Origin of the sequence: Pseudomonas sp. Root569 (genome assembly GCF_001427465.1) — a bacterium.
Lineage (GTDB): Bacteria > Pseudomonadota > Gammaproteobacteria > Pseudomonadales > Pseudomonadaceae > Aquipseudomonas > Aquipseudomonas synxantha.
On sequence record NZ_LMGQ01000001.1, the window covers coordinates 514811 to 571004 of the forward strand.

General features: G+C 59.6%; 60 protein-coding genes, 2 tRNA genes and 1 pseudogene (2 of these 63 cut by a window edge). 37 read left to right on the plus strand and 26 right to left on the minus strand.

What is annotated here, in order from left to right; all coding sequences use genetic code 11:
• The 8 genes in view from phrB to ASD70_RS02415 are tightly spaced (at most 54 nt apart) and all read left to right on the plus strand, a layout consistent with a single transcriptional unit that may run on beyond the window.
• Nucleotides 1–916: the 3' portion of a deoxyribodipyrimidine photo-lyase gene (phrB, locus tag ASD70_RS02380; protein ID WP_056845550.1), read on the plus strand. It extends 524 nt beyond the left edge of the window; the window shows 916 of its 1440 coding nt (coding positions 525–1440); its start codon lies beyond the left edge, outside the window; the stop codon is at nt 914–916.
• A complete protein-coding gene (locus tag ASD70_RS02385) occupies nt 909–1331 on the plus strand; it encodes a nuclear transport factor 2 family protein (RefSeq protein WP_056845551.1) in 423 nt (140 codons plus the stop codon). The genes phrB and ASD70_RS02385 overlap by 8 nt, the downstream gene beginning before the upstream one ends.
• Nucleotides 1328–2107: an SDR family NAD(P)-dependent oxidoreductase gene (locus ASD70_RS02390; protein WP_046070830.1), complete on the plus strand. Its 780-nt coding sequence runs from the start codon at nt 1328–1330 to the stop codon at nt 2105–2107. Before ASD70_RS02385 ends, ASD70_RS02390 begins: the two co-directional genes overlap by 4 nt.
• A complete protein-coding gene (locus ASD70_RS02395) occupies nt 2104–3351 on the plus strand; it encodes an NAD(P)/FAD-dependent oxidoreductase (RefSeq protein ID WP_056845552.1) in 1248 nt (415 codons plus the stop codon). The genes ASD70_RS02390 and ASD70_RS02395 overlap by 4 nt, the downstream gene beginning before the upstream one ends.
• Nucleotides 3348–4157 carry a DUF1365 domain-containing protein gene (locus tag ASD70_RS02400; RefSeq protein ID WP_056845553.1) on the plus strand — a complete coding sequence of 270 codons (810 nt, stop codon included), beginning with the start codon at nt 3348–3350 and terminating at the stop codon, nt 4155–4157. The genes ASD70_RS02395 and ASD70_RS02400 overlap by 4 nt, the downstream gene beginning before the upstream one ends.
• Entirely contained in the window at nt 4144–5415 is a 1272-nt protein-coding gene (locus ASD70_RS02405) for an SAM-dependent methyltransferase (RefSeq protein ID WP_056845554.1), read from the plus strand. Before ASD70_RS02400 ends, ASD70_RS02405 begins: the two co-directional genes overlap by 14 nt.
• Nucleotides 5408–5899 (plus strand): DUF2878 domain-containing protein, encoded by a 492-nt coding sequence (locus ASD70_RS02410; protein ID WP_056845555.1) that lies wholly within the window; start codon nt 5408–5410, stop codon nt 5897–5899. Before ASD70_RS02405 ends, ASD70_RS02410 begins: the two co-directional genes overlap by 8 nt.
• A 54-nt stretch (nt 5900–5953) precedes the next feature.
• On the plus strand, nt 5954–6259 hold the full coding sequence (locus tag ASD70_RS02415; protein WP_046070825.1) for a YkgJ family cysteine cluster protein: 306 nt from the start codon (nt 5954–5956) through the stop codon (nt 6257–6259).
• 106 nt (nt 6260–6365) lie between these two features.
• Here the strand turns inward: ASD70_RS02415 and ASD70_RS02420 are convergent, their stop codons facing one another.
• From ASD70_RS02420 to hemA, 6 genes are all read right to left on the minus strand, one after another.
• A complete protein-coding gene (locus ASD70_RS02420; protein ID WP_043049248.1) occupies nt 6366–6884 on the minus strand; it encodes an acyloxyacyl hydrolase in 519 nt (172 codons plus the stop codon).
• Between the two features lie 110 nt (nt 6885–6994).
• Entirely contained in the window at nt 6995–7789 is a 795-nt protein-coding gene (murI, locus tag ASD70_RS02425; RefSeq protein ID WP_056845556.1) for a glutamate racemase, read from the minus strand.
• The gene (locus ASD70_RS02430) at nt 7782–8537 is read right to left on the minus strand and encodes a molybdopterin-synthase adenylyltransferase MoeB (protein ID WP_046070823.1); all 756 of its coding nucleotides are present in this window, start codon (nt 8535–8537) and stop codon (nt 7782–7784) included. The genes murI and ASD70_RS02430 overlap by 8 nt, the downstream gene beginning before the upstream one ends.
• Nucleotides 8531–9361: a peptide chain release factor N(5)-glutamine methyltransferase gene (gene prmC, locus ASD70_RS02435; RefSeq protein ID WP_046070822.1), complete on the minus strand. Its 831-nt coding sequence runs from the start codon at nt 9359–9361 to the stop codon at nt 8531–8533. Before prmC ends, ASD70_RS02430 begins: the two co-directional genes overlap by 7 nt.
• A complete protein-coding gene (gene prfA / locus ASD70_RS02440; protein WP_056845557.1) occupies nt 9362–10444 on the minus strand; it encodes a peptide chain release factor 1 in 1083 nt (360 codons plus the stop codon). It lies immediately after the preceding gene.
• Entirely contained in the window at nt 10441–11730 is a 1290-nt protein-coding gene (gene hemA / locus ASD70_RS02445; RefSeq protein WP_046070821.1) for a glutamyl-tRNA reductase, read from the minus strand. Before hemA ends, prfA begins: the two co-directional genes overlap by 4 nt.
• Nucleotides 11731–12033: 303 nt before the next feature.
• Here hemA and ASD70_RS02450 point away from each other — a divergent pair, with 303 nt between their 5' ends.
• The 19 genes from ASD70_RS02450 to ASD70_RS02540 all read left to right on the plus strand — a co-directional run bounded on the left by ASD70_RS02450 (nt 12034) and on the right by ASD70_RS02540 (nt 26377).
• The gene (locus ASD70_RS02450) at nt 12034–13758 is read left to right on the plus strand and encodes a tetratricopeptide repeat protein (protein ID WP_056845558.1); all 1725 of its coding nucleotides are present in this window, start codon (nt 12034–12036) and stop codon (nt 13756–13758) included.
• A 4-nt stretch (nt 13759–13762) separates the two neighbouring features.
• The gene (lolB, locus tag ASD70_RS02455) at nt 13763–14380 is read left to right on the plus strand and encodes a lipoprotein insertase outer membrane protein LolB (protein WP_056845559.1); all 618 of its coding nucleotides are present in this window, start codon (nt 13763–13765) and stop codon (nt 14378–14380) included.
• A 1-nt stretch (nt 14381) separates the two neighbouring features.
• Nucleotides 14382–15230, plus strand: a complete 849-nt coding sequence (gene ispE, locus ASD70_RS02460; protein WP_082561399.1) for a 4-(cytidine 5'-diphospho)-2-C-methyl-D-erythritol kinase — start codon at nt 14382–14384, stop codon at nt 15228–15230.
• A 37-nt stretch (nt 15231–15267) separates the two neighbouring features.
• Nucleotides 15268–15342 (plus strand) — tRNA-Gln (locus tag ASD70_RS02465).
• Between the two features lie 46 nt (nt 15343–15388).
• Complete coding sequence (locus tag ASD70_RS02470) at nt 15389–16330, plus strand: ribose-phosphate pyrophosphokinase (RefSeq protein WP_003208392.1); 942 nt, start codon at nt 15389–15391, stop codon at nt 16328–16330.
• Nucleotides 16331–16468: 138 nt separating this feature from the next.
• Nucleotides 16469–17074 (plus strand): 50S ribosomal protein L25/general stress protein Ctc, encoded by a 606-nt coding sequence (locus ASD70_RS02475; RefSeq protein WP_032886113.1) that lies wholly within the window; start codon nt 16469–16471, stop codon nt 17072–17074.
• A 166-nt stretch (nt 17075–17240) separates the two neighbouring features.
• Nucleotides 17241–17825: an aminoacyl-tRNA hydrolase gene (gene pth, locus ASD70_RS02480; protein ID WP_003208389.1), complete on the plus strand. Its 585-nt coding sequence runs from the start codon at nt 17241–17243 to the stop codon at nt 17823–17825.
• Between the two features lie 22 nt (nt 17826–17847).
• Nucleotides 17848–18948 carry a redox-regulated ATPase YchF gene (ychF, locus tag ASD70_RS02485; protein ID WP_046070818.1) on the plus strand — a complete coding sequence of 367 codons (1101 nt, stop codon included), beginning with the start codon at nt 17848–17850 and terminating at the stop codon, nt 18946–18948.
• Between the two features lie 371 nt (nt 18949–19319).
• Entirely contained in the window at nt 19320–20237 is a 918-nt protein-coding gene (locus ASD70_RS02490; protein WP_046070769.1) for a sigma-54-dependent Fis family transcriptional regulator, read from the plus strand.
• A gap of 185 nt (nt 20238–20422) precedes the next feature.
• Nucleotides 20423–20602: a hypothetical protein gene (locus ASD70_RS02495; protein ID WP_046070770.1), complete on the plus strand. Its 180-nt coding sequence runs from the start codon at nt 20423–20425 to the stop codon at nt 20600–20602.
• A gap of 52 nt (nt 20603–20654) precedes the next feature.
• Nucleotides 20655–21014, plus strand: coding sequence for a hypothetical protein (locus ASD70_RS29220; protein WP_046070771.1), 360 nt, complete (start codon nt 20655–20657; stop codon nt 21012–21014).
• 6 nt (nt 21015–21020) lie between these two features.
• Nucleotides 21021–21806 carry a type III secretion system inner membrane ring lipoprotein SctJ gene (sctJ, locus tag ASD70_RS02505; protein WP_046070772.1) on the plus strand — a complete coding sequence of 262 codons (786 nt, stop codon included), beginning with the start codon at nt 21021–21023 and terminating at the stop codon, nt 21804–21806.
• Nucleotides 21807–21975: 169 nt separating this feature from the next.
• Nucleotides 21976–22341, plus strand: coding sequence for a type III secretion protein (locus ASD70_RS28045; protein ID WP_233518743.1), 366 nt, complete (start codon nt 21976–21978; stop codon nt 22339–22341).
• Nucleotides 22342–22365: 24 nt separating this feature from the next.
• Complete coding sequence (gene sctL / locus ASD70_RS02515; RefSeq protein WP_046070774.1) at nt 22366–22938, plus strand: type III secretion system stator protein SctL; 573 nt, start codon at nt 22366–22368, stop codon at nt 22936–22938.
• 114 nt (nt 22939–23052) lie between these two features.
• Nucleotides 23053–23271 carry a hypothetical protein gene (locus ASD70_RS02520; protein WP_046070775.1) on the plus strand — a complete coding sequence of 73 codons (219 nt, stop codon included), beginning with the start codon at nt 23053–23055 and terminating at the stop codon, nt 23269–23271.
• A 1-nt stretch (nt 23272) separates the two neighbouring features.
• Nucleotides 23273–23662, plus strand: a complete 390-nt coding sequence (locus tag ASD70_RS02525) for a type III secretion system chaperone (protein ID WP_108240737.1) — start codon at nt 23273–23275, stop codon at nt 23660–23662.
• A gap of 14 nt (nt 23663–23676) precedes the next feature.
• Complete coding sequence (gene sctC, locus ASD70_RS02530) at nt 23677–25815, plus strand: type III secretion system outer membrane ring subunit SctC (RefSeq protein WP_046070777.1); 2139 nt, start codon at nt 23677–23679, stop codon at nt 25813–25815.
• Nucleotides 25812–26015, plus strand: a complete 204-nt coding sequence (hrpT, locus tag ASD70_RS29225) for an HrpT family type III secretion system protein (RefSeq protein WP_046070778.1) — start codon at nt 25812–25814, stop codon at nt 26013–26015. The genes sctC and hrpT overlap by 4 nt, the downstream gene beginning before the upstream one ends.
• Nucleotides 26012–26377, plus strand: coding sequence for a transcriptional regulator (locus ASD70_RS02540; protein ID WP_080944714.1), 366 nt, complete (start codon nt 26012–26014; stop codon nt 26375–26377). The genes hrpT and ASD70_RS02540 overlap by 4 nt, the downstream gene beginning before the upstream one ends.
• On the opposite strand, the gene sctU is transcribed toward ASD70_RS02540, so the two are convergent.
• The 11 genes from sctU to sctW are packed head-to-tail and all read right to left on the minus strand — an operon-like array spanning nt 26378 to nt 36506.
• Nucleotides 26378–27475, minus strand: coding sequence for a type III secretion system export apparatus subunit SctU (gene sctU, locus ASD70_RS02545; RefSeq protein ID WP_046070780.1), 1098 nt, complete (start codon nt 27473–27475; stop codon nt 26378–26380). It lies immediately after the preceding gene.
• Nucleotides 27472–28260, minus strand: a complete 789-nt coding sequence (gene sctT / locus ASD70_RS02550; RefSeq protein WP_056845561.1) for a type III secretion system export apparatus subunit SctT — start codon at nt 28258–28260, stop codon at nt 27472–27474. The genes sctU and sctT overlap by 4 nt, the downstream gene beginning before the upstream one ends.
• Nucleotides 28261–28270: 10 nt before the next feature.
• Nucleotides 28271–28534 carry a type III secretion system export apparatus subunit SctS gene (sctS, locus tag ASD70_RS02555; RefSeq protein ID WP_046070782.1) on the minus strand — a complete coding sequence of 88 codons (264 nt, stop codon included), beginning with the start codon at nt 28532–28534 and terminating at the stop codon, nt 28271–28273.
• Between the two features lie 7 nt (nt 28535–28541).
• Entirely contained in the window at nt 28542–29198 is a 657-nt protein-coding gene (sctR, locus tag ASD70_RS02560; protein WP_046070783.1) for a type III secretion system export apparatus subunit SctR, read from the minus strand.
• Nucleotides 29195–30208 (minus strand): FliM/FliN family flagellar motor switch protein, encoded by a 1014-nt coding sequence (locus ASD70_RS02565; RefSeq protein ID WP_046070784.1) that lies wholly within the window; start codon nt 30206–30208, stop codon nt 29195–29197. Before ASD70_RS02565 ends, sctR begins: the two co-directional genes overlap by 4 nt.
• Nucleotides 30205–30657 (minus strand): type III secretion system HrpP C-terminal domain-containing protein, encoded by a 453-nt coding sequence (locus tag ASD70_RS02570; protein WP_046070785.1) that lies wholly within the window; start codon nt 30655–30657, stop codon nt 30205–30207. Before ASD70_RS02570 ends, ASD70_RS02565 begins: the two co-directional genes overlap by 4 nt.
• The gene (gene sctO / locus ASD70_RS02575; RefSeq protein WP_046070786.1) at nt 30654–31082 is read right to left on the minus strand and encodes a type III secretion system stalk subunit SctO; all 429 of its coding nucleotides are present in this window, start codon (nt 31080–31082) and stop codon (nt 30654–30656) included. The genes ASD70_RS02570 and sctO overlap by 4 nt, the downstream gene beginning before the upstream one ends.
• Nucleotides 31069–32427, minus strand: a complete 1359-nt coding sequence (locus ASD70_RS02580) for a FliI/YscN family ATPase (protein ID WP_056845562.1) — start codon at nt 32425–32427, stop codon at nt 31069–31071. Before ASD70_RS02580 ends, sctO begins: the two co-directional genes overlap by 14 nt.
• The gene (locus ASD70_RS02585; protein ID WP_056845563.1) at nt 32424–33326 is read right to left on the minus strand and encodes an FHA domain-containing protein; all 903 of its coding nucleotides are present in this window, start codon (nt 33324–33326) and stop codon (nt 32424–32426) included. Before ASD70_RS02585 ends, ASD70_RS02580 begins: the two co-directional genes overlap by 4 nt.
• 34 nt (nt 33327–33360) lie before the next feature.
• The gene (gene sctV / locus ASD70_RS02590) at nt 33361–35454 is read right to left on the minus strand and encodes a type III secretion system export apparatus subunit SctV (RefSeq protein WP_056845564.1); all 2094 of its coding nucleotides are present in this window, start codon (nt 35452–35454) and stop codon (nt 33361–33363) included.
• Nucleotides 35451–36506 (minus strand): type III secretion system gatekeeper subunit SctW, encoded by a 1056-nt coding sequence (sctW, locus tag ASD70_RS02595; protein ID WP_046070790.1) that lies wholly within the window; start codon nt 36504–36506, stop codon nt 35451–35453. The genes sctV and sctW overlap by 4 nt, the downstream gene beginning before the upstream one ends.
• Nucleotides 36507–36770: 264 nt before the next feature.
• Here sctW and ASD70_RS02600 point away from each other — a divergent pair, with 264 nt between their 5' ends.
• From ASD70_RS02600 to ASD70_RS02625, 6 genes are all read left to right on the plus strand, one after another.
• Entirely contained in the window at nt 36771–37322 is a 552-nt protein-coding gene (locus ASD70_RS02600; protein WP_046070791.1) for an RNA polymerase sigma factor, read from the plus strand.
• A 321-nt stretch (nt 37323–37643) separates the two neighbouring features.
• Nucleotides 37644–37720 (plus strand) — tRNA-Met (locus ASD70_RS02605).
• Nucleotides 37721–37851: 131 nt separating this feature from the next.
• Nucleotides 37852–38631, plus strand: coding sequence for a PhzF family phenazine biosynthesis protein (locus ASD70_RS02610; RefSeq protein WP_056845565.1), 780 nt, complete (start codon nt 37852–37854; stop codon nt 38629–38631).
• A gap of 36 nt (nt 38632–38667) precedes the next feature.
• Nucleotides 38668–40497 (plus strand): gamma-glutamyltransferase, encoded by a 1830-nt coding sequence (ggt, locus tag ASD70_RS02615; RefSeq protein WP_056845566.1) that lies wholly within the window; start codon nt 38668–38670, stop codon nt 40495–40497.
• Nucleotides 40498–40524: 27 nt separating this feature from the next.
• Nucleotides 40525–41244 carry a polyphenol oxidase family protein gene (locus ASD70_RS02620; protein WP_056845567.1) on the plus strand — a complete coding sequence of 240 codons (720 nt, stop codon included), beginning with the start codon at nt 40525–40527 and terminating at the stop codon, nt 41242–41244.
• Nucleotides 41245–41714: 470 nt separating this feature from the next.
• Nucleotides 41715–42029, plus strand: coding sequence for a helix-turn-helix domain-containing protein (locus ASD70_RS02625; RefSeq protein ID WP_046070795.1), 315 nt, complete (start codon nt 41715–41717; stop codon nt 42027–42029).
• Nucleotides 42030–42054: 25 nt separating this feature from the next.
• On the opposite strand, the gene ddlA is transcribed toward ASD70_RS02625, so the two are convergent.
• Entirely contained in the window at nt 42055–43149 is a 1095-nt protein-coding gene (ddlA, locus tag ASD70_RS02630; RefSeq protein WP_056845568.1) for a D-alanine--D-alanine ligase, read from the minus strand.
• Nucleotides 43150–43193: 44 nt separating this feature from the next.
• Entirely contained in the window at nt 43194–43826 is a 633-nt protein-coding gene (locus ASD70_RS02635) for a LysE family translocator (RefSeq protein ID WP_056845569.1), read from the minus strand.
• A gap of 137 nt (nt 43827–43963) precedes the next feature.
• Between ASD70_RS02635 and ASD70_RS02640 the strand changes: the two genes are divergently transcribed.
• On the plus strand, nt 43964–44773 hold the full coding sequence (locus tag ASD70_RS02640; protein ID WP_046070798.1) for an AraC family transcriptional regulator: 810 nt from the start codon (nt 43964–43966) through the stop codon (nt 44771–44773).
• Between the two features lie 344 nt (nt 44774–45117).
• Nucleotides 45118–45354 carry a hypothetical protein gene (locus tag ASD70_RS02645; protein WP_046070799.1) on the plus strand — a complete coding sequence of 79 codons (237 nt, stop codon included), beginning with the start codon at nt 45118–45120 and terminating at the stop codon, nt 45352–45354.
• A gap of 165 nt (nt 45355–45519) precedes the next feature.
• Here ASD70_RS02645 and ASD70_RS29885 read toward each other — a convergent pair whose 3' ends face one another.
• The 3 genes and pseudogenes from ASD70_RS29885 to ASD70_RS02655 form a co-directional block, all read right to left on the minus strand.
• On the minus strand, nt 45520–45951 hold the full coding sequence (locus ASD70_RS29885; RefSeq protein WP_370881249.1) for a methyl-accepting chemotaxis protein: 432 nt from the start codon (nt 45949–45951) through the stop codon (nt 45520–45522).
• A 108-nt stretch (nt 45952–46059) separates the two neighbouring features.
• Nucleotides 46060–46836: pseudogene (locus tag ASD70_RS29890) on the minus strand (PAS domain-containing protein); the annotation flags it as partial.
• A gap of 105 nt (nt 46837–46941) precedes the next feature.
• Nucleotides 46942–47274, minus strand: coding sequence for a DUF2790 domain-containing protein (locus ASD70_RS02655; RefSeq protein ID WP_056845571.1), 333 nt, complete (start codon nt 47272–47274; stop codon nt 46942–46944).
• A gap of 524 nt (nt 47275–47798) precedes the next feature.
• On the opposite strand from ASD70_RS02655, the gene ASD70_RS02660 reads away from it, so the two are divergent.
• Entirely contained in the window at nt 47799–48473 is a 675-nt protein-coding gene (locus tag ASD70_RS02660; protein WP_043050853.1) for a heavy metal response regulator transcription factor, read from the plus strand.
• The gene (locus ASD70_RS02665; protein WP_046070802.1) at nt 48470–49930 is read left to right on the plus strand and encodes a heavy metal sensor histidine kinase; all 1461 of its coding nucleotides are present in this window, start codon (nt 48470–48472) and stop codon (nt 49928–49930) included. The genes ASD70_RS02660 and ASD70_RS02665 overlap by 4 nt, the downstream gene beginning before the upstream one ends.
• Nucleotides 49931–49989: 59 nt before the next feature.
• On the opposite strand, the gene ASD70_RS02670 is transcribed toward ASD70_RS02665, so the two are convergent.
• From ASD70_RS02670 to ASD70_RS02685, 4 genes are all read right to left on the minus strand, one after another.
• The gene (locus tag ASD70_RS02670) at nt 49990–53133 is read right to left on the minus strand and encodes a CusA/CzcA family heavy metal efflux RND transporter (protein WP_056845572.1); all 3144 of its coding nucleotides are present in this window, start codon (nt 53131–53133) and stop codon (nt 49990–49992) included.
• A 17-nt stretch (nt 53134–53150) separates the two neighbouring features.
• A complete protein-coding gene (locus tag ASD70_RS02675; RefSeq protein ID WP_056845573.1) occupies nt 53151–54254 on the minus strand; it encodes an efflux RND transporter periplasmic adaptor subunit in 1104 nt (367 codons plus the stop codon).
• A gap of 20 nt (nt 54255–54274) precedes the next feature.
• Nucleotides 54275–55495 (minus strand): TolC family protein, encoded by a 1221-nt coding sequence (locus ASD70_RS02680; protein WP_056845574.1) that lies wholly within the window; start codon nt 55493–55495, stop codon nt 54275–54277.
• Nucleotides 55496–55605: 110 nt separating this feature from the next.
• Nucleotides 55606–56194, minus strand: partial view of a cation diffusion facilitator family transporter gene (locus ASD70_RS02685; protein WP_046070806.1) — the 3' portion only. It continues 317 nt past the right edge of the window; the window shows 589 of its 906 coding nt (coding positions 318–906); its start codon lies off the right edge, out of view — the gene reads right to left on this strand; its stop codon occupies nt 55606–55608.

Here is a 56194-nt window from a genome sequence, read left to right on the forward strand (position 1 = left end):
CAGGCTTGAGTTGCAAAGCGATCCTGTGCCGACAACGGTGGCAGGTTTCGAGCCGCCCAGCGACAGCTTGCGCGCCCTCTGGCCCGCCGGTGAAGACGAAGCGCGTCGCCGTCTCGACGCCTTCGCCGACCAGCAGATCAGCTATTACAAGGACGAGCGCGACTTCCCAGCCAAACCCGGCACCAGCCAGTTGTCCGCCTACCTCGCCGCCGGGGTGGTGTCGCCGCGCCAGTGCCTGCACGCCGCGCTACAAACCAACCAGGGCGAGTTCGAGAGCGGCGACATCGGCGCCATCACTTGGATCAATGAGTTGCTGTGGCGCGAGTTCTACAAACATATCCTGGTCGGCTACCCCCGGGTATCCCGGCACCGCGCCTTTCGCCCGGAAACCGAAGCGCTAGTCTGGCGCGACGCACCTGAGGATTTGGCCGCCTGGCAACAGGCGCGCACCGGCCTGCCGATCATCGACGCGGCCATGCGCCAACTGCTGGAAACCGGTTGGATGCACAATCGTCTGCGCATGGTCGTGGCGATGTTCCTGACCAAGAACCTGCTGATCGACTGGCGCGAAGGTGAGCGCTTCTTCATGCGGCACCTGATCGACGGCGACCTGGCGGCCAACAACGGCGGCTGGCAGTGGAGTTCATCGACCGGCACCGACTCGGCACCGTACTTCCGGATTTTCAGCCCGCTGAGCCAATCGGAAAAATTCGACGGCGACGGCCTCTTCATCAAGCGCTGGCTGCCGGAGCTCGCCGCTCTGAACAAAAAAGAGGTGCATAACCCCGCAGCGGCCGGCTTGTTTGGCGCGGCAGACTACCCGCCGGCCATCGTCGACCTGAAGCAGTCCCGGGAGCGTGCCTTGGCGGCCTTTCGCAGCCTGCCTTCACGCCAGGAGATGGCCGATCATGAGTGACTTCCTGCGCCGCTTCGCCCACAGCTTCGCCACGCTGGACAAGCAAAACCTGCATCTGCTCGACAGCCTGTACAGCGAGGACATCGCGTTTACCGACCCACTGCATGAAGTCCATGGTCTGCCTGCGCTGCGGCGCTACTTCACCGAGTTGTACAGCAACGTCAGCCAACTGCAGTTCGACTTCCACGGCTTCGATGCCGTGGCCGAAGGCGAAGGTTACCTGCGCTGGACCATGAAGTTTCGCCACCCGCGCCTCTCGGGCGGCAAGGTGATTCAAGTGCAGGGCTGTTCCCATTTGATGTGGCACGACAAGGTCTATCGTCATCGTGACTATTTCGATGCCGGTGCCCTGCTCTATGAACACGTACCGGTACTCGGACGTATCGTCAGTTGGTTGAAAAGGAGAATGGGATGAGCCTTGCACCCCGACGTTATTGGCTGACCGGCGCCAGCAGCGGCATCGGTGCCGCGCTGGCCGTGGAGTTGCTCAACAGCGGCGCCCACGTGGCACTCAGCTCCCGCACCAAAGGCCCGCTGGAAGCGCTCGCCCATCGCTATCCGGGGCAAGTGCTGGTGGTGGCCGGCGACCTGACCAACAGCCAGACCGTGCGCGAGATCGGTGAACGTATCGGCGAGGCCTGGGGTGCCCTGGACACGGTGATCCTTAATGCCGGCACCTGTGAATATGTCGACGCCCGGCAATTTGACTCCTCGATCATCGAGCACGTAGTGCGCACCAATCTGCTGGCCAGCAGTTATTGCATCGAGGCCGCGCTGCCGCTGTTGCGTGCCGGGCTTACCCCGCACCTGGTGGGCGTAGCCAGCGCCGTGACTTACCTGCCAATGCCCCGCGCCGAAGCCTATGGCGCGTCCAAGGCCGGGCTGCGCTACCTGTTCGAATCCCTGCGCATCAGCCTGTCGCCGGAAAACATCGACGTCACGGTGATCAGCCCTGGCTTTGTGGACACGCCGCTGACCGAGCGCAATGATTTCCCGATGCCCCTGAGTTGGTCCGCCAACAAGGCAGCGCGGCATATCTTTGCAAAACTGGAAAAGCGCCCGCTGGAGATCGCTTTCCCGGCGATGTTCATCGCCACCCTGTGGCCGTTGTCCAAGCTGCCCAACCGGGCGCAATTGATCATCGGCAAGCGCATGCTGCGCAGCCCACCGCCGCACAAGGACGATCTGTGAAGATCGCCATCATCGGCAGCGGTATCGCCGGGCTGACCAGCGCCTATCTGCTCAGCCGCCGCCACGACATTACGTTGTTCGAAGCGGGTGATTGCATCGGCGGGCATACCCATACGGCCAACGTGACGGTTGAGGGAAAAAGCTATGCGGTAGATACAGGCTTCATCGTGTTCAATGACTGGACCTACCCTAATTTCATCCGCCTGCTGGGTCAGATTGGCGTCCAATTCAAACCCACCGAGATGAGTTTTTCGGTGTGCGACCAAAGCACCGGTTTCGAGTACAACGGCAACAACCTTAACAGCCTGTTTGCCCAGCGCCGCAATCTTCTGTCGCCGGGCTTCTGGGGCATGTTGCGCGATATCCTGCGCTTCAACCGCCAGGCCCCCCTGGACCTGCAAGCGCAGCGCATCAGCGCCGAGATGACCCTCGGCGACTACCTTGCAGCCGGCGGTTATGGCCCCAGGTTTATCCGGCACTACATCGTGCCGATGGGCGCGGCGATCTGGTCGATGTCCCTGGCCGACATGCTCAACTTTCCGCTGCAGTTCTTTGTGCGCTTCTTCAAGAACCACGGCTTGCTCTCGGTGAGCAACCGCCCGCAATGGTGCGTGATCGAAGGCGGCTCCAGCTGCTATATCGAACCGCTGACCCGCAGCTTTATCGAACAGATACGACTCAATTGCCCTGTGCATAAGGTGCAACGCACGGACGATGGCGTGGTTATCCACAGTCCCGCCGGCAGCGAAACCTTCGACCGTGTGGTGTTCGCCTGCCACAGCGATCAGGCCCTGGCCTTGCTCGCCGATCCCAGCCAGGCTGAACAGGAGATCCTCGGCGCCCTGCCCTACGCCAACAACGACGTGGTGCTGCACACCGATACGCGCCTGCTACCCGAGCGCAAATTGGCCTGGGCCAGCTGGAATTACCGGCTGACCGGCAACCAGCAGCCCCAGGCCGCTGTGACCTACGACATGAACATTCTGCAAGGTATCGACAGCGCCACCACCTTTTGCGTCAGCCTCAACCAGACGCAGATGATCAACCCGTTGAAGATCCTTGCGCGCTACACCTATGCCCATCCGCAGTACAGCCTGGCCGCCGTGGCCGCTCAAGCCCGCTGGGAAGAACTGCACGGTGCGCGCAACACCTTCTACTGCGGTGCCTACTGGGCCAACGGCTTTCACGAAGACGGTGTGGTCAGCGCCCTGCGCGTAGCCCAAGCCTTTGGGGAAACCCTGTGAACAGCGCCCTGTACAGCGGCTGGATCGCCCATCGCCGGTTTGCGCCCAAGGCCCACGCCTTTCGCTACCGCATCGGCCTGCTGTACCTGGACCTCAGTGAAGAGAATGAAGTGCTTGGGCTGTCGCCCCTGGCCGGCCGAAGTCGCTTGGCGCCCTTCGGTTTCCGCCAGCAGGACTACCTGCGTGAATTCACCCGCCACGGCATGAGCTTGAGCGATGCCGTGCGCCACGAAGTCGGCAAGGCACTGGGGCGTACACCCCAGGGCGTTATCTGCCTACTGACCCAGGCCCGCAGTTGGGGCCTGGCTTTTAATCCTGTGAGTTTCTTCTACTGCTTCGAGGCTGACGGACGATTGGCCGCGATCCTGTGTGAAGTGACCAACACCCCCTGGCGCGAGCGCTATCACTACGTGCTGCCGGCCCAGGCGCTCGCCGCCGATGAGCACCAGCATTTCGCCGTGGCCAAGGCTTTTCATGTGTCGCCCTTTTTGCCTCGCGACCTTGAATACCGCATGAGTTTCAGCCCGCCCGCCGCCAGGCTCGGCGTGCACATGGCCGACTGGCAGGGCACGCAAAAACTCTTCGACGCCACCCTGAGCCTGGAACGCCAACCTCTGAGCCGCGCGAGCCTGCATGGTTATTTATGGCGTTTTCCCTGGATGACTGCCAAGACTTGCCTGGCGATCTACTGGCAAGCCTTGCGCCTGTTGCTCAAGCGCACACCGATTTTTTCCCACCGAGCCGCCGACGGCGTCTCTCGCACCGCAGTCGGGTACACCAAGGATCGCCACCATGAAATCCCCTAGCTTATCGGTCAAAGCCAACCGCCTGAACGTCAACGGTGTGACCGCCGCCCTGTTACGCAAGGGCGTGCTGCGCCAGCTCAGCCAATTGCGTCATGGTCAGTTGGTGATCATCGAAGACGGCGAGCGGCAAGTCTTCGGCGCCCGGGAAGCGCACCTGCTGGGGGAGATCCAGATTCTCGACTCGGCGGCCTGGGGCCTGGTGGCGGCCAATGGTTCAATCGGTGCCGGCGAAGCGTTTATCCACGGTTACTGGACCAGCCCGGACCTTACCGCCGTGGTCCGGGTGATGGTCAGCAACCTGGACGTTCTCGACGCCATGGAGGGTGGCCTGGCACGCCTGGCGCGGCCGTTCACCCAAGGCTTGCATTGGCTCAACCGCAACACGCGCAAGGGTGCGCAGAAAAACATTGCCGCCCATTATGACCTGGGCAACGACCTGTTCGAAGAGTTCCTCGACCCCACCATGATGTACTCGGCGGCGCAGTTTCTGACGCCCGATGACACCCTGGAACAGGCGCAACTGAACAAGTTGGCGCGTATCTGCCAGAAGCTGGCGCTCAAGCCCAGCGATCATCTGCTGGAAATCGGCACCGGCTGGGGCAGCATGGCTCTGTATGCGGCGCAGCACTACGGTTGCAAGGTCACCACCACGACCTTGTCCAAGGAGCAGTTCGCCTACACCGCGCAACGCATCCAGGCACTGGGCCTGCAAGATCAAGTGACCTTGCTGCTAAGCGACTACCGTGACCTCACCGGCACGTACGACAAGCTGGTATCGATCGAAATGATCGAAGCAGTGGGCCATCGCTTCCTGCCCACCTATTTCAAGCAATGTGCCCATTTGCTCAAGCCCGACGGCCTGATGCTGCTACAAGCCATCACCATCCGCGAACAACGCTTCGAGCAGGCCAAGCGCAGCGTCGACTTTATCCAGCGCTATATCTTCCCTGGCGGCGCCTTGCCCTGTGTACAAAACATGCTGCAGATCGTCAGCCGCGACACAGACATGAACCTGTTGCACATGGAAGACTTCGGCCTGCACTACGCACGCACCCTGCGCCTGTGGCATGAGAACTTTCGTCGCGCCCATGGCCGCCTCACCGAATTGGGCTACGACGAGTACTTCCTGCGTTTGTGGGAGTTTTACCTGTGCTACTGCGAGGGCGGCTTCATGGAACGCACCATTGGTACGGCGCAATTGCTGCTGGCCAAACCGGCGGCGATCAACCCACCGTTGCTCGGGCGCTTCAGTGCTTAAACCCTTGGCCAACGCTGTACTGTTCCAGTGCGGCTGGTTTGCCTGCGTGCTCGGCGGCGATAGCCTGTGGCTGCTGGTGGGCGTGGCGGTACTGGGAATCCATTGGCTGTGGATAAGTTCGCCGGCTGATGACGGCGTGCTTATCGTGACAGTGACACTCGCAGGCACGCTGCTGGACACGCTATTACGCACCCTGGGAGTTTTCCACTTCAGCGAGCCCGGGCCGATGATTCCATTCTGGTTGATGTTGTTATGGGCATTGCTGGCCACAACCTTGCGCCATTGCCTGGCCTGGAGCGCACGGCCCTGGTGGCTTGCCAGCCTGCTGGGCGCGGTGGGCGGGCCTCTGTCTTATTACGCAGGCAGCCAGTTGGCGGGGGTGAGTTTTGGCTACGCAACCCCAGCCACATTGACCGGCCTGGCGTTGTTATGGGCCATGCTGTTTCCCTTGCTGCATAGGGTCGCACGTGGATTGGAGAATTGACGCCCGTCCGAGCTTTAATACGCACCTGACCGACTTGCCTTACACTGCGCGCCTATGACCAACATCCCCCATATTCAAATCACCGAACCTGCCGTCACCTGCTCGACGTGTGCGGCCTGCTGCTGCCAGTTGGAGGTCATGCTGATCACCGACACCGGCGTGCCGCAGCGCTTTATCGATACCGACGATTGGGGCGGTGAAGTGATGCTGCGCCTGGACGACGGCTGGTGCGCCGCGCTGGACCGGGACACGATGATGTGCACGATTTACGCGCTTCGGCCATTGATCTGCCGGGAGTTTGAGATGGGTGCGCCGGAATGCCTGGAAGAGCGCGAAGGCATCGCCACGGTCTATCGCTGACCTGTAGGAGCGAGCTTGCTCGCGAAAAATCTGAACGCACCACGTCAACCCAGATTCACTGCGTTATCGTTGACGTTCTTCGCGAGCAAGCTCGTTCCTACATTGCTTACAGCGGCATGGTGTAGTGCAACGAGTAGCTCTCTACCCCATCGTTATTGCTGCTGATACCGGCGTTGGAATAGTGCGTGGCGCGAATGCCCACCTCATGCCCGCCGTTGAAGCGCAGGCCGAAACCCAGGCGGTCTTCGAACTGAAAAGATTGGCCGATGTTGTTGTCTTCCAGACGGGTGCGGGAGAACAGTGCCACCCCGATACCGGCTTCGATGTAGGGTTTGACCGACTCGCCGGCAAATTCATACACAAACACCGGCGAGAACGACAGGCTGCTTGCCCCTGCACGGTCATCACCTTCCCAATAGGTATAAGCGCCGCTCCAGTAGCCGGTCAGACGGCCAACGTTGCTTTGCATCCAGCTCTTATCCCAATCCGAGGTCAGGCCCAGTCGATAGGTCAACGTCGAATCACTGGTGCTCCCCAACCCGAACTCCAGGCCAGCGGCCTGGGCTGAAACAGAGTGTCCCAACACAGCGGCCGCAATCGCAGCCAAACAGAACAAGCGCTTCATAAGAAACATCCTTTCCGAACGAAGTTATATGGTTTTAAACAGGCTAACTGGCTATAGAAGCTGAGGCATAGACGGAAGTTCAGCTTTTTTCAGCGCATTTCACGAAATTTTCACGAAGCAAAGCTTCGCACAATTCCGGGCTGTTTCCATAGTGTCGGTAGGATATTTCTTAAGTGAAACAGATCACCGCTGGTCCAGAACTGTGTAGGTTCAGGATCGCCAGCGGCCAGCAGGTCGCGCTCACCTAATAAGCGCTTGAGCTGGCGCGCCACGGCGGCGCCGGTATCAATGAGGATAATGTTGGGGGGCAGCATCTGCGCCAGCAGTGGCTTGAGAAAGGGATAGTGGGTGCAACCTAGGATGATGGTGTCGCAACCGGCGCCGACCAGTGGTTCGACATAGCCCTGCAACAACCTGTGCAGGACAGGGCTGTCCAGGTCGCCGGTTTCGATCAACTCCACCAGGCCCGGGCACGGCTGGGTAACCACTCGCACATCGGTGGCGAAGCGGTCGAGCAAGGCGGCAAACTTGGCGCTTTGCAGGGTGCCGGTGGTAGCGAGCACACCGACGACGCCACTGCGCGTGGCGGCAGCGGCGGGCTTGACCGCAGGCTCCATGCCGACCAACGGCCAATCGGGGTAGTCCCGGCGCAAATCGGCAACGGCGGCGACGGTGGCCGTGTTACAGGCAATCACAAACGCCTTCGCGCCGCGCTCGCGGAAAAACTCAGCGACGGAACGGGAACGCTCGAGAATGAATGCCGGGGTTTTCTCGCCATAAGGTATATGCCCACAGTCGGCCACGTACAACAGTGACTCATGGGGCAATAATTGCTGGATTTCCTCCAGCACCGTCAGGCCACCAATGCCGGAGTCGAACACACCGATGGGCGCACCCTTAACCATGCTGGGGCCCGCAGACGCTGCAACCAGGGTCACGCTTGACGCGCAGCTCGCGAAAGCGCGTGGTCAGGGCATCGATCAGCAACAACCGGCCCACCAGTGGCTCGCCAAAACCCGCCAGCAGTTTCAAGGCTTCCAGCGCTTGCAAGCTGCCGACCAGGCCCACTAACGGCCCGACTACCCCGGCTTCGCTGCAGGTCAGTTCGGTGTCGCTGCCATGCCCATATAAACAGTGGTAGCACGGGCTGTCGGCGCGCCGTGGATCGAACACCGACAATTGCCCCTCCAGGCGAATCGCCGCGCCACTGATCAACGGCTTGCCGGCGGCGATACAGGCAGCGTTGACCGCCTCGCGGGTAGAGAAGTTGTCGCTGCAATCGAGCACCACGTCCACTGCGGCGACGGCGGCGGCCAGCGAGTCGGCATCCAGCGCGGAGCGATGGGCGACCAAGGTGATTTCCGGGTTGATCGCACTCAGGCGACGCAGGGCCGAATCGACTTTGGTCTGCCCCACGCTGTCGGTGTCGTGGATGATCTGGCGTTGCAGGTTGGTCAGGTCGACGGTATCAAAGTCGGCCAGGTGCAATTCGCCCACGCCGGCGGCGGCGAGATACAGCGCAACCGGTGCGCCCAGGCCACCCAGGCCGACGATCAGCGCGCGACTCTGTTTCAGGCGCAATTGGCCGTCGACGTCGACATGCTGCAACAGAATCTGCCGGCTATAACGCAGCAGCTCCTGGTCGGTCAGCATGGGCGATGCCCCAGGGTGATACGTTCATGACCACCGAGGTCGATACGGCTATGTACGCTTTCAAAACCCTGGTTCAGCAGCAGGTCGCGCACCGCCGGGGCCTGGTCGTAGCCGTGTTCGAGCAACAACCAGCCACCGGCACGCAAGTGAGCTGGGGACTGCTGGATGATCAGGCGCAAATCGTCCAGCCCATCAGGGCCCGCCACCAGGGCGGTGGCGGGTTCGAAACGCACATCGCCGGCCACCAGGTGCGGATCATTGTCAGCAATGTACGGCGGGTTGCTGATGATCAGGTCAAAGCTGTGGCCTTGCAGGGCGCTGAACCAATGGCTGTTCAGCACCGTGGCGTTGTTGAGGTGCAGGCGCTGGCGGTTGCGCTCGGCCAGGGCCACTGCTTCCAGCACGCGGTCGACAGCCGTGACCTGCCAGGCCGGGCGTTCGCTGGCCAACGCCAAGGCGATGGCGCCACTGCCGGTGCCCAGGTCGAGGACGTTGGCGGGCGTGGCGGGCAGCAACTCCAGGGCGGCCTCCACCAGCAGTTCGGTTTCCGGACGCGGGATCAACGTGTGCGGCGCGACCTCCAGGTCGAGCTTCCAGAAGCCCTGCTGGCCGAGGATATACGCCACCGGCTCACCGCTGCGGCGGCGCTGCAGGTAGCCGGCAAAGGTCAGCGCATCTTCGCTGCTGACGATCTTTTCCGGCCAGGTGTGCAGGTAGCTGCGCGACTTGCCCAAGGCAGCGGCCAGCAGCAACTCCACGTCGAGGCGCGCAGTCGGCGAATCGGGCAGGTCGGCGGCACGCAGCAGGCTGGCAATGATGGTCATTTATTCACCTATCGCCGCCAGTTGATCGGCCTGGTATTCGGCGAGCAACGGCTTGATCACCGCATCCACGCCACCGGCGAGAATCTCGTCCAGGGAGTATAGGGTCAGGTTGACCCGATGGTCGGTGACCCGGCCCTGGGCAAAGTTGTAGGTACGGATACGCTCGGAACGGTCGCCCGAGCCCACCAGCAGCTTGCGCTCGCTGGCAATCGCGTTGGCGGCGGCGCTGGTCTGCTGGTCGTTCAGCTTGGCCGACAGCCAGGACATGGCCCGCGCACGGTTCTTGTGCTGGGAGCGTTCTTCCTGGCACTCCACCACGATGCCCGACGGCAAGTGAGTGATACGGATTGCCGAATCGGTTTTGTTGACGTGCTGGCCACCCGCACCGGATGAGCGGTAGGTATCCACGCGCAAGTCCGCCGGGTTGATCTCGATGGCCTCCTGCTCGTCCGGCTCGGGCAGCACCGCCACGGTGCACGCCGAGGTGTGGATACGGCCCTGGGACTCTGTCGCCGGTACACGTTGTACGCGGTGGGCGCCGGATTCGAATTTCAGCTTGCCATAGACGTTGTCACCTTCGACCCGTGCAATGACTTCTTTGTAGCCGCCGTGTTCACCTTCGTTCTCGGACAGGATCTCGACCCGCCAGCCGCGTCGTTCGGCATAGCGCGAGTACATGCGAAACAGATCGCCGGAGAAAATCGCGGCCTCGTCGCCACCGGTGCCGGCGCGGATTTCGAGGTACACGTTGCGCCCGTCGTTCGGGTCCTTGGGCAACAGCATGCGTTGCAGGTCGCCTTCCAGCTCGGCGAGCTTTTCCTTGGCTTCGCGGACTTCTTCCACGGCCATTTCACGCATGTCAGGGTCGCTGTCCTTAAGCAGCGCCTGGGCGCCTTCAAGGTCCGCCTGCACTTTGGTGAGGCTTTTGTAGGTAGCTACAATGGGTTCAACTTCTGCGTATTCCTTGGAATAAGCACGGAACTTGGCCTGATCAGAAATGACCTCGCCATCGCCGAGCAAGGCGGTCAGTTCTTCGAAACGGTCCTGGAGCACGTCCAGTTTATTGAGCAGTGACGCTTTCATTGCGGTTTTTTATCCGAAGAGCTGTCTGACGCGCCCTCACCGAGGGCAAAGAGTTCCTGGGCCATGGCCAGCGCATCAAGGCGGCCTTCGGCAGTAAGCTTTTTCAACTGGACGCTGGGAGCGTGGAGCAGCTTGTTGGTCAGGCCACGGGCCAATTGCATCAACACCTCTTCGGCGCCGCTGCCGTTGGCCAGCATCCGCTGGGCCTTGAGCAACTCTTCATCACGCAGGCGTTCGCCCTGCTGACGATACGCCTTGAGCACATCCACCGCCGCCAATTCACGCAGGCGCACCATGAAATCTTCGGCGCCGACGCTGACCATTTCCTCGGCGGCCTGGGCGGCGCCCTGGCGGCTCTTGAGGTTCTCGGCAACCACCTCATGCAGATCGTCGACGCTATAGAGGTAAACGTCGTCCAACTCGCCGACTTCGGGTTCGATATCCCGGGGAACGGCGATGTCCACCATGAAGATCGGCTTGTGCTTGCGCAGCTTCAACGCGCTTTCGACCGCGCCCTTGCCAAGGATCGGCAACTGGCTGGCGGTGGAGCTGATGACGATATCACTGCGTACCAATTCAGCCGGGATATCCGACAGCAGCACGGCGTGGGCACCGAACTGCTCGGCAAGGATACTCGCTCGTTCAAGGGTACGGTTGGCGACCACAATACGCTTCACGCCCAGATCATGCAGGTGACGGGCCACCAGGGTGATAGTTTCCCCGGCGCCAATCAGCAAGGCCTGGCTACGCTGCAAATCGCTGAAAATCTGCTTGGCCAGGCTCACGGCGGCAAAGGCCACGGAAACCGGGTTTTCGCCGATAGCCGTGTCGGTGCGCACCTGCTTGGCGGAATTGAACGTAGCCTGGAACAGCCGGCCCAGCAACGGGCCGACAGTGCCGGCCTCACGCGCCACGGCATAGGCGGATTTCATCTGGCCAAGAATCTGCGGCTCGCCCAGCACCAGCGAATCGAGGCCGGCCGCCACGCGCATCATGTGACGAACTGCCGCATCCTCTTCATGCACATAGGCACTGGCGCGCAGGTCATCGAGGCTCAAATGGTGATAATCGGCCAGCCAGCGCAGTACGACATCCGCGCAAAGATGTTCCTGCTCTATATAGAGCTCGCTGCGATTGCAGGTCGAAAGGATCGCAGCTTCGCGGCTGTCGGTGAGCCGGCAGAGCTGCTGCAGGGCCTCAACCAACTGCTCTGGCGTAAACGCCACGCGCTCGCGCACGTCTACGGAGGCAGTCTTGTGGTTAATACCGAGTGCGAGGAAGGCCATTCAATATCGCTGATGATGTCGGGAAGCCGACAATTGTCCTACTTCGAAAGATCCAGAACAACCACCGTCGTCTATTGTCCCTATACCTTATGCCTATAAATGCACCCTGCAGGAGCGAGCTTGCTCGCGAAAAACGTAGCAATACAGCTGAGTGCCAGGCTTGCCGCGCTATCGTTGACGATCTTCGCGAGCGAGCTCGCTCCTACAAAGGCAGCAATAGTCGTATTCCGAGTGCCCCGGTTATGTTTGGCCGAAGGCTTGTGTCATGATGATCCGACCGCAGGTTAGTCGTCCTCTTCCTATATGAATAGATCTTCCGCGTTGCTCCTTGCTTTTATCTTCCTCAGCGGCTGCCAGGCCATGGCACCCGTTTCGCCGGACGCTGCGCCGCCGGCGGAAGACAGCACCCCCGCCCCTGAAAAGCCCAAGGTTTATTCCTCGTTCAGTGAAGAAACGATCTACAGCCTGCTGACCGCTGAATTGGCCGGCCAGCGCAATCGTTTTGATATTGCGCTGGATAATTATGTAACCCAGGCCATCAACACCCAGGACCCGGGCATCTCCGAACGAGCCTTTCGCATCGCCGAATACCTGGGCGCCGACCAGGCTGCGCTGGACACTTCGCTGATCTGGGCAAAAAACGCCCCGGACGACCTGGAAGCCCAACGTGCAGCTGCGGTGCAATTGGCACGTGCGGGCCGTTATGACGACTCTATGGTCTATATGGAGAAAGTCCTGCAGGGCAAGGGCGACACACATTTCGACTTCCTTGCGCTGTCGGCCGCCGACACCGACCAGGACACGCGCAATGGCCTGATGAAAAGTTTCGACCGCCTGCTGCAAAAACACCCGAAGAACAGCCAACTGGTGTTCGGCAAGGCCCTGTTGTTGCAACAGGATGACGAAGCCGACGCCGCACTCAAGTTGCTGGAACAAAACCCACCGGAAGACGGCGAGATCGCGCCGATCCTGCTGCGCGCACGCCTGCTGCAAAACCTCAACCGCGGCAAGGAAGCGATTCCGCTGCTGGAAAAAAGCATCAAGAAATACCCGGACGATAAGCGCCTGCGCCTGACTTACGCACGCATGCTGGTGGAGCAGGACCGCATGGAGGACGCCAAAGTGCAGTTCGCCAATCTGGTCCAGCAATACCCGGACGACGACGAACTGCGTTATTCCCTGGCACTGGTCTGCCTGGAAGCCAAGGCCTGGGATGAGGCCAAGGGCTACCTGGAAGAGCTGATCGAGCGTGACAGCCACGTGGACTCGGCGCACCTGAACCTTGGCCGCATCGCCGAAGAGCGCAACGACCCGCAGGCGGCTCTGCTGGAATACGCCCAGGTCGGCCCCGGCAACGACTACCTGCCCGCCCAACTGCGCCAGGCCGACATCCTGATGAGCAACGGCCGTACCGACGAGGCAGAAAAACGCCTGGCCGCGGCCCGCGATGCCGAGCCGGACTACGCTATCCAGCTGTACCTGATCCAGGCCGAGACCTTGTCGGCCAACAAGCAGGGCGAACGCGCCTGGAAGCTGCTGCAACAAGCATTGCTGCAATACCCTGACGATTTGAACCTGCTGTATACCCGCGCCATGCAGGCGGAAAAACGCAATGACCTGGCCCAGCTGGAAAAAGACCTGCGGCTGATCATCAAGCGCGACCCGGACAACGCCATGGCTCTCAATGCCCTGGGTTACACCTTGTCCGACCGCACCACGCGCTATGCCGAAGCCAAAGTGTTGATCGAACAGGCCCACCAGCTCAACCCGGAAGACCCGGCCGTGCTCGATAGCCTGGGCTGGGTGAACTATCGCCTGGGCAACCTCGACGAAGCCGAGCGTTTGCTGCGCCAGGCACTGGAGCGTTTTCCCGATCAAGAAGTTGCCGCACACCTGGGCGAAGTGCTCTGGGCTAAAGGCAAGCAGCGCGAAGCGCGACAAATCTGGGAAAAATTCCTCAAGGAACAACCCGAAAGCCCCATCCTGCGCGGCACCATCAAGCGCCTGACCGGATCCGAGACCCTTTAAGCTTATGTTCTTGCGCCACATTATTGTTTTCAGCTTCATCGCCTTGCTCGCCGGTTGCGCGGGCATAGGCAGCCGCGAATCCGTTGAAGGCCAGGGCAGCCCGGCGCAATGGAAACAACACAAGGACCAACTGAGCAGTATCGATGGCTGGCAGATCGAGGGCAAAGTCGGCGTTCGTGCGCCGAAAGACTCTGGCAGCGGTACCCTGTTCTGGCTGCAACGCCAGGACTACTACGATATTCGTCTCTCGGGCCCGCTGGGCCGGGGCGCGGCGCGCCTGACCGGCCGACCGGGGCAAGTGAGCCTGGAAGTGGCCAACCAGGGCCGCTACGAAGCAAGCTCTCCGGAAGAACTGCTGGAGCAGCAGATCGGCTGGAAGCTGCCTGTCTCGCATCTGGTCTGGTGGGTACGCGGCTTGCCGGCGCCCGATAGCAAGAGCCGCCTGAGCCTCAACGGCGATAGCCGCCTGGCCACGCTGGAGCAGGATGGTTGGCAGGTGGAGTACTTGAGCTACGTTGAACAAAGCGGTTATTGGCTGCCCGAACGCATCAAGCTGCACGGCACCGACCTTGACGTCACGCTGGTGATCAAGGACTGGCAACCGCGCAAGCTGGGGCAATAACGTGACTGAACGCCTGACCCTGCCCTCGCCAGCCAAACTCAATCTGATGCTGCACATCCTCGGGCGCCGTGAAGACGGTTACCACGAATTGCAGACGCTGTTTCAATTCCTCGACTACGGCGATGAGCTGACCTTCGCCGTACGCGACGATGGCGTGATCCAGCTGCATACCGAATTCGAAGGTGTGCCCCACGATAGCAATCTGATTGTGAAGGCTGCGAAAAAACTTCAGCAACAATCTGGCACCTCGCTCGGCATCGATATCTGGATCGACAAGATCCTGCCCATGGGCGGAGGTATCGGTGGCGGCAGCTCAAATGCCGCAACCACATTGCTGGGCCTCAATCACCTGTGGCAACTGGGCTGGGACCACGACCGCCTGGCTGCACTGGGCCTCACACTGGGCGCCGACGTCCCGGTTTTCGTGCGTGGGCACGCCGCGTTTGCCGAAGGCGTGGGGGAGAAACTCACCCCTGTAGAGCCCGAAGAACCTTGGTATGTCGTGCTTGTGCCGCAAGTATCTGTAAGTACAGCAGAAATTTTTTCAGATCCGTTGTTGACACGTAACTCTTCTCCCATTAAAGTGCGCCCCGTTCCCAAGGGAAACAGTCGAAATGACTGCTTACCGGTTGTAGTAAGGCGTTATCCAGAAGTACGTAACGCTTTGAATTTGTTAGGTAAATTTACCGAAGCAAAATTAACCGGAACTGGAAGTTGTGTGTTTGGGGGCTTCCCAAGCAAAGCTGAAGCTGATAAAGTCTCGGCCCTTCTTACAGAGACCCTTACAGGGTTTGTAGCAAAGGGAAGCAACGTTTCGATGTTGCATCGCAAGCTGCAAAGTCTGCTCTAAAAGGAATCGAGTGCTGGGCACTCGTTGCAACAGATACAGGGGCGTCGCCAAGCGGTAAGGCAGCAGGTTTTGATCCTGCCATGCGTTGGTTCGAATCCAGCCGCCCCTGCCATTTTCTAATACTCATCCAGGTTACCCTCAGCCTCTAGGTACTGCGCGTGTCCAAGATGATGGTCTTTACGGGGAATGCCAACCCCGATCTGGCTCGGCGTGTCGTACGTCAGCTGCATATCCCTCTCGGTGACATCTCTGTCGGTAAATTCTCCGACGGCGAAATTACAGCCGAGATCAATGAAAATGTCCGCGGTAAAGACGTCTTCATTATTCAGCCGACCTGCGCTCCGACCAACGATAACCTGATGGAACTCGTCGTGATGGCTGATGCCTTCCGCCGCTCCTCAGCGACTCGAATCACAGCTGTAATCCCTTACTTTGGTTATGCCCGTCAGGATCGCCGTCCGCGTTCCGCACGTGTGGCTATCAGCGCGAAAGTCGTTGCTGACATGCTGACCGTGGTGGGTATCGACCGTGTTCTCACGGTTGACCTGCACGCTGACCAAATCCAGGGGTTCTTCGATATTCCGGTAGATAACATCTACGGCTCCCCCGTCCTGGTGGATGACATCGAAGACCAGCGCTTTGAAAACCTGATGATCGTGTCCCCGGACATTGGCGGCGTCGTGCGTGCACGGGCTGTCGCCAAATCCCTGGGCGTGGATCTCGGGATCATCGACAAACGCCGTGAAAAAGCCAATCACTCTGAAGTGATGCATATCATCGGTGATGTCGAAGGGCGTACCTGTATTCTGGTTGATGACATGGTCGACACCGCCGGCACCCTGTGCCACGCGGCCAAAGCCTTGAAAGAGCACGGTGCGGCAAAAGTCTTCGCCTACTGCACACACCCTGTGCTGTCGGGCCGAGCGATCGAGAACATCGAGAACTCTATGCTGGACGAACTGGTGGTGACTAACACCATCCCGTTGTCCGCTGCTGCTCAAGCCTGTTCGCGTATCCGTCAACTGGATATCGCGCCGGTAGTTGCCGAGGCGGTTCGCCGCATCAGCAACGAAGAATCGATCAGCGCGATGTTCCGTTAAGGGTCAAACCTTCGGAGCACCTCACTGACGAAAAGCGCCCCGCCCCAGCATTCTGTTGGGGCGGGGCTTTTTTGCCCATATCGCCTTTAGCGCTGGTCGCAAACGCTGGGGCGAATGTGGTTATTTTGGAGATACAACATGAACGATTTTACCCTGAATGCTGAAGTGCGTTCCGACCTGGGGAAAGGTGCGAGCCGCCGCCTGCGTCGTCTCGCAAGCCTGGTTCCAGCTGTAGTCTACGGTGGCGAAAAAGCCCCTGAGTCCATCAGCATGCTGGCTAAAGAAGTAGCCAAGCTGCTCGAAAACGATGCTGCCTACAGCCACGTTATCGAACTGAACGTTGGCGGCAAGAAGCAGAACGTTATCATCAAGGCCCTGCAGCGCCACCCTTCCAAGGGCCACGTACTGCACGCTGACTTCGTACGCGTTGTAGCCGGCCAGAAACTGACCGCTATCGTGCCTGTGCACTTTGTTGGTGAAGAAGCTCCGGTCAAGAAAGGTGGCGTTGTTTCCCACACCACTACCGAGCTGGAAGTAAGCTGCCTGCCGAAAGACCTGCCTGAGTTCATCGAAGTCGACCTGTCGGCTGCTGAAATCGGCACCATCATCCACCTGTCCGACCTCAAGGCCCCTAAAGGCGTTGAGTTCGTTGCACTGGCTCACAACGACGACAAGGCTGTTGCCAACGTCCACGCGCCACGTGTTGTAGCAGAAGATGAAGCCGGCGAAACCGCTGCCGAGTAATACACTCTGCAACGAAGGAGCTTGAGGGAACATCGCGGACCGAACGTAGCGAGAAAGCGGGCAACAACGCGAAGTTTATCTCTGGATAAGTGAGCTCCTGTCGTCCACTTTCGCCGCACGCCGGTGTAGCGATGTTATCCACAACTCCAAAGGAAGGGCCCCTGTCGTGACTGCCATTAAACTGATCGTTGGCCTGGGAAATCCAGGCGCCGAATACGAACAGACCCGGCATAACGCAGGGGCCCTTTTTGTTGAGCGCATCGCCCACGCCCAAGGCGTCAATCTTGTGGCCGATCGCAAATATTTCGGCCTGACCGGGCGCTTTTCGCACCAGGGTCAGGATGTTCGTCTGCTGATTCCCACCACCTACATGAACCGCAGCGGCCAGGCTGTCGCGGCGCTTGCGGGCTTCTTCCGGATCAAACCCGAAGAAATCCTGGTGGCCCATGACGAACTGGACCTGCCACCCGGGGTTGCCAAGCTCAAGCAAGGCGGCGGGCATGGCGGGCACAATGGCCTGCGTGACATCATCGCGCAGTTGGGCAATCAGAATACCTTTTACCGTCTGCGGCTCGGCATTGGCCACCCAGGCGTTGCCAGTATGGTTTCAAATTTCGTCCTGGGTCGTGCGCCACGCGCCGAACAGGAAAAACTCGATGCCAGCATCGATTTTGCCCTCGGCGTGCTGCCGGATATCTTCGCCGGTGAATGGAACCGCGCGATGAAAAACCTGCACAGCCAGAAGGCCTGACTCTTACCCGAGGGGAAACACCATGGGATTCAATTGCGGCATCGTCGGCCTGCCCAACGTCGGCAAATCCACCCTGTTCAACGCCCTGACCAAGTCCGGTATTGCGGCAGAGAACTTCCCCTTCTGCACCATCGAGCCCAACAGCGGTATCGTGCCGATGCCGGACCCACGCCTGGAAGCTTTGGCGGCAATCGTCAACCCCAAGCGCATCCTGCCGACCACCATGGAATTCGTCGACATCGCTGGCCTGGTCGCCGGTGCCTCGAAAGGCGAAGGTCTGGGCAACAAGTTCCTGGCCAACATCCGTGAAACCGACGCCATCGCCCACGTGGTCCGCTGCTTTGAAGACGAGAACGTGATCCACGTCTCCAACAGCGTCGACCCGAAACGCGACATCGAGATCATCGATCTGGAACTGATCTTCGCCGACCTCGACAGCTGCGAAAAGCAACTGCAGAAAGTCGCACGCAACGCCAAGGGTGGTGACAAGGATGCCGTGGTCCAGAAGGGCCTGCTGGAGCAGTTGATCGCTCACTTCACCGAAGGCAAGCCGGCACGCAGCCTGATGAAGACCATGGGCACTGACGAGAAGGCTGTGATCAAGGGCTTCCACCTGCTGACCACCAAGCCGGTGATGTACATCGCCAACGTTGCCGAAGACGGCTTCGAGAACAACCCGCTCCTCGACGTGGTCAAGGCCATCGCCGAGGAAGAAGGTGCCATCGTCGTTCCGGTATGCAACAAGATCGAAGCGGAAATCGCCGAGCTCGATGACGGCGAAGAAAAAGACATGTTCCTCGAGGCCCTGGGCCTGGAAGAGCCTGGCCTGAACCGTGTGATCCGTGCCGGCTACGAGATGCTCAACCTGCAGACCTACTTCACCGCCGGTGTCGAAGAAGTCCGCGCCTGGACCGTCAAGGTCGGTGCGACTGCGCCACAGGCTGCCGGCGTGATCCACACCGACTTCGAAAAAGGCTTCATCCGCGCCGAAGTCATCGCCTATAACGACTTCATCCAGTACAAGGGTGAGGCTGGGACCAAGGAAGCCGGTAAATGGCGCCTTGAAGGCAAGGACTATATTGTCAAGGATGGGGATGTCATGCACTTCCGCTTCAACGTATAAGTAAACCTGTAACCCCTGTACCGAACAAAAAAGCCGATGCATTGCATCGGCTTTTTTGTGGCTGTTTGTTTCAACATTTGAAACAAGTGCAAATTCAACGTATGAAAAAACTACTTAACCAGGGCTCTAAAAAAACTTATCCACGCAATCCTCCCGCCTTTAAGTTTTCTCCTACGCTAAACACGCTATAACCACCGAAAAACCACTTGAACAAAACAGCGCACTGAAATAGTTAATATTTCTCACGTTATTTTTCAGCCTTTTCACGTTAACAGACACGATGACTTTTTTGATTATTTAGGCTCTACTGGCTGCACGCCAACAGCGTTCTATCAACAGTGAAGTGATAGCGATAGTGGAGCACCTGGACTATGTCAGCTTCTTACACAATAACAAATGAGACATACCTCCCCTCCGTTGAAGCCTTGGAAATCGAGCGCACGCTTAAGAGTACTGCAGCGCTCGATATCGATATTTTGTTACTGGGAGAAACCGGCACTGGCAAGGATACCCTCGCCCAACGGGTCCATCGTTTGTCGGGTCGACGCGGTCATTTTGTCGCAGTCAACTGCGCCGCCATCCCGGAAAGCCTTGCAGAGAGCCAACTATTCGGCGTCAACAGCGGCGCCTACACCGGAGCAGTGCAGTCACGCGCGGGGTTTATCGAAACCGCACATTTGGGCACCTTGTATCTGGATGAAATCGACAGCATGCCACTTTCCATGCAAGCCAAGCTGCTACGTGTGCTGGAGTCGCGGGGCGTCGAACGCCTGGGCTCCACCCGGTTCATCCCGGTAGACATGCGAGTCATCGCCTCTGCACAGCAATCGCTGCATGAGATGGTCGAGCAAGGGAAATTCAGGCGCGACTTGTATTTCCGCCTGAGCGTGGTGAACATCAATCTTCCTCCGCTGCGTAACCGCCGTGACCGAATCGTCCCGTTGTTCCTGAATATGATTCAAGAGGAAGCCGAGCACTATAAGTGCCTGGCCCCAGCCCCTTGCAGCGAGCTGGTCCAACAGTTGCTGTGCCATCCTTGGCTGGGGAATGTGCGTGAACTGCGCTCCACTGCCAAGCGATTCGTGCTGGGACTGGCGCCGCTTTCAGACTCCCCCTCGAACGCTACAAACGCGCCAACGAACCTGAAAGAACGCCTGCAACAAATCGAGAAAGCCCTGATTGAAGAGGCTTTGAGACGCCATTCCTACTGCGTGGACGAGGTGGCGGCAGAGTTGGGCATGGCGAAGCGAACGCTCTACTATCGGATGAAACAGTTAGAAATACAGTAGCCCACTGCCCAGCCGATATGCACCCAAGAAAACTCCAGACACATCCTTCAAGTAAAAATTGGAACCATAGTCAAGCCTGAGCCACATAAGTACGAGCCTGATATATTTAGTACCTATTGGAAGCATCAATACTGAAACTAGAAAATCGGGCTCAAATATCATTTCTTAAATAGCGGAGTTTAACTATGGGCAATGTTACTGGCGCCAGCGCAAACACCTACCAACCCCCTCTCCAAAGCCCCGGCGGCGGAGAAAACGAAGACCTCAAGCAGGAAAGGAAAGCAGCAGCTCGTGAATCTTTGAAGGAAAGTATTGAGTCCTTCAAGATCACTGAGAAGAAAAAGAACATCGACGCAATACGTTAAATCGCTTGACCGCCCTTTTCATTAAAAGGGCGGTTTTCCCAAGGAGGTCTATATGAAAATAGAAGTCGACGTATTACGCGAATATCAAAGCGGCCTGACACCCCGTAGGTCCCCTACCCAGCCTACGCCCCAAGGCGAAGATGTGAGCTTTTTCAGCTCGCAATTGGAACCCTCGATGCAACGGGTTAGCGCCGCGCCGACATCGAATGCCCTGACCGACGCTTTGCAGCATCTGGACAAGGCGAAAAGTGGCATGAGCAAAGGCCTCAAGGACTTCAACAATGAGTTCAAGGAAAAAAATCGACTCAACTATGCCTCCCATCTTTCAGACTCCGTCCTGCTGACCCAAACTCTGGTGAAGTGCGTCGGCAAGGGCGCGCAATGCCTCGAAAAAGTCAGCAACCTGCAGTAGGAAAAAATGATTCGTTTTCTTTCGATCGGACTCGTTCTCTCGCTGTCGCTGATACTGGGCGGCTGCAGTGAAAGTGTCGAACTGCATCGCCAACTGTCCGAACAAGACGCCAATGAAGTCATCGCGGAACTGGCTGACAAACACATACGCGCACAAAAAGTGCCTGCCAAGGACGGTGTGGTGATCCGGGTCAATGTAGCCGATATCAGCCGCGCCGTTCGCACGCTTGAAGCCGTAGGGCTGCCCAAGGTCGCCCGCGCCACAATGGGGGATACTTTCCGCAAGGAAGGCGTCATCTCCACGCCGCTGGAAGAACGTGCCAGGTACATCTACGCCCTGTCCCAGGAGCTGGAGGCGACCCTGTCAAACATCGATGGCGTCATCGTCGCTCGTGTGCACGTCGTGCTGCCCGAACGCGTGGCTCCCGGTGAGCCCGTCCAACCTGCTTCCGCCTCGGTGTTCATCAAGCATGACCCGCGATTGGAGCCCGACAGTATCAGGGCCCGTGTACGCAGGATGGTAGCCAGCAGCATTCCCGGCATGAGCACTGCATTGGATAACGCGCAAAAGCTTACGGTCGTTTTCGTGCCGGCTTCGGTCTATCAGGAACAACAACGATTGATCTATTTCGGCCCTTTCCTGATCCCTGAGGAGGACGTCGGTTTTTGGCGCACCAGTGTCGGCCTATTGATTGCCGGCGCGATACTGACGCTGGTCGCTGTGCTGTTTTGGCGCATCAGAGTCCAACGGTCAACGCCAGCTGTAGCCCCGGCTCAACCGTCGAATGAGTGATCACCTGGCTTGGGCACAATGGTGGGCCAATCCCTGGCAGTCTTCGCACCCGGACGCAACCAGCGCCCACACTTATGACGCAGTGCTGCCCTTGTGTCGCAGCCGGCCCGGGCTGGCATGTGCCGCCTTGGGCATAGAGCCGTGTCTGCCTCCTGCCCCGTGTGCAACGGTGCTTGGCTTGGCACTGGCATCACCGGAGCAGATTGATCTGGCAATAGCGCTACTGGACCTCACGTGCCATCCCAACCTCGACAGCCCCTTGTGCGACGAACACCGCAAGTGGTGCGAACGCCTTGCCAAGGCTCTGCATCCCGGTGCCTTGCTGCAACCGGACGACGATCCACTGCAATTGCTGCGGGCCTGGGTCGAACCTGCTGTCTGGCAGCGTCTGCGGTTGCGCCTGGCCCCCCATCGGGTGCAGGCAATTGAAAGGACATACCTGTCACTTGACGACGCCCATGGCCGGCTCAATACGCTTTGGCAAGCGATTGTCTGGCGTATCGCCGCAACGCATAGCGAACTCACCCATCGTTAACTGCAAAAAATCGGAGCCTTGTCGATGCTGACCCTACGCAGAATTGAGTTGCACAACGGTGTCCCCGGCCAGCCAAAGGTTTTGATTACCCGGGAAATGCTTGCCGACTGCTCGCGGGCCGGGCAGCTACTGGGTAGCGCCCAGGCCCAAGCCGACGAACTCTTGCACCAGGCGGCTGAACATCGCGAAGAACTGCTTGAACAGGCCAGTCTCGACTTCTGGTCACGGGCCAACGCGCAGCTCAGCGCCTGGGAGCGCCAACGCCAGGCGATGTGCGACAACCTTGAGCACTACGCCACCTCCATCGCCAACCAAGCCTTCCACTGCCTGTTGGAGGAAGTGCCTCAGCCCCAACGCCTTTCGGCATTGATTAAACAGCTGGTAGCGACGCAAATCCCCCCGATCAAGGCAACGCTGGTTTGCCACCCCCTTGAGCACGATCACATCGCCCAAGCCCTGGCCAAACTGGACTCTACGCTTTGGAGGCTTCGTCCTGATGACCAGGTCAAACCTCAAACGTTGCTGTTGGAAACAGAGGAAGGCGACTTCCGCATCGACTGGGCATCAATGCGCGAAATTTTGTTTGCGAGCGCGTAGGAAACATCAACGAAAAAGCGATGAAGGCAGCGATATTTTTAAAAAACATGTCCGCCGATGGAACTGGTGACAAACAACCCGCCACACAGTTCAGACACATCTGGAGTAAAACTCATGGACTTCTACGGAAACCTGAACACTCACCTGTTGAAGCAGGTTCAATCTGACACCAAGCGTGTGAATACCGCCTATAAAGACACTGAAGCATTCGATGGCGACATCGAGTATTTCAGCGATCTAGTGAAACAACAGAAACTCTCCATCATCGCTTTCAACGAACAAGTCCGCTCCAGGCATACGCTGCTTAAGACAGCCCTGGATGGTGTGCAGTAAGTTGCACACACTCATTGGCGGCTGGTTGAACGGCCAAGAAGAGCAGCTCACATTGTTCGAGAATGACGACGAAATCAACTTTCGGCGTGTCTCGAACAAACTGCTGATAGAGGTCCAGTTGACAAAGGCGGGCGCGGACAACGCCTCGCTACGAACTTGGATGCGCCTGGGGGGCCCCAGCCTGAGCTATTTTCACGGTGCTCTGGCGCAGTCACCCCTCACCGGTGCGCTTTGGCTTGTTCAATGTGTGGAGATGGGCCACGGCGAACAGCCCGTGAAGTGCCTCGAATCCCTTCTTAACCAACGCGACACTTGGCGCGCCATCGTTGCGCGCCAGGCCCGGCCTGCACGCGCATTCGTTCCCACGTCACTGCGCTCGATACCGCACTAACAAGAGACCTTCCCATGCCTGATAAAATCGACAAGCACAAATGCTTGCGCCCTCACCTATCTACTACCACACGTCGCGCCGCCTGGGGCTGGCTCATCATGCTACCCGGATGGCTGCTGCCGCTGGACAACACGTTGGCCGCCATTCCGCCCGAATGGAAAAACACTGCCTACGCTTATGAAGCACAGCATAAGCCCGTACGCGAAGTGCTGGAGGATTTTGCCCAGACGTTTGGTACGCAACTTCAAGTCGAGGGTCTGCTCGAAGGTAACGTCAACGGCAAGATACGCGCCAATACGCCGCAGTCATTGCTCGACCGGCTTGGGGTCGAGCACCGTTTCCAATGGTACATGTACAACAACACACTCTATGTCAGCACCCTCGACCAGCAAGAGTCCGCGCGCCTGGAGGTCTCGTCCGAGACCATTTCCGATCTCAAGCAGGCGCTCACCGACATAGGCCTGCTCGACAGTCGGTTCGGCTGGGGCGAGTTGCCGGAGGACGGTGTCGTGCTGGTCTCCGGCCCCAAGGTTTATATCGAACAGATCAAGCGATTCAGCAGCCAGCGCCGTTCCGCGGATGAAAAACAGAGCGTGTTGAGCTATCCGCTGAAATTCGCCAGCGCGGCGGATCGCCAGATGGAATACCGCAACGAAAAAATCATCATCCCCGGTGTGGCGACCATGCTTCGTGGGCTGCTGGAGCCGCGCTCAACCTCGATGCCTTCAGCGCAGACTCAGCGTTCCAGCACGCAGCCTCCATTCGTCACCTCCATGACCCCACGCCTGAGCAATCCGCTGTTGGGGCAAATGCTCGGTTCGTCCGCGGCAAACGCGGTGAACGGCTCGCCCGATGCAGGCATGTCAATCACCCCGCGAGCCCCAGTGAGCCTAGCCCGTATCCGCGTCGAAGCCGACTTGCGCAATAACGCCATCCTGATTTATGACGTGCCGGAACGGCAGGCGATGTACCGAGAGCTGATTACCCAACTCGATGTGGCGCGTAAACTGGTGGAAATCGATGCGATCATCCTCGATATCGAGCGCACGCAACTACGCGAATTCGGTGTGAAGTGGGGCTTTCAGAACAGTCGCTTCAGTGGTGGAGCGGATGTGGCTCCCGGCAACACTCAGTTGACCATTAGAAACCGTGACCGCTTCGAGGCTGACATACGCGCGCTGGAGGCCAAGGGCCTGGCAACCATGGTGTCCAATCCGTCAGTGCTGACGCTGGAAAACCAGCCAGCAGTGATCGATTTCAACCGAACCCAATACCTGTCTCGCGGTAGGGAAAACGCAACGATTCTACCGATTACCGTAGGGACCAGCTTCCAGGTAGTGCCACGCGTGATTACTAGCCGTGGAGGCCACCAAATCCAGCTGCTGGTAGATATCGAGGACGGTAACTTCGAAGAAGCCAACCCCACCCCCGACAGCTTCGATGTGCGCCGAGGCAAGGTCAGCACCCAGGCCATCATGGCGGAAAAACGCTCACTGGTAGTCGGCGGTTTCCATGTCACCGAAAGCACGGACAGACTCAGCAAGGTACCGCTGCTGGGTGATATCCCGCTATTAGGCAAGGCACTGTTTTCCTCGACTGAACGACAGAACAATCGGCGTGAACGCTTGTTCATCCTCACGCCCCGCGTCATTGGCGACCAGGCCGACCCGTCACGCTACTTGCCGCAGGCCGACCAGGTCGAATTGCAGGCCGCTCTCGCGCCACTGGTCAGGCGCTATGACCCTCACCAGCCGGTGATCAAGCGCAGTGACATTATCAGCACCCTGGCGCACCTGGTCAGCGGTGAAGTGCCCAAGGCCTTCAAGGCAGCGCCGATGCCCCTGGGGCTGAACACCCTGTGCAGCACTCGCAACCTGCTGGCGCTGAACACCGAACGCAGCCAGTGGTATGCGGGCTCGCAGTACAACGTGGCAGTGGTCGTGCTGCGCAACCAGTTCAATCGCAATGTGCGTATCGACGAAAAGGAATGCAGTAATGCACAAACCCTGGCCGTCAGTGTCTGGCCACGGGCCTGGCTCAAGCCAGGCGAAGAAGCAGAAGTGTTCATCGCCATGCGCCCGGTGGTGAAGGATGAACACCTCAGCGTGCCGCGCCCCTCTCTGATCACTCCAACCCAGAAGGCCAAGCCATGAAACACCGCTTGCTATACGCCTCACTGATCGGCGCGGCACTGCTCGTCGTCGGCTGTACGCCCACCTGCAAGGGCGACTCCTGCTCACGCCCCCAATCGACCATGGATAAGCTGGTGATCTGGTGGCCGCCGCAAATGCGCGTCGAACCCGGCCCCGCGGGGGAACGGGCGGACTATCAGACAGTGTCACTGGAACGATGAGCGCTCAAGGAATGCCGGACGATCAGCGTCAGGTCTTCCTCGACAGCCTGGTGGGCGGCTCTGCCGCTCACCTGACACTCGCTCCGGGCGTGACAGTCAGTGGCATGCAGGCCGGAGCCTGCCAAGGACTGGCCCTGCACGTGACACGCGAAACATTGCGACCGTTACAATTACAGCAGGTGCTGGAGCGCCGTTTCGAGCAAGCCGTGGCATTCGATGGTTGCTTCATCTACATCGACGCGCAGGACGCCCTGGTGATCTGGCATGCGCTGCCCCCGCAGCGCACCCTGTTCGACAGGACCCTCAGCCGAATGTTGTCGCTGGCCAGCCTTGCAACCCTGGATGCACGCACCCCGCGCTAGTCAACGTAGATCAAGCTCTGGCAACTCCAGGGTCTCACGCTTGGCTTCATCATCAAGCTCGCGCAAGGTACGGTAGATCAACGCCACGGCTTGCAAGGTTTCGCGAGGAATATTCGCCCCCAGCTTCTTCGTATACAGCGTACGCGCCAGCCAGACGCACTGGATCACCGGCACATCCGCCCTCTTGGCCCGGGCGATCAACGCACGGGCGTCATCATCGGTACCTTTCTCCACCAATAGAGGCAACGGCGTTTCGCCGGCACGGTAATACAAAGCCACGGCAAAGTGCGTCGGGTTGACCACCAGCATGTCGGACTCCTCCAGCTTGGGCAGCTTGACCTTCGGCTCCTCCTGGGCCAATTGCTGTGCCAAGGCGCGGCGTTGTCCCTTCACATGCGGGTCGCCTTCCATATCCTTGTACTCTTTGACAACTTCCACTTGAGTCATGCGCATTCGCTTGGCAAAGAAGTGCTTCTGCATGGTCAGGTCAATAAGTGCCAGCACCAGCAATAACCCCAGGCAGGCATGCAGCAAATGGCGGAATAAAGCGATCAACGCCAGGATATAGCTTTGCAGGTCGCTGGTGGCCAGGTTGATCAATACTCCCAGTGAAGGCCAGATCACCACGTACAGGATCAGGCCCAGGAGCGTCGCCTTGATCACACTCATCAACAGGTTCATCAGTGACTGTACAGAGAACATTTGCTTGAGTTGACTGAGCGGATTGAGACGGTTGAAATCGAGTTTCAGGGTGTCCGGGGCGAACAGGATCCCAAACTGCATCCAACTGCTGACCAGCTTCGTAATAATCGCCACCCCGGCCATCAGCAGCGCGAATGAAAAAAACATCATCACGCCTTCAACCATCACTTCTTCCAGCGCCTGCGGGAAAGGCAGGGTCGAGCGTGAAATCGGCAACAACATCAACTGCTGGAAACGTTGCAGGCTGGTCTCGGCGGTGAACAAGGCGATCTCAGTGATGGCCGTCAGCACTAGCAGCTTACCCACATCCTGACTTTGGGCGACCTGCCCTTTCTTACGCTGATCACGCAGTTTCTTGGCTGACGCGGGGTGCTTTTTTTCCCCTGAATCACTCATGGTACCGAGACCTTGAACATTACTCCCAGGGAGTGCTTGAGGTCGGTGAGCGAGCCCATGCGCCCGACGATCAGGTCCTGTAACAACGCAAAATACAGCAACAGGATACCAATACCCGCCAGGCACTTGAGGGGCGGCGCCAACGTACTCACCTGTAATTGCTGACTGTAGACCCCAAGCAGCGCAATGCCGAATTCCAACAACAGCAGTACCGCAACGAAGGGGGCGGCATAGAGCACCATGTGCGTAAAGGTGTCCCCGAGCAGGTCGACAAATGTACTGAACCCATCGGCAGCGGGCAGCGGAAACCACACCGTCGGTGGCCACACCAGGTAGCTGTCCCAGATCACTTGGGTCAACGCTCCCAGCCCCAGGCTGGCCATCAACAGAAAAATCGCCAGTTGCTTGAACAAGTGCCCGACCGGCGTTGCGTCCGGCCCCAACGAGGGGTTGAGCTGGCCGCCGGCCAAGGCGCCACGCTGGTTATCCAACAGCGCACCAACCGACTCGAACATCCAAAACGGCATCGACAGCAATACGCCGAGCAAAATCCCCAGGGCCAGCTCTTTCAGAACCAGCCCACCAAGCAGCAGCGCAGAGAGTTCCTGGCCCTCCAGCATCGCATGAACAGCCGGCGCCGGCAGTAGTGCCATGACCATCACGATGGTGTGCCGGGGCATGCCTCGTATATGTTGGAAACAGAATGCCGCCACGAGAAAGGCACAGGGGTAGATACGCGCCATGGCGACCAGCAAGCTGGGCAAATACTCAAGATAAAGCAGCACAGGCGAAACCTCAGTGCAGGGCCGAGCGACCGATCATGTCGAAGGTCACGTTCATCAACTGGACCAATTCCACACCGATCCAGCGCCCCGTCATGATCAAAGTGATACCCACTGCCACCAGCTTGATACCGAAAGGCAGCGTCTGGTCCTGCACTTGCATCAGCGCCTGGACCAGGGATGTCATGACCCCTACCACCACCGCCACAATCAGCGGCGGTGCGGTCAACATAACCACCAGCAGCATGCCCTGCTTGAACAGTACGATCGGTTCCATAGGCCACTCAGAGATAGGAAAGGAACAGGCTGTCGAGCAATCGCGACCACCCGGAAACCATCACGAACAAGAGCAATTTGAGCGGCAGGGAAATGGTCATCGGCGATACCATTTGCATACCCAGCGCGAGCAGGAGATTGGAGACGATCAGGTCAATCACGATAAAAGGGATATAGATCAGAAAGCCAATTTCAAACCCCGCCTGCAACTGTGACAGTACAAAGGCCGGCACCAGCAGGATCAGGTCCTCACGCTGGACTTCCTGCGCCATCTGCGCCGGCCACATGCGTGCGGAGTTCTCCAGCAGGTGGGTCAGAATATCCGGGTCAATATTGCGCAACATGAACGTGCGCAACGGTTTGATCGCCTCCGTCCCCGTCTGTTGAAGGGCGCTCACGCTGGTCAGGTCCAGGGGGGAAACCTTGACGATCTCGGCCATCTCGTAACCGACAGGCGCCATGATGAACAGGGTGGCCGCCAGCGCAATGCCGTTGATCGCCATCCCCGGAGGCACCTGCTGCACACCGATGGCGTTACGGGTGATCATCAACACAATCACGATCTTCAGGAACGCGGTGCAGACGACCAACAACATGGGCATCAACGACAACGCCCCGAGAAATATTGCCAGGACGACCGGATCTATTCCCTGGAAACTACTCATCGAGAAAAAATCACGCGAGACATCTGCAGCCCCAGCCGCCCGTCCACTTCAACCAACTGGCCCAGGCCGAGAGGGCGGTCTCCGTAATAGAGTCCGGCTGTGCCAGGGGCGTACCCGGAGACGCCCAACACCGCGCCTGGTGCAAGATTGCGTAATTCGCCGAGCGTCAGATTCAACGTACCGCAACGCACATTGAGCGCCATGCTCAATTCATCGAAGGGTTCATGCCCGAACACATCTGTTACCGCCGTCTCATCCTCATGCCCTGAGTAGGGCTGTGCTGCAAAATCCTCGTCCACAAGCATGTCCTCGATAGAAGTAAGGGTCAGGCGCATCGGCCCGGATTCGGCGTCAATCCAGCCCACCAGGCGCCGTTTGCCAACCTGTACATGACCAGTTCCCGACGCACTGAAAAAGGCCTGTTCAAGCACCAGCACGTCACCGGCCCGCACACTGCGCAACTGGTGCATGGGCAATTGCAGGCGCCCCAGCGTCACATCAATCGCCAGTTGAAACTGCGTCGGCATTGGCTTAGCCATGGAACGCCAAGGCCCCGCCTGGCATAACGCCAGAAAGCTATCGACAGATAGCCACAGGTAGCCGACAACACGGGACGCACCGAGCGTCACGCAGAATCGGCAACCAAAGTTCAAGGGGCGGGTGCCCGGCAGCAAACGCAAATGACCAAACAGCGCCTGCACCTGGGGGCTCAGATGATGCTGGAACAAGGACCAGAACCAGGCATCCGGATCGTTGCCGGCCTGCGCCAGTGTCACCGGGCATTCACCCATCAAGCTCAATTGCGGTCCCGGCTCACTGAGGGCCAATACCCCGCAGGCCGTTTCGAAACAGAGCGGCTGGATACCCACGGGGGCAGCACCAGGCTCCATTTTCAACTCGCCACTTGAGCCGGCGACTTCAAACGGCATACGCATCCCGTGCCCCAACCGCTGTCGGGCAACCGCGATGTCAGCCTTGAACGTAGGAAATATAAGAGGTGGCAGCATCATGCCTGCGCCGATCTGGCCAAGTACAAACTCACGGGCTGACCCATGCTCGCAGCCAGACGTTGTTCACATTGTTGGCGTACCCCACTGAGCCAGCGCGCCGAAGCGTCTTGCTCCGCGTCCAGCTCAACGCTCCAACTGCCCTGCTCTCGACGAATATCGGCATTGATCCGCCCAAGGCGTCCGAGGTGAAAGACCGCCATCAACGGCCATTGCGGACCGACGAGCATTCGCGGCGCCAACTGCTCGGTCAGCGCCTCGATCATGGCGACATCGCCCGACGCTTTGATTCCGTTCAGAGAAGCTCCGTATCCGCCCCCGCCCTGACCATCATCGTCAAACAACTGGCTAAACAGTCGCCGTTGCTCCCAAGGCACCAAGGCACTGAACTCGGGGGCACGCTCATCGCGCGGGCGCTGACGTTCAGGTGTCGTAACTGCAACCTGTTTCATATCGGCTCCTGCCGCAGTAAATCAGACAACTCTTGAATTTTTTCCACTTGGCGCAAGCATAAAGTGACCTGCTTTTGCGCCTGGTTGACCTGCACCACCTGCTCTTGCTGCCGCCCTTGCAGCCGCAGCAATTGGTGTTCTTCGCGCTGCGTGCCCGCCGACAATTCCTGCTCCTTGGCACTCCAGTTCTTCAGCGCCTTGAACGTCACCACCTGCCCCTGGTGCTCGCTCAATAGTTGCGCACATTGCCGGGCCTCTTCCTGGCGAGTCCGCTCGAGCACCTCCTGCATCTCGCGGATGTGCGCGACCAGCGCTTGCTGAGCCCGTTTTGCCTCACGCAACGCACGCTCCGCACGATCGGCACGATGCCGGCGCAGGCGTCGCAAGGTATCGATTTCACCCGATAACATTTCAGAATGGGACATGGGCAGTCAGCTCCGTCAGTTGGTTCATGGTGACGGCTAGCGGCGAAGGTTCCCGCAAGTCCTGGCGCAGAAACCCGTCTACCGCCTGCCGACTGTCGACTGCGATGTCGGTGAGGGCATCGTTGCCGGGTTGATACTCTCCCAACTTGAGCATCAGCTCGATCTGCTGGTAAGCCGACAGCAGGCGCCGCAACGCCGTACCGGCACGGATATGCGCGGGCTCAGCGACATTGCTTAAAATCCGCGAAAGACTGGCCAGGACGTCGACCGCCGGGTAGTGACCGCGCTCGGCCAGCTTGCGTGACAGGACGATATGACCATCGAGCAGAGAGCGCACTTCATCCGCCACGGGATCGTTCATGGAGTCCTGCTCGATCAGCACCGTGTAAATAGCCGTGATCACACCTTCGCGGGTCAACCCGGCGCGCTCCACCAACCGCGGCAACAAGCTATAGACCGACGGCGGCAAACCACCGCGCCCCAAGGGTTCACCGGCAGCCAGGCCGATTTCGCGTTGCGCCCTGGCGAAGCGGGTCAGGGAGTCGATCAGCAACAACACCCGCTGGCCCTTGTGCCGGAAACCCTCGGCCAGCGCGGTCGCCGTGAACGCGGCGCGCGCGCGCTCCATGCTTGAACGGTCAGAGGTGGCGCACACCAACACCGCCTTGGCCCGCAACTGTTCATCCAGCTCGTGATCGAGAAACTCGCGCAATTCCCGGCCCCGCTCACCAATCAGACCGAACACGATCACATCGCATTCCACGTTCCGGGCGATCTCGGCCAACAAGGTGGTCTTGCCGCAACCGGCACCGGCAAACAGCCCGACACGCTGGCCCTCCCCCAGCGTCATCAGCCCATCAATCGAGCGCACGCCCGTCGCCAGTGCGCGGTTGATCCGCGGCCGTTCCGTAGGCAGGGGCGCCTCGCACAACACCGGGGTCGCATCAGGTGCGTCCGCTTCGACGAATGCGCCGGCACCGTCACCCGCAATCGGGCGACCAAAACCATCCAGCACCTGCCCCAGCAACTCATCACCGACCCGTACCTGGTGTGGCACCCCCAGCCGCTCAACGCTGGCACCCACGCGCACGCCTTCCAGATTGCCCAGGGCGCTCAGCACTGCATCGCGCTGGTCGAACCCGATGATCTCCGCCAGCATGTAGTCACCTGGTGCTTTCTCGACTTGGCACAGGTCGCCGATACGGGCCTGGGGCAATCGGCATTGCAGCAGCATGCCGTTCACGCGCTGAATGCGTCCGCGCATCGTGACCGGGGCGAAGCTGCTCAGCGCCTGGGACTGGTTCAGTTGCCAAGCCTCCAGGCGCTCCTGCAACGACCCCCTCACCAGCCCACCTCATAACGTTGCTCGCCGTCGAACACCACTTTGCTGTTGTCGATCAATACCAGGCGCAGCCCATCCACTTCATCGCCCACGAACAGCCGGGTTCCCTCCTCGAGCACCACATGGCCGTTCGGGCCACCGACAATCTGCAAGATCCTGAACGGCAACCTGACGTCGCGAACCCGTACGCGGCTGATCACCGGCACGCCGGTATCGAACTGCTCGGCAAAACGGTCGAGCATACGCGCGATCAGTTCCACTTCTTCCTGGGAAACGACACCATTGAGGGCTATCTGGTCATTGACGATCTGCAAGCTGACACGCTGGAGCAGCTCGCGCTCGGTGAGCATCTTCATCAGTTGCTGGCGCACCTCGGAGGGCGAATCCAGCCCGGGCTTCTGAATCACTAGCGGCATCAGCGATGCCTGGGCCTCGCGCTCGCCACTGAAGATAATACCAACCGCCATGATGATTGCGGCGCATAACAGAAGCAGGCTTACCAGGCCTTTTTGCTGCGTCGACGAAATGGACGACAGGGTCAATGGCAACGTCTGGGGCTCAGGTTGCGCTACCTGCCTGTCTTGCTTGGGCGCCGACGCTTGCAGCCAAGGCTGATCAGCCGGGCTGACACACAAGCTGACACTGCCAATTACGAACGCAGTGTTGAGCGCCAGATCGCTGATTTGCGCCAACATTTGCCCATCGCTGTTTTTCAACAGCCCAGCCTCAGCCTGCACCGACCACCGGCCATCGGCCAACAGCAGGCGCGCGTGATGCTCGGCGATACCTGGATCATCCAGCAAAAGATCGGCATCCCCGTGGGCGCCAAGGCTCCATTGCTCGCCAAACAAAGGCAGCGCGGCCCCTTGGTGCAAACCGTCCAACACCCGGAGTTCGAACATCAGTGCGTCCCCCCATACTCAAGTAGCGATGTGTTCATGCCAACGTCCCGTGCATCAACTCATCCTGGCTAAGATCAAAACGCCCCAGCACCTTCACCTTGGAATTGCTCCCCAGCTCGGCGAAGGACAGCACCGGCACATGGTTGAACTCCTCAAGCAACAAGGTCCGTAAAGGGCTACGCAAGTCTTGCGCCACCAACATCACGCTTTTAGTTTTGGCCCGGGCACTGAAGGCCCTGTTAAGCAGGTTGACCATCGCTGCGCTGTCATCGCTGTCGAGTGCAAAGAACACTCCCGTCTGGGTCTGGCGCAGAGCCTCACGCAGGGTGTTTTCGGTATGCGGTGATAACAACCAGGCATGCAGGCCATCGGCCTCGCTGTACTGGTGGAATATCTGCGACTTGAGGGCAATGCGCGCATAGTCGGCCAGCGCTTCCGGCTCGCGCTCATGCTGGCCATACTCGATCAGCGACTCGACAATCAGCCTCACGGCGCGCAGCTGAACCCCTTCGCTGGCCAGGCGTTGCAACACCGCCGAAAAGCGCGATATCGGCATGATGCGTTGCAGTTCCTGCACCAGTTCAGGTTGATTGTGTTCAAGCCAACTGAGGATTGCCTTGCTCTCCTGGATCCCCAGGAACTGCGGCCCGCTGAGCATCATCGCCTGCTTCATGCGCTCGACGATCAAGCTCGTCGCACTGAAGCGCTCCAGCTGCGAGTCATCAAGCAATGGGTCATCAGGTGGCAGCCAGAGCCAATCCTGTTCATTGCGCTCGGCCAATCCCGGTATGCCATGCTCAGGCTCAACCGTAAGCGCAGCGCGAGCCACGGCCACTCGCTGGACCACCGACGCCTTGACCATAGGCACTTCATGCACGCAGAAGCGCATCTCATCGGCGGCCAGTGAGTCATCGATCTCGACCTCAAACGGCGGCAATGTCAGGCCGATATTGGCAACCAGGGAGTTTCGCACCTGACGGATTCCATGAATGAGATCCGTCACCTCAGGCGTTCCTCGCAAGGCCGAGGGAAACTGCAACAGGTAGGGCCGGGACGGATCGAACCCGCGCAAGTCCTCCTTGCCGTTTTCTTCGGGCCGCGGGGCCTCGACGGCTTCGGCTTCTGGCTGCGCTTGCCTACGACGCCGACGGTCAAGGTAATAACCCAGGGCGCCTGTCATTATCGAGATCAGGATAAACACCAGGGTCGGCATGCCAGGCACGATCGCAAACACCAGCATCGCCACCGATGCGATCATCCAGCTCCTGGGTTCGCTGGTCATCTGCCGGGCGATTTCAGCCCCCATGTTCGTGACGCCCTTGTGCCTGTCCGGTGCCACACGGGTAATGATCATGCCGGCGGTCAGGGAGATCAGCAGCGCGGGGATCTGCGCAATCAAGCCGTCACCGATGGTCAGTACCGAATACAGCGCCATTGAATCGGCAGCGCTCAATCCGTGCTGGAACATCCCCGTGGAAAACCCGCCCAGCAGGTTGACCACCACAATGATCAACCCAGCGATGGCGTCGCCCTTGACGAATTTCATGGCGCCATCCATCGCACCGAACAACTGGCTCTCGCGAGACAACTGTTCACGCTTGTCGCGCGCTTGCTCGCCGTCGATCAAGCCGGCACGCAAGTCACTGTCGATGGACATCTGCTTGCCAGGCATTGCGTCCAGGCTGAAGCGTGCTGCCACTTCGGCAACCCGCTCGGAGCCCTTGGTGATGACCAGGAAGTTGACCAGGGTCAGGATCAGGAAGATGACCATACCCACCGCCAGGTTGCCGCCTACCACGAAGTTGCCGAAGGCCTCGACGATATCGCCGGCGTCCTGTTCAAGCAGGATCAGTCGTGTCGTGGCGATCGACAGCGCCAGGCGAAACATGGTGGTCAGCAGCAGAATCGACGGGAAGGAAGAAAATGCCAAAGGCCCGGGCAAGTACAGCGCCAGCATGATTAGCAGACAGGAAATGCAGATATTCAGTGCAATCAGGATGTCTACCAGCCAAGTGGGCAGCGGCACGATGAAAATGAACACAATCGCCATGATCACCACGGCGCCCAAGACCTCGGCACGCTGCGCCAGCTTGAGCAGTATGCCGTTGATGGTGGAAAGCACGCTCACGCCAGAATGCTCGAGTCGGGAAAGCGAGGGTTCTTGCCTTCTTGACGGGCAAGCTCATCCATCACCAACAGGAAATTATGCAGCGCCTCTTGGCGAGACCGGCTATCCGGCCATAGCGCCAGCGGCAAGCTTTGAAACAGTGGGTAAAGCGTATTCAGAGACACAAGCGTGGACGTGTTGCCCCCCATGTCTTCGGCCAGGCGCATCACTTCATTTGAGGCAATGCCGGTGCTGGCGTAGCCCAGCAGGCGCTGCAGCAGGTTTACCGCATGCAGCTCAATCGCCAGGTTCTGGGTCAAGTCACGGCAGCTGCACAACACCCCGCTCAATGCACCGCAACTACGCAGCCCCACCAGCAGGGTGCGCAACATTGCCGTAGGCAGAGACGAGACATGGGCAGCGATGTCGGCGGTCAAGGCACTGGACATCACGTTCAGCCCGTGGGCAAAGCGGTCGTCGCCGTAAACGCCCAACAGCGCCTGCATCATGCTCGCCAGGGATTGCCGCGTCACCACACTGGCGTAATAGAGCGCGCGCAGCGCCTGGCGCTCTTGGGGATCGCCACCGGCCTTCTGCAAGGCCACGGCAATATTCAGGCCTGCCTGGATCTGGCCTTTGAAGCGGATCTCCAACTTGGCAATGGCATCCCGCGCCAGGGCGGCTTCGGATTTGCGCGCTTCAGCATCGGCCTGCTCCAACACCGACTTGAGTACCACAAAGGTACGAGCCGGGTCACCGCCAGTGGATTCCAGCAATTTATCTACGCTGGGCTGCATCAGCAATTGCAGCCTGATCCGTCGTGCAATCGCCGAAAAACTTTCCTGGGCCGGATGACCCAGCTGCTCATACAGCTGCGCGAACGCCTGGACCGGGGGCACACGCACCCCGATTTTGCGTTTGTCCAACGTGCGGCTATTGGGCTCTATCTCCTGGCTGAATTGCAGAAAAAGATCATCGATACCTTTGCCCGGCTCAGGCTTGGCGGCCGGGCTGACGGTGTTCAGTTCCAATCGAGGGGGCGTTGGCACTTCGTTGGTGGATTCGACTTTCATGGGCAGGCCAGTACAGGAAGAGATTGTCCCTGTGTGGCAGAGCCCGCGCAGATGGTTCCATCGAAATCTGGCCCACCGACAGCGTGAAAAAACCTGCACGAGCCTCTGATGCCTTTTGCAAACTACTGCACAAAAGTGCCATGCCGATAAAGTATTTATTTATATAAATCAGTTAGTTAATAGAGGATTCTCCGTTGGCACAGGCGGTGCAAAAGAGGTAGCCGTCGAAATCATTTCGACAGCGTCTACCTTAAGGAAAACATCATGAATATCCCTATTGGAGCTATAGCTCACCTTGTTGGCAGCTCGCCTCAATTCATGCTTCACCTGACAGACGACCAACAGAAAAAACTCCGTCGCTTCATTCACAAACGCGTGCTCAACCCGGAAGATGCGGATGACCTTCTACAATTGACCTACTTGGAAGCCTGGCGTAATCGCGAGCGTTTCAGTGGCACTGCAACGCTCAGCACCTGGATGTGCGGCATCGCGCAGAACCTGATACGCAATCACTTTCGACGTATGTATGCCAAGCCTGCGCATTGCGAATTCGATGAATCGCTGTGGCATGGCCAGGAAGAAAACAATAGCCTGGACTGGGAGTTTGAGATCAACCGGCGCCTGGAAAATACCCTGAGCGCTATTGATCACTTACCAGCAGAGATGCGCAAAACCTTATACGCCTCGCTGGAGACCGACGGCAGCTATCAAGACACTGCCGACGTTTTAGATATACCTATCGGCACCGTTCGCTCGCGCCTGTCTCGGGCACGTGAGCAACTCAAGCGGGTCACTCACAATACAATGCATCAGTAATCTGATTTAACCGGTCAAGCGTTGGGCGACAGGGATATCTGCCCAACACCGTCAAGCGTGGCACGATGGAAATCGTTCGCAAGTCCCGCCCGATCCAAAACCATCCACTCTTGTCGCGGCGATCACGCTCTACTCCCCGCCCCACACTCTGATGATCAAGCCTGCATCTAAAAAGGATCGGGTTGACGCATGAGAGGCGTACATCCCCCTGCCGCCCGTCGCCCAAAGCAGCACTTTCCGTTAAACAGTTGAAAGCGTAGAAAAATTTTCGACAAAAAGGCTTGACGCATTGCCGTTCCAGGCGAATAATGCGCGCCACTTGGCTACATAGCTCAGTTGGTTAGAGCATAGCATTCATAATGCTGGGGTCCGGGGTTCAAGTCCCTGTGTAGCCACCAAGTACTAAAAACGGCTTACCGAAAGGTAGGCCGTTTTTTTATGCGCGCAAAAAAACGTCCCAACTGTATTTTGACGCTTCCCTACCCCGCTGTTAGTGTCCAGCCTCCCTTCACACACGGAGTGCTTCACGGTGAAACTGGACATCTACCAGGTCGACGCCTTCAGCCAACACCCCTTCGGCGGCAACCCAGCGGCGGTGTGCCCGCTCACCGAATGGCTGCCCGACGAGCAACTGCAGAATATCGCGGCGGAAAATAACCTCTCGGAAACCGCATTCTTCGTACCCCGTGGCGACTTCTATGAGTTGCGCTGGCTCACTCCCGAAGTCGAGGTGGACCTGTGCGGCCATGCCACGTTGGCAGCGGCATGGGTATTGATCCATAAGCTGGCCGATGCACCCGAAGTGCTTCGTTTTGCCACCCGCAGCGGCGAGTTGCGGGTGACACGCAATGGCGATGAATTGGCGATGGATTTCCCGGCCAAACAGCCTGAGCGCTGCGAGCCGCCGAGCGGAATGTTGAGTGCGTTGGGAATTGAAAATGCCGAGGTGTTTGGCACCGATGACTACATCGTGCTGGTAGAAGATGAAGCGCAGGTGGCGGCGCTCACGCCGGATTTCGCACGACTCAGGGGCCTACCTAAACGCGGGATTGCGGTCACCGCCAAAAGCACTCGATTTGACTTTGTCTCGCGCTGGTTCGGGCCGAATGTAGGGGTCAATGAAGACCCGGTCACCGGCTCGGCGCACACCTCACTGGCACCGTTCTGGGCCGAGCGCCTGGGCAAATCGCAATTGACTGCCGAGCAAGGCGGCCAGCGCAAGGGCCAGCTGCGCTGTGAACTTCAAGGCGACCGGGTGATTATCTCCGGCAAGGCCGTGCTGTATATGCAAGGCACGATCTACCTTTAGAAAGCAGTACCCCAAGGACAACAGATCATTCTCAAAATGAACGGAGTTCAGCGCGTGTTTTTGATTTCCCGCCGCCACCTGACGGTCATCGCAACAGCCCTGGCCCTCGCGGCCTGCCACACTGCCGTCACCGAACAACCACCGGCCCCGGAGCTGGGTTCGGGCTATCGCACCGACCTCAGCACCCGCCACGCCGAACGCCACATGGCCGCTGCCGCCAACCCGCTGGCCGCCGAAGCCGGGCGTGAGATGTTGCGCCAGGGAGGTTCGGCCATCGATGCGGCGATTGCCATGCAGGCGGTGCTGACCTTGGTGGAACCGCAGTCTTCCGGTATCGGCGGCGGTGCGTTCATCATGCTGTGGGATGGGCAAAAGGTGTATGCCTACGATGGCCGCGAGACCGCGCCGGCGGGTGCGACCGAACGCCTATTCCTGAACGCCGACGGCACGCAGATGGCCTTCACCGATGCTCAGATTGGCGGGCGCTCGGTGGGCACGCCTGGGGTATTGCGCGCGCTTGAGATGGCGCACAAGCAGAGCGGCCATCTGCAATGGGCCAAGCTGTTTGAGCCGGCGATCCGCTTGTCGGAACAAGGCTTCGCTATTTCCCCACGCCTGCACAGCTTGATCGCGGCTGACCGCTTTATCGCACAATCGCCGGAGATGGCGGCGTACTTCCTGAATGCTGACGGCTCGCCCAAAGCCACCGGCACGCTGCTGAAAAACCCAGCGCTGGCCTCTGTGTTCAAACGCATCGCCAAGGAAGGGCCGGACGCGCTGTACCACGGGCCGATTGCCGATGAGATCGCACGCAAGGTGCAGGGCAATCACAATGCGGGCAGCTTGTCCGTGGCCGACCTCAAGAGCTACAGCGCCAAGGAACGCGCACCGTTGTGTACCGACTACAAACAGTGGAAGGTCTGCGGCATGCCGCCACCTTCCTCGGGCGGGATTGCTGTGGCGCAGATTCTTGGGACGTTGCAGGCACTGGAAACCCGCGACCCACGCCTGGCTATTGCGCCAATGACACCGGTCAAGACCGCCTCGCCGGCCGGGCTTGAGCCGACACCCGAAGCGGTGCACCTGATCGCCGAAGCCGGGCGCCTGGCGTTTGCCGACCGTGCACTGTATGTGGCCGATGCGGACTTTACCCCCGTACCGGTTGCCGGCCTCGTCGCGCCCAATTACCTGGCCCAGCGTGCCGCGCTGATCGGTGAACGCAGCATGGGCGTCGCCAAGCCCGGCCAACCCGCTGGCGTGCAAGTGGCCTATGCGCCAGACCGCTCGCCGCTGCGCATCTCCACCTCGCAAGTGGTGGCGGTGGACGACCATGGCGGTGCGGTGTCGATGACCACCACGGTGGAAGCGGCGTTCGGTTCCCATGTGATGGTGCAGGGCTTTTTGCTCAACAACCAGATGACCGACTTCTCGTTCATCCCCGAGGAAAACGGCCAGCCTGTCGCCAACCGCGTGCAACCGGGCAAGCGCCCGCGTTCGGCCATGGCACCGACCTTGGTGTTCGACCGCCAGACGGGTGAGCTGCTGGCCACCGTCGGCTCCCCCGGCGGTTCGCAGATCATCGAGTACGTGAGCAAATCCCTGGTGGCCATGCTCGACTGGAAACTTGATCCCCAAGCAGCCATCAGCCTGCCGAATTTCGGCAGCCGCAACGGGGCCACTGAATTGGAAACCGGTCTGTTCAGCCCCGCGCTGAAACAGGCGCTCAAAGACAAAGGCCATGCCCTCAGCGAAATCGAGATGACCAGCGGCGTCCAGGCCATCGTGCGCACGCGGGATGCCCAGGGCAAGGTGTCGCTGAGCGGCGGCGCCGACCCTCGGCGCGAAGGCGAGGCGCTGGGCGACTAGGGTGTTTTGATCAAAGGAGAATGCACGGTGCACAAAGCCCATAACCTCAATGCCCTCCCCGGCGTCGATCACGGTTTTTGCTCGATTGATGATCCGCTGCGACCCGATGACGTGTTCATTTGCAAACAAGTGCACAGCGCGTCGGTGATCGAGTGGCAACCGGGTCAGTTGGCCAATACGGTTGAGGCCGACGGGGTGTTCACCCGCAGCCGCCAGCCGATTGCGGTTATCACGGCCGATTGCTTGCCCATTCTGATCGCAGGCGGTGAGTGGGTAGCGGCCATCCATGGCGGCTGGAAGGGCTTGCAGCGCGGAATCATCGACAATGCCGTGCAGCGCTTCATAGATAAAGGCATTACCGCAGACCAACTGCGAGTAGCGATTGGGCCGTCGATCAAACCGTGCTGCTATGAGGTGAGCGCGGCGTTTATTGCCGAATTCCAGGCCGATCAAGGCCACGTGTGGCAGCACGGCCAAGGGCCCTGGAGCGTTGAGCAACCGACACCGCTACAAGCCCCGCACATTACACCGCCCCATGCCAGGCAAACAGGAAGTGCCTGGTTTGATTTGAGCGGGTATGGGCTGCTGTTGCTGCACGCGGCGGGCGTCACGCGCGAACATATCGAGGTGAGTGACGTATGCACCTACTGCACCTCGCCGGCGTTTGCCAGCTATCGCAGGAGGACTCATCACCCAGCGGAGAGCAGGACGTTGATCTATTCGTGGATTGCTCGTACATACCGATAAAAAAACGCCTACAAGCCAACCTCTCAGGCCCCTGCCTATCGCCCAAACTTAAGTGCCCTGTCATTTTTTGCGATAAAAACCCTCTTGAGCAGTGCCTTCTCACCTGCGATTTTCTGGCCCGCCCTTTCTTGCCAGACGCTACGTCAAAGACGTAGAATTTCGCGTGTTGACCATCATAGAATCGCCTTTATTCAGCAGACTATGGCCCGACTATTGGACTGAAGAGGAAAAAGGTATTTTCATGGCTTTCCTTGCCAGCCATCCTGACTCAGGGAACGTTATTCCGCGCTCAGGTGGCTGCCGAAAGATACGCTGGAGCATGGAGGGCCGGGGCAAAAGTGGATCGGTACGAATTATCTACACCACTCAATTGCAGTGCGGAGCAGTAGTAGCACTTCTGATTTATGGCAAGGGCACCACTGAGAGTATTCCGGCACATGTCCTGTACAAAATCGCAAAGGAAATGAACCATGCCACTCACTGAGAAAAAATTGAAGGCACGTGACGCCAAACGCAATATCGGCGAAGAATTACTGGCAGCCATTCAGGATGTCAAAGCGGGAAATTACGGTGCAGTGCACTACGTTGAGGTCACCCAAGCTGCCGAAGCGAGAAGCAAGACGGGGCTGTCGCAACAAAAATTTGCGGAGCTTCTGGGTGTGTCAGTAAGGACCCTTCAAGAATGGGAGCAAGGGCGTCGGGCACCTTCTGGTGCAGCGCGCTCGCTACTACACATTGCGGCCATAAGGCCGGACGTTTTTCGCGAAGTTCTCAGTAACGCCTGATGGCGTTACTGACCCGGGCCTATGATCAGCGACTGATCTTCAACCCCTTGCGCCCCGCATGCCGCTCCAGCGCCAGTTCAATCAACCGGCTCACCAGTTCGCTGTAGCTCATGCCCGCCGCCTGCCACAGCTTGGGGTACATGCTGATGCGGGTAAAACCGGGCAGTGAGTTGATCTCGTTGATCAAGACTTCGCCATTATCGGTCAGGAACACATCCACCCGCGCCAGCCCTGCGCAACCCAGCACTTCAAACGCTTCAATGGCCAGGCTGCGAATGCGCTCGCTGGCTTCATGGCTGATAGCCGCAGGCACGACCACCTGGGCGGCCTGGTCGTCGATGTATTTGCTGTCGTAGGAATAGAAGCCGTTGCTTACCACGATCTCGCCGCAGCCGCTGGCAATCGGTTGTTCATTGCCCAGCACGGCGCATTCGATTTCACGGCCCTGGACGGCAGACTCTACCAGCACTTTCTCATCAAACCCCAGCGCCAGCTCAACCGCGGCGAAGTACTCGGCTTCGTTGCCGACTTTGCTCACGCCCACTGAGGAGCCCTGGTTGGCGGGCTTGACGAACATCGGTAGGCCGAGCGTGTTCGCAGCCGCCTCAAAAGAGGTGCGAGCCGCGTTTCGACGCGTAAGGGTAATGAACGGCGTAACCGCAACACCGGCGTCACGCAGCAAACGTTTACTGATGTCTTTGTCCATGCACACGGCCGAGCCAAGCACGTCGGAGCCGACAAACGGCAAGTCAGCCATGCGCAGCAAGCCTTGCAGGCAACCGTCTTCGCCAAGGGTGCCGTGGACGATGGGGAAGATCACATCGATGTGCTCCAGCAGCCCCTGGCCGGAGGTTTCCACCACCTGCTGGCTGGCCTTGCCCGGCACTACCGCCAATTCACGGTTGGATTGGTTGAGGGCGATCAGCGCCGGGTTTTCCTGGTTGATCAGGAAGTTCGACGTGTCGTTGAGGTGCCAGTGGCCGGCCTTGTCGATCCCGATCAGGATGGGCTCGAAGCGCGAACGGTCGAGGGCATCGACGATGTTGCGCGCCGATTGCAGCGACACCTCATGCTCGGCCGAACGACCACCAAAAATAATCCCTACCCGCACCTTGCTCATGACTCGGCCTCACTGTTGAAAGTAAGGCTTCTTACCACGGCCGGTCAGCGATTCGCTACCAGATGTGCACCGAACAACAGGTAGCAACTGCCGGCAAAGCGGTCGAGCCACTTGCGCGAACGGCTGTAGAGGCTGGCCATGCGCTCGCTGGAAAACACCAGGGCGACGCTGGTGTACCAACTGAACGACAAGGTCGCCATGGTGATGACCGCCAGGGTCAGCAGCGCAGGCGATGGGGACGGCGGCATGGTCGAAGCAAAAGCCGTAGCGACGAACAGCGCGGCCTTGGGGTTGGACAGATTGCCCAGCAAGCCGAAGCGCCAGGCGGAAAACAATGAGCGTCGCGGCTCGTCGGGCAACTGCACCGATGCCGGCGCCGAGCGCTTGAACAGTTTCAGCCCAAGGTAGATCAGGTAGCAGCCGCCGATGATCTTGAACGCCAGGTACAGCATGGGTGCGGCAGTAAACAGCGACTTGATGCCCAGGCCACCCGCGAGCCCCCAGATAATCGTGCCGGTCGCCACGCCCGCCGATGCCACCACGCCGTGACGTCGCGAACAGCTGGCGGCCAACTGCGCCGTGTTGAAGAAGTTGGGGCCGGGCGTCACCACGGCGACCGTCCACAGCAGCGCGAGCGCCACCAAGGGCGTCACATAGGCAGGGTTGAAAAAATCCATGGAAGGCTCCACCAGTGCAGTAGGCGAACTGCGATCATAGGCCTCGGCCGACGCCTGCACAATCGTACAAGACCCCGGGCAGACAACCGCAGCAGACTCGGTTAACGTATTCCAACCTCCTCCTGTGACAAGTCACTATGGGCAAACCCACCCACACCCTCGATTGGCTGCACCGCGCCCCGCACGCCAGTGGCCTGGACCGCATCGAGGCGTACTTTGCCGGCTTCGCGTTCGACCCCCATCGCCATGACACCTACGCCATCGGGCGCACCTTGTTCGGCGTACAGAGTTTTCATTACCGCGGCGGCATGACCCACAGCCTGCCTGGTACCACCATGGTGATTCACCCGGATGAACTCCATGACGGCCGCGCGGGCAGCGATGAAGGCTTCAAGTACCGGATGATTTATGTGGAGCCGGCGCTGATCCAGCAGATCCTCGGCGGCAAACCGTTGCCGTTCATCCCCGGCGGCTTGTCCACCGATCCGCGGCTGCACCGCGCCAGCGAAGTGTTGCTGCAGAACCTGGAGTGCTCGATTGACCCGATGCAAGAACAGGACGCCATGTACGACCTGGCCCAGGCGCTGAGCATGGCGTCCGGCGCCATCGTCAGCCGCAAATCCTTCGACTACATCGCCGCCGAGCGTGCTCGGGAATTTATCCACAGCGCCCTGGGCCGCAGCATCACCCTGGATGAAATGGCCGACCATGCCGGCCGCGACCGCTGGGCGCTATCGCGGGATTTTCGCTTGTTGTTCGGCACCAGCCCCTACCGTTACCTGACCATGCGCCGGCTGGACCTGGTGCGCCACTTGTTGGCCCAGGGCCAACCCTTGGTGGATGCAGCAATGACCGCCGGCTTCACCGACCAAAGCCACATGACCCGTCAATTTCGCAGCACCTACGGCATGCCGCCATCGCGCTGGGTAAAGATGCTCGGCCGCTGATCCAAATGTGGGAAGGGTGGTGTTGCTGGCATTTGGTCATGGTTTGTAAAGGGCCAGCAAGCCGTGTCTCTTTAAATTGCAGGAAGTTTCCGAGACAATCCCCGCCGCCTTGTGCCTGTTGGAATCGATGGCTAGTCTTCGGTCCGTCACTGGAGTTCAGTGATCGGGTTTAGCAGCCCGAACTCAATAGGCACACGGTCCACATCCGCGTTTATGGTGGCTGTGCGCGGGGCACCTCCGGGTGCGCTGGTTTTCCTATTGACCGGTCTGCTAACCCGCGTACAGCTGCCACCTTACGTTTAGCAGCGTTGGTGGTCGCTCCCTTGCTCAATAGGAGTTACACCATGACCAAAGCACTTCCCGACCCACCCATGGACTGCCTCGCCGTTAACGAAAATCTCAGCTTCGAAGACGCCCAACTCTATATCTCCCACTTGATCCACAGCGCCTCAGCCACCGTGTGGGACTGTTGCGATCACCTGCAACCCCACGACCGCGCCCGAATCCATGCCGCGTGGCACTTGCTGGAAATGGCCAAGACCGTGGTAAACCGCACTATCGACTGCATGCCACGTACCTGAAAACACTACAAAACCAATGTGGGAGGGGGCTTGCCCCCGATGGCGGTGGGTCAGTCACAGATGTATGACTGACATACCCTCATCGGGAGCAAGCCCCCTCCCACATTGAGCTCTGCCGGGTTCAAAACCGAGTGCAGCGCTGGAACATGCTCATGAGCCAGCCCGTCAGCTCGACAGCTGATTGGCAAACTGCCCGACCGCGCTCACCACTTTTTGCGCGCCGTCCTGAATTTCCACAATCACCGTGCCCGCCTCGGCCGCCAGGGCCAGGCCTTGTTCGGCTTGCAGGCGACCATCAGCCATCAGGGCGACCGCGTCGCGGGCCATGTCCTGGTTCTGGCGCACCACGCCGACAATTTCTTCAGTGGCTTTGCTGGTGCGCGAAGCCAGTTGCCGCACCTCATCAGCCACCACCGCAAAGCCACGCCCTTGTTCACCGGCACGCGCCGCTTCGATGGCTGCGTTCAGCGCCAGCAAGTTGGTCTGTTCGGCGATGCCGCTGATGGTCTTGACGATAGTGCCGATCACTTGGGACTGAGCGTTGAGCGCCTCAATACCTTCGCCGGCCTGTTGCATGTGCTGGGCCAGGTCACGCATCACATCCACCGCCTGGGTCACCACGGTGGTGCCGCGTTGGGCGCTATCATCAGTTTGCAAGGAGGTGCTGTAGGCAATGCTGGCGGCGTCGGCCACCGCCTGCTCGCGGTTGACCTGATCGGTGATCACCGTGGCGAACTTGACCACTTTGTACAGTCGCTCGTTGGCGTCCAGCACCGGGTTGTAGGTGGCTTCCAACCACACCAGGCGGCCATGGCTGTCCACGCGCTTGAAGCGTGCCGCGACGAACTCGCCGGCATTCAGGCGTTTCCAGAACTGCTGGTACTCGGGGCTGTTGTATTCCTGCGGCTCACAGAACATACGGTGATGTTTACCCTGGATCTGCGCCAGGCTGTAACCCATGCTGCTGAGGAAGCGGTCATTGGCGGTGAGCACGTGCCCGTCCAGGTCAAACTCGATCAATGCCGTGGAGCGCATCAGCGCGGTGATCAGGTTGTCATGTTCACGCGAATTCTCGATGGTGCGGGTGAGGTCGCTGGAGAACATTGAAAAATGCTTGAGACGCCCCTGCGAATTGCGCACCGGCTGCACAATCGAGCGCAGCCACGCCTCCTTGCCATTGCCCCGCATCAGGCGTACGGCACCGGCAAAATGTACGCCGCGCGCCAGCGCATGCTTGAAGCGCAACTGGAACTCGTCTTGGCGCACATGGGCCGGCACCAAGTCTTCAATCGCCCGCCCTACAACTTCACCCAGCGAATAAACCAGCTCTCGCAGGAAGTTGGCATTGGCCCACTCCACCCGGCCCTCGGCATCCAGCGTCAGGCATAGCATTTCGTTCTCCAGGCTCTCCTTGACCTGCAGCAAGCTCGACAAGTCTTCGCGAAGAGCGGCCAGCTCCTGTTTCAGGCGGGTATTGAACATAGGGCACCGATGGGCAAATGGGCGGGACGATTAATGCTGCATCGGCGCTGCCGGCATTTTCTGAATAGCGCTTTAGCCCACCGCCCCACTATATTTTTTGATCCTTCAACCGCCCGTGTTTCGGCACACACCCATCACCTGATACTCCAGGGTATTGAGCTTGCCGCTGGAGTCCTCATAGGTCATGCGCGAGGGCACGGTATTGCACGAACGGACCGGCGGCGTCACGTTGACCACCTTGGCAATGTCCAACTCCATGCCATAGCGATAGGCCTGCACCTCAGGCACTGGCTTGCCGTTTTTGAGCGCGTAGGCGGCCATGGCTTTCTCGTTGCGCTCCATCATCTGGGCGAAAGTTCGATCCCCTCCGCCTTCGGCCAGTGCAGCCAAGGATAAGACGGCGGTTAAAACACCTAAGGCCACTTTATAAAAGTTCATCACGGGTTCCTCGACTGAAAAGTTCAGTGTCGAGATTAACCAGCGAACCCTGACGGCATGTTCACCAGAACATTACTTATTTGTTAGAAGGCCGCCAGTTTGCAGAATCGTAACCTTCATCAGCGTGCCGCCGCACAGCAGCTGCAGCAAATGGCTACCCGATATACACAGTGCTCGCGCTGTAAGCTTACATTCGCTCGCGATTAACTAACATCTGTTCACAAATAGCCGTCTATCAAAATTGTAATATTGGCTCCAGCTTCTCGTTAAGTTGAAATTTCTATACTGGCTTCAACTTATTCACCGAGCACATTCATCTCTGAAGCTTTTGTGTAGCTCCTTTGGAAAGAGATGAGTTTTTAACGCCCCGCTTGGGGCGTTTTTTTTGCCCGCAGGGTTATGCGACTGATGGTCGCAGTTGACCCTGAAGTTACTTCAGCGTTCAGACTTTTCCTACTCCCCTGAAAACAGCTGCCAAACGGAAATGGGCGCTTTCTCTCCCCAGACATTAGAGGTAACCCCCCATGCGTATCCTTGTGGTTGAGGACGAGCAAAAGACCGCCGACTACCTGCAGCAAGGCTTGAACGAAAGCGGCTATGTGGTCGACTGCGCCGCCAATGGCATCGATGGCCTGCACTTGGCCGGGCAGCACGCGTATGAGCTGGTGATTCTCGACGTCAACCTGCCCGGCAAGGACGGCTGGCAAGTTCTGCAAGAGCTGCGGCGCAATAGCACCCAGCGAGTAATGATGCTGACCGCCCGGGGCCGGCTGGCTGACAAGATCAAGGGCCTGGACATGGGCGCCGACGACTACCTGGTCAAGCCCTTCGAGTTTCCCGAGCTGCTGGCCCGGGTGCGCACCTTGTTGCGGCGCAGCGAACACATTCCACAGCCGGAAGTGTTCCGCGTGTCGGACCTCGAACTGGACCCGCGCCGCCATCGCGCTTATCGCGGCACTCGGCGTATCGACCTGACCACCAAGGAGTTCACCCTGCTCCACGTACTGATGCGCCAGAGCGGTGAAGTGCTGACCCGCACACAGATTATTTCCCTGGTGTGGGACATGAATTTCGACTGCGACACCAACGTGGTGGAAGTCTCCATCAGCCGCCTGCGGGCCAAGGTGGATGACCAGAGCGAGGTCAAGCTGATCCACACCATTCGTGGCGTGGGCTATGTGCTGGAAGCGCGTCCATGAAGACCGGCAGCCTGTCGATGCGCCTGGGCCTGACCGTCAGCCTGATGGGCGCGGGGCTGGTGTTGCTGCTGGCCACCCTGGCCTACCTGGCCCTCACCCATGAGTTGGAAAAACTGGCGCGCAAGAACCTGGAAAGCAAGATGGAACAGATCCAGCACAGCCTGGCCCTGGGGCTCGATGCCCAGGCCATCCGTGCCCGCCCCCATTCGCTGTTGGACCTGGTCATCGGCCACGACAATTTCTACCTGACCATCGTCGGCACCGCGCCCAATAACAGCGTGTTACTCAACATCGGTGCCAAGCCCCAGGAGCCCTTGCTCACTGACTTCAAGCCCCGGGAAACCCTCGGCTACCTGAACTGGACCGACAACTATGGCAGCCAGGTGCTCAGCGCCTCCAGCCTGATGCGCCTGGCCAGCGGCGAACGCGTGCGGGTGCTGCTGTCCCTGGACCGCATGGACGACCAGGCGTTGCTCAGCGCCTACCTGCGCGCCACACTGATTGCGCTGCCGCTGCTGTTGATCCTGATCGGCATGGGCGCCTGGTGGCTGGTGCAACGCGGCCTGGCACCGTTGAAGCAGTTCAGCCAAGTAGCGGCGAAAGTTACCACCCAGGACCTGACCCATCGTTTGTCCGTGGACAACTTGCCCCACGAACTGGGTGAACTGGCCCAAGGCATCAATGTGATGCTCGACCGCCTGGATGCGGGCGTACAGCAACTCTCGCAATTCTCCGATGACCTGGCCCACGAACTACGCGCGCCGCTGACCAACCTGATGGGCAAGGCCCAACTGACCCTGTCGCGCCAGCGCCCGCCCGAGGAATACAAGGCAGTGCTGGAATCGAGCACCGAAGAGCTTGAACGCCTGGGGCGTATCGTCAGCGACATGCTGTTCCTGGCCCAGGTCAGCCATCCGGCAGCGCGGGCGTCATTCACCGAAGTCTCCCTGGCCCAAGAAGCCCAGCGGGTGATGGAGCTGTTTGCCCTGAGTGCCGAAGACAAGCAGGTCACCCTGAGCCTGCGCGGCGATGCCCTGGTGACTGGTGATCGGCTGATGATCCAGCGGGCCATATCCAATTTGCTCTCCAATGCCATTCGCCATACACCTGAGGCCTCAACCGTGTTGCTGTTGGTGGAAACCTACTGCCAGGGCGTGTCGCTGTCGGTGGGCAACCCGGGGCGTGGTATCGAAGCGCACCACCTGCCGCACCTGTTCGAACGCTTCTACCGCGCCGACAGCAGCCGTACCCGCGCCGAGGGTGGCAACGGGCTGGGGTTGGCGATCGTCAAGTCGATCATGCATTTGCACCAGGGGCATGCTCATGTCACCAGCCAGCCGGGGCGTTTCACACGGTTTAGCCTGGTGTTTCCCCTGAATCTGAAAACAACACAGGTCCAGTGTGGGAGGGGGCTTGCTCCCGATGGCGGCGGGTCAGCTAATGCATGTGCTGGCTGACACTCCGCTATCGGGAGCAAGCCCCCTCCCACATTGGTCTATGTGGTGCGTTCAAGGTTTTAGGCAGCCTCTTCTTCGCGGCGATGGGCCCACTGGTAAAGCGCCGGCAACACCAGCAGCGTCAGCAAGGTCGAGGAAATAATCCCGCCAATCACCACCGTCGCCAACGGGCGTTGCACTTCGGCGCCGGTGCCAGTGGCGAGTGCCATGGGGATGAACCCGAGGGACGCCACCAATGCAGTCATCAATACCGGGCGCAGGCGGGTCAGCGCGCCTTCGTGGATCGCCACCGCCAACGGGCGCCCTTCTTCGCGCAGGTTGCGGATAAAGGCGATCATTACCAGGCCGTTCAGCACCGCCACACCCGACAACGCAATAAAACCCACCCCCGCCGAAATCGACAGCGGAATATCCCGCAGCCACAGCGCCATGATCCCACCGGTCAGCGCGAACGGAATCCCGGTGAACACCAGCAATCCATCCTTGAGGTTGTTGAACATCATGAACAGCAGGCCGAACACCAGCAGCAACGCCACCGGCACCACGATGCGCAGGCGATCGGAGGCTTCTTTCAACTGCTCGAATTGCCCGCCCCAGGTGGTCCAGTAACCGGCGGGCACTTTCACCTGGGCGATGAGGGCGGCTTCGGCTTCCTCGACAAACGAACCGATATCACGCCCGCGCACGTTGGCGCTGACGATCACCAGACGTTTGCCGTTCTCGCGGCTGATCTGGTTGGGACCCAGCACCAGGTCGAGGCTGGCGACCTGGGACAAGGCGATAAAGCCCAGTTGCCCAGACGTGTTGCTGGCCAGCGTCGGCACCGGAATCAACAGCCGTGACAAGCCTTCGATATCCGTGCGCAGCGCGTCGGACAAACGCACGACCATGTCGAAGCGCCGATCCCCTTCGTACAACGTACCGGCCTGGCGCCCACCGACGGCGACGGCGATGGTGTCCTGCACATCACCCACATTCAGGCCAAAGCGCGCGGCCTTGTCGCGGTCGATATTGATGGTCAGTACCGGCAGGCCGGAGGTCTGTTCCACCTTCACTTCCGAGGCGCCATTGAGCTTCTGCAAGGTCTCGGCGATTTCCCCGGCGGTGCTGTTGAGTACCGCCATGTCGTCACCAAACACCTTCACCGCCACATCGCTGCGCACCCCGGAAATCAGTTCGTTGAAGCGCAGTTGGATCGGTTGCGACAACTCGTACGCGCTGCCAGGCACAATCGCGCTTGCCCGCTGAATATCGGCAATGATCGCCTCGCGGGACTTGTTCGGATCGGGCCATTGGGCCTTGGGTTTGAGCATCACGTAGCTGTCGGAAATATTCGGTGGCATCGGGTCGGAAGCGATTTCCGCGGTACCGGTACGCGCAAATACCCGCTCGATTTCCGGCACTTCAGCCAGCAAGGTTTTTTCCAATTGCTGCTGCATCTGCACCGATTGCGTCAGGCTGGTGCCGGGTACACGCAGCGCCTGCTGGGCAAAGTCGCCTTCACTCAGGCTGGGGATAAATTCGCTGCCCATGCGGCTGGCCACCAGGCCCGACACGACGATGGTCAGCAGCGCCAGGCCGAACACCAGCGGGCGACGCGTCATCACCCAATTGAGCACCGGGTCGTACACCCGACGTGCGCTGCGCATGACCCAGTTTTCTTCCTCTTTGACCTTGCCGGTGACGAACAACGCAATCGCCGCCGGTACGAAGGTCACCGACAGAATCATCGCGCCGAGCAAGGCAATCACCACGGTGAAGGCCATGGGGTGGAACATCTTGCCGGCCACTCCTGTGAGGGCAAAGATCGGCAGGTACACCACCATGATGATCAACTGCCCGAAGATCAGCGCCCGTCGCGCTTCCTTGGCGGCGGCAAACACTTCGTGCAGACGTTCACTGCGGGTCAGCAAACGGCCATGGCGCTGCTGCGCGTGAGCCAGACGGCGGATGGCGTTCTCGACGATCACCACCGCGCCGTCGACGATAATGCCGAAGTCCAATGCGCCGAGGCTCATCAGGTTGGCGCTGACTTTGTTGGTGAACATGCCGGTAAAGGTGAACAGCATCGCCAGCGGAATCACCATCGCTGTGATCAGCGCCGCACGGATATTGCCGAGGAACAGGAACAACACCGCGACCACCAGCAACGCACCTTCGAAAAGGTTTTTCTTCACCGTGGCGATGGCTTTCTCTACCAGGTTGGTGCGGTCATACACGGTGACCGCCACCACCCCTTCGGGCAGCGAGCGGTTGATCTCCTCGAGTTTTTTCGCCACCGCCTGGGACACGCTGCGGCTGTTCTCGCCGATCAACATGAACACCGTGCCCAGCACCACCTCGCGGCCATTTTCCGTGGCCGCGCCGGTGCGCAGTTCGCGGCCTATATCCACCTGAGCCACATTACGCACGCGGATCGGCGTGCCATCCGAGGTGGTGATGACGATGTTGGCGATGTCGTCGATGGACGCCACTTGCCCCGGTGCGCGAATCAGCAACTGCTCGCCACTGCGCTCGATATAACCGGCACCGACGTTGGCGTTGTTGCGCTCCAGCGCCGTGACCAGGTCATTGAGCGTCAGGTTGTAGGCGGCCAGGCGCTTGGGGTCTGGCGCAATCTGGTACTCCTTGGCGAAACCGCCGATCGTATTGATCTCGGCCACGCCCGGTACGTTGCGCAGTTGCGGCTTGATGATCCAGTCCTGGATCACCCGTAGATCAGTCGGGGTATACGGCGTACCGTCGTCCTTGCGCGCACCGTCCTCGGCCTCCACGGTCCACAGGAAAATTTCCCCGAGCCCGGTGGAAATCGGCCCCATCGCGGTATCAATGCCATCGGGCAATTGCCCACGTGCCACTTGCAGGCGCTCGTTGACCAGTTGGCGGGCGAAGAACAGGTCGGTGCCGTCCTTGAAAATCACCGTTACCTGGGACAATCCGGAACGCGACAGCGAACGCGTCTGCTGCAGACCGGGCAGGCCGGCCATGGCGGTTTCGATAGGGAAGGTGATGCGCTGCTCGGTTTCCAGCGGTGAAAACCCCGCCGCTGCCGAGTTGATCTGCACTTGCACGTTGGTGATATCAGGCACCGCGTCGATGGGCAGTTTCTGATAGCTGGCGATGCCGACACCGGCCATCAGCAGCACCGCCAGCAGCACGATGATGCGCTGCTCGATGGCAAATTGAATAAGGCGCTCAAACATGGGGAATCACTCGCAGATCAATGGGCGTGTTCGGCCGAGCCTTTGCCCAGTTCGGACTTGAGGATGAAGCTGCCAACCGTCGCCACCTGCGCGCCGGCCTCCAGGCCCTGGCGCACTTCGACGTAGCCGTTTTGACTGACGCCCAGTTCAAGATGGCGGGTGATAAAACCATCTGCGGTGCGTACGAACACCGAGGGTTTGTCCTCGACGGTCTGGATCGCGGCTTGCGGCACGGTGACCTTGGCCTGGTAGGTGTCGGTGGCGAGCTCTACGGCCACGAACAAGCCTGGGCGCCAGGCGTCGTCGGGGTTGGGCACCGTCACGCGGACGGTGGCGGTACGTGTCTGCTCACCGAGCAAATTGCCGACATAGGCCACGGTGCCGAGCACTTCGGTGCCCATTTCCGTGGAGCTGACTTTCACCGGCTTGCCCACGCGCACTTTGTTCAAGTCTTTGGGAAATACCCCGAAGGTGACCCACACCTGGGACAAATCCGAGAGCGTGAATGCGTTGCTGGTTTCACTGACCACCTCGCCCACGCCCAGATGCTTTTCCACTACTATCCCAGCGAACGGCGCACGCAGTTCATAGCGATTGCCACCGGCCAAGACCGCGCTGCCGCTGAGGGCGGTCATCTTCTGCCGGGCATTGTTCAGGGCGATTTCAGCTTCTTGCAGGGTTTGCCGCGCCAACAGGTAATCCTGCTCGGCGGAGATTTTGTCCTGCCACAATTGGCGCTCACGCTGGAAGGTGGTGCGCGCCAGCTCGACTCGGCGCTGGCTTGCCGCCAACTCGCTGCGCTGGTCGGAAATCTGCTGGCTGGCGATCACCGCCAGTAGCTCACCCTTCTTCACCGACTGGCCGAGATTGACCTCCACCGCCTCCACCACACCGGCCGCGCGGGGCACGATGTGAGAGGTGCGGTCTTCATCGAAGCGCACCTCGCCCGGCAGCGTCAGCACGGTGCTGATCGAGCGCGGTTGAGCCTGGGCCAGTTGAATTCCGGCAGCTTGGATCTGCTGCTCGGTGAGTTCGAGCATTCCTTCTTCCTCGGCGTGTGCGAAGCCCGATAGCATCAGGCCCAAGGCGACGGCGAACGCCATGCCATGTTTTTTACTCATCAGGATGACTCCAGGAAAATTCAAAGCCGGGCGAGGTCGCCGTAAATGCGTTCGATGCGTACCCAGGCGTCGGTGGCCTGGGCAGTCGCGGTGAGGTATTGGGTGCGGGCCGCGATCAAGGTGCGCTGGGCGTCGAGCACGTCGAGGAAGTTGAACTTGCCCATCTCGAAACCACGGGTGGCGCTGTCGACCGCGCTTTGTGCGGCGGGCAGGATCTGCTGGTTGAATGCACGCACCTCGGTATTCGCCGTTTGCCACAGGTCCAGGGCCTGACGGGTCTCGGTGCGCAGGCGCAGCTCGGTGGCGTTGCGCAGGTCGCGGGCCTGGTCGGTGCGGCGGCTGGCAGCGAGGATGTTGCCCTGGTTGCGGTTGAACAACGGGATCGGCATCGACACGCCCAACAGGTTGACCCGCTCGCGCACGCTGGCGTCGTATTGGCTGCCGATGGACACATCCAGGTCCGGAATGCGCTGGGCTTTTTCCAGGCCCACGCTGGCTTCGTTCTGCACAATATTCAGTTCGGCCAGGCGCAGCTCAGCGGTCTGCTCAAGGCGCGCCAACAATTGTGCGGCGGCAGGTAACGCCGGTGCGGAGGTGTTTTGTGTGGCGACCGCTTCGAAGTCGGTGGCAGCACTGCCGGTGCTGGCGGCCAGGCGCCGGTAGGCGTCACTCAGGCCAATCCGGGCGCGATTCAACTCCAGGCGAATTTCCGACAGCTGCACCTGGGCACGGGTGGCCTCCACTGGTGACGATTTGCCAGCGCTGACACGCCCGTTGGCGACCACCAGACCGCGTTCGGCCAGGGCCATTGAACGTTGCGCCAGGTCGAGGCGTTCCTGGGCGCGCAGGGCGCCGTAATAGCTGTCGATGACCTCGGCGCGCAACAGGTTACGGCGCTGCTCCAGGGTCAATGCGGCGGCATCCTGGGCGCGGGTGGCCAGCTCGATGCGCGCACCGCGCTTGCCGCCCAGCTCCAGGGTCTGGCTGAGTTTGATGCTGGTGATGCGACTGTTGCGGCGGGTGTCTTCGGCGTCCCAGGAGGCCACCGGGTTGGGAATCAAGCCGGCCTGCTGGCGGCCGCTTTGGGCGATATCGATTTCCCACTGTGCGGCCGCCAGGTCCGGGTTGTTGGCGAAGGCGGTTTGCAAGGCTGCATCGAGGGTGAGGGTCTGTGCCTGGACGGCATTTGCGCCTAGCCACAACGCCGCCGCCCCTAACAGTGTTCTAACGGAAATTGCCATAACGAGAGTTCCACGCCCATGAAGTCGCTGAGGTTTCCCAGCGAGGGGCAATGTAGCTTTCGGTACTTATCAGGGCCGTGGGTGGAAGATTACAAATCCGTTAGCCAGGCTCAGGCATGCACTTCGTCGTGGTCGTCATGCTGGAAACCCTCGCCTTCGACCTGGATCGTGGCGTGGGCAATATCGAATTGTTCGTGCAGCAACTCCGTCACTCGACTGAGGATCTCTTGCTCGCTGCCCTGGGAGGCATCCGCGACCAAATGCGTACTCAGCACGTTCTTACCGCTGGTGAGGGCCCAGATGTGCAGGTCGTGCACGTCCTTGACCCCGGGCACACTGCGGATGCCCTGCTCCACCTGCTCGATATCGACACCCTCCGGCACACCTTGCAGCAGTATGTTCATGCTCGCCTTGAGCAGTGCCCAGGTGCGCGGCACCACCCAGAAACCAATGGCGGCCGCGACCACGGAATCGACCCAACCCCAGCCAGTGAACATGATCACCACTGCCGCAATGATCACGCCGATGGAGCCGAGCATGTCGCTCCAGACCTCCAGGTAAGCGCCCTTGACGTTGAGGCTCTCGCCGCTGGCCGCGCTGAGCAGGCGCATGGAGATCAGGTTGACGATCAGCCCCAACACTGCAATGACCAGCATGCCGGTGGACTGGATCGCGGCGGGCGCCTGCAGCCGCTGGTAA

Bases quoted from the DNA above. Each gene is read 5' to 3' on its own strand.
- sctR (WP_046070783.1), bottom strand. From the start codon at position 29,198: ATGAGTAGTTTCCAGGGAATAGATCCGGTCGTCCTGGCAATATTTCTC.
- ASD70_RS02520 (WP_046070775.1), top strand. From the start codon at position 23,053: ATGGACTTCTACGGAAACCTGAACACTCACCTGTTGAAGCAGGTTCAA.
- lolB (WP_056845559.1), top strand. From the start codon at position 13,763: ATGTTCTTGCGCCACATTATTGTTTTCAGCTTCATCGCCTTGCTCGCC.
- ASD70_RS02585 (WP_056845563.1), bottom strand. From the start codon at position 33,326: ATGTTCGAACTCCGGGTGTTGGACGGTTTGCACCAAGGGGCCGCGCTG.
- ASD70_RS02640 (WP_046070798.1), top strand. From the start codon at position 43,964: ATGGGCAAACCCACCCACACCCTCGATTGGCTGCACCGCGCCCCGCAC.
- ASD70_RS02635 (WP_056845569.1), bottom strand. From the start codon at position 43,826: ATGGATTTTTTCAACCCTGCCTATGTGACGCCCTTGGTGGCGCTCGCG.
- ASD70_RS29220 (WP_046070771.1), top strand. From the start codon at position 20,655: ATGAAAATAGAAGTCGACGTATTACGCGAATATCAAAGCGGCCTGACA.
- ASD70_RS02625 (WP_046070795.1), top strand. From the start codon at position 41,715: ATGCCACTCACTGAGAAAAAATTGAAGGCACGTGACGCCAAACGCAAT.
- ASD70_RS02415 (WP_046070825.1), top strand. From the start codon at position 5,954: ATGACCAACATCCCCCATATTCAAATCACCGAACCTGCCGTCACCTGC.
- sctU (WP_046070780.1), bottom strand. From the start codon at position 27,475: ATGAGTGATTCAGGGGAAAAAAAGCACCCCGCGTCAGCCAAGAAACTG.
- sctW (WP_046070790.1), bottom strand. From the start codon at position 36,506: ATGAAAGTCGAATCCACCAACGAAGTGCCAACGCCCCCTCGATTGGAA.
- ASD70_RS02570 (WP_046070785.1), bottom strand. From the start codon at position 30,657: ATGAAACAGGTTGCAGTTACGACACCTGAACGTCAGCGCCCGCGCGAT.
- ASD70_RS02450 (WP_056845558.1), top strand. From the start codon at position 12,034: ATGAATAGATCTTCCGCGTTGCTCCTTGCTTTTATCTTCCTCAGCGGC.
- ASD70_RS02600 (WP_046070791.1), top strand. From the start codon at position 36,771: ATGAATATCCCTATTGGAGCTATAGCTCACCTTGTTGGCAGCTCGCCT.
- ASD70_RS02405 (WP_056845554.1), top strand. From the start codon at position 4,144: ATGAAATCCCCTAGCTTATCGGTCAAAGCCAACCGCCTGAACGTCAAC.
- sctS (WP_046070782.1), bottom strand. From the start codon at position 28,534: ATGGAACCGATCGTACTGTTCAAGCAGGGCATGCTGCTGGTGGTTATG.
- ASD70_RS02540 (WP_080944714.1), top strand. From the start codon at position 26,012: ATGAGCGCTCAAGGAATGCCGGACGATCAGCGTCAGGTCTTCCTCGAC.
- hrpT (WP_046070778.1), top strand. From the start codon at position 25,812: ATGAAACACCGCTTGCTATACGCCTCACTGATCGGCGCGGCACTGCTC.
- murI (WP_056845556.1), bottom strand. From the start codon at position 7,789: ATGGTTAAGGGTGCGCCCATCGGTGTGTTCGACTCCGGCATTGGTGGC.
- ASD70_RS02430 (WP_046070823.1), bottom strand. From the start codon at position 8,537: ATGCTGACCGACCAGGAGCTGCTGCGTTATAGCCGGCAGATTCTGTTG.
- ASD70_RS02660 (WP_043050853.1), top strand. From the start codon at position 47,799: ATGCGTATCCTTGTGGTTGAGGACGAGCAAAAGACCGCCGACTACCTG.
- ASD70_RS02675 (WP_056845573.1), bottom strand. From the start codon at position 54,254: ATGAGTAAAAAACATGGCATGGCGTTCGCCGTCGCCTTGGGCCTGATG.
- hemA (WP_046070821.1), bottom strand. From the start codon at position 11,730: ATGGCCTTCCTCGCACTCGGTATTAACCACAAGACTGCCTCCGTAGAC.
- sctL (WP_046070774.1), top strand. From the start codon at position 22,366: ATGCTGACCCTACGCAGAATTGAGTTGCACAACGGTGTCCCCGGCCAG.
- ASD70_RS02490 (WP_046070769.1), top strand. From the start codon at position 19,320: ATGTCAGCTTCTTACACAATAACAAATGAGACATACCTCCCCTCCGTT.
- ASD70_RS02385 (WP_056845551.1), top strand. From the start codon at position 909: ATGAGTGACTTCCTGCGCCGCTTCGCCCACAGCTTCGCCACGCTGGAC.
- ASD70_RS29885 (WP_370881249.1), bottom strand. From the start codon at position 45,951: ATGCGTGACCTGGCCCAGCACATGCAACAGGCCGGCGAAGGTATTGAG.
- ychF (WP_046070818.1), top strand. From the start codon at position 17,848: ATGGGATTCAATTGCGGCATCGTCGGCCTGCCCAACGTCGGCAAATCC.
- ASD70_RS02665 (WP_046070802.1), top strand. From the start codon at position 48,470: ATGAAGACCGGCAGCCTGTCGATGCGCCTGGGCCTGACCGTCAGCCTG.
- ASD70_RS02655 (WP_056845571.1), bottom strand. From the start codon at position 47,274: ATGAACTTTTATAAAGTGGCCTTAGGTGTTTTAACCGCCGTCTTATCC.
- sctJ (WP_046070772.1), top strand. From the start codon at position 21,021: ATGATTCGTTTTCTTTCGATCGGACTCGTTCTCTCGCTGTCGCTGATA.
- ASD70_RS02390 (WP_046070830.1), top strand. From the start codon at position 1,328: ATGAGCCTTGCACCCCGACGTTATTGGCTGACCGGCGCCAGCAGCGGC.
- sctO (WP_046070786.1), bottom strand. From the start codon at position 31,082: ATGTCCCATTCTGAAATGTTATCGGGTGAAATCGATACCTTGCGACGC.
- ASD70_RS02565 (WP_046070784.1), bottom strand. From the start codon at position 30,208: ATGATGCTGCCACCTCTTATATTTCCTACGTTCAAGGCTGACATCGCG.
- ddlA (WP_056845568.1), bottom strand. From the start codon at position 43,149: ATGAGCAAGGTGCGGGTAGGGATTATTTTTGGTGGTCGTTCGGCCGAG.
- prfA (WP_056845557.1), bottom strand. From the start codon at position 10,444: ATGAAAGCGTCACTGCTCAATAAACTGGACGTGCTCCAGGACCGTTTC.
- ASD70_RS02670 (WP_056845572.1), bottom strand. From the start codon at position 53,133: ATGTTTGAGCGCCTTATTCAATTTGCCATCGAGCAGCGCATCATCGTG.
- sctC (WP_046070777.1), top strand. From the start codon at position 23,677: ATGCCTGATAAAATCGACAAGCACAAATGCTTGCGCCCTCACCTATCT.
- ASD70_RS02495 (WP_046070770.1), top strand. From the start codon at position 20,423: ATGGGCAATGTTACTGGCGCCAGCGCAAACACCTACCAACCCCCTCTC.
- ASD70_RS02645 (WP_046070799.1), top strand. From the start codon at position 45,118: ATGACCAAAGCACTTCCCGACCCACCCATGGACTGCCTCGCCGTTAAC.
- ASD70_RS02680 (WP_056845574.1), bottom strand. From the start codon at position 55,495: ATGGCAATTTCCGTTAGAACACTGTTAGGGGCGGCGGCGTTGTGGCTA.
- prmC (WP_046070822.1), bottom strand. From the start codon at position 9,361: ATGACCATCATTGCCAGCCTGCTGCGTGCCGCCGACCTGCCCGATTCG.
- ASD70_RS02420 (WP_043049248.1), bottom strand. From the start codon at position 6,884: ATGAAGCGCTTGTTCTGTTTGGCTGCGATTGCGGCCGCTGTGTTGGGA.
- ASD70_RS02475 (WP_032886113.1), top strand. From the start codon at position 16,469: ATGAACGATTTTACCCTGAATGCTGAAGTGCGTTCCGACCTGGGGAAA.
- ggt (WP_056845566.1), top strand. From the start codon at position 38,668: ATGAACGGAGTTCAGCGCGTGTTTTTGATTTCCCGCCGCCACCTGACG.